Source organism: Pseudoalteromonas sp. CR1, assembly GCF_019392235.1.
GTDB lineage: Bacteria > Pseudomonadota > Gammaproteobacteria > Enterobacterales > Alteromonadaceae > Pseudoalteromonas.
The window spans coordinates 1-57,671 of record NZ_JAHXRM010000012.1; the positions used below are offsets into that span (position 1 = coordinate 1).

The 57,671-nt window shown below is 40.1% G+C and carries 46 protein-coding genes, 1 rRNA gene and 1 pseudogene (1 of these 48 running past the window's edge); 29 read left to right on the forward strand and 19 right to left on the reverse strand.

Going from position 1 to position 57,671, the window contains the following annotated elements:
* Positions 1-116: 116 nt before the first annotated feature.
* The 5 genes from rrf to KZZ04_RS11600 all read left to right on the forward strand — a co-directional run bounded on the left by rrf (position 117) and on the right by KZZ04_RS11600 (position 6,251).
* Positions 117-231 (forward strand): 5S ribosomal RNA (gene rrf / locus KZZ04_RS11580).
* Positions 232-809: 578 nt separating this feature from the next.
* A complete protein-coding gene (locus tag KZZ04_RS11585; RefSeq protein ID WP_219422793.1) occupies positions 810-1,586 on the forward strand; it encodes a VOC family protein in 777 nt (258 codons plus the stop codon).
* 135 nt (positions 1,587-1,721) lie between these two features.
* Entirely contained in the window at positions 1,722-2,081 is a 360-nt protein-coding gene (locus KZZ04_RS11590) for a hypothetical protein (protein ID WP_219422794.1), read from the forward strand.
* Complete coding sequence (locus tag KZZ04_RS11595; RefSeq protein ID WP_219422795.1) at positions 2,081-4,411, forward strand: fatty acid cis/trans isomerase; 2,331 nt, start codon at positions 2,081-2,083, stop codon at positions 4,409-4,411. Before KZZ04_RS11590 ends, KZZ04_RS11595 begins: the two co-directional genes overlap by 1 nt.
* Before the next feature lie 109 nt (positions 4,412-4,520).
* On the forward strand, positions 4,521-6,251 hold the full coding sequence (locus KZZ04_RS11600; protein WP_219422796.1) for a response regulator: 1,731 nt from the start codon (positions 4,521-4,523) through the stop codon (positions 6,249-6,251).
* Between the two features lie 180 nt (positions 6,252-6,431).
* Here the strand turns inward: KZZ04_RS11600 and KZZ04_RS11605 are convergent, their stop codons facing one another.
* Together KZZ04_RS11605 and KZZ04_RS11610 are read right to left on the reverse strand one after the other, a co-directional pair.
* The gene (locus KZZ04_RS11605) at positions 6,432-6,623 is read right to left on the reverse strand and encodes a hypothetical protein (RefSeq protein ID WP_058403897.1); all 192 of its coding nucleotides are present in this window, start codon (positions 6,621-6,623) and stop codon (positions 6,432-6,434) included.
* A gap of 68 nt (positions 6,624-6,691) precedes the next feature.
* A complete protein-coding gene (locus KZZ04_RS11610; protein ID WP_219422797.1) occupies positions 6,692-7,570 on the reverse strand; it encodes a TraB/GumN family protein in 879 nt (292 codons plus the stop codon).
* Positions 7,571-8,237: 667 nt separating this feature from the next.
* Here KZZ04_RS11610 and ilvG point away from each other — a divergent pair.
* The 8 genes and pseudogenes from ilvG to KZZ04_RS11650 all read left to right on the forward strand — a co-directional run bounded on the left by ilvG (position 8,238) and on the right by KZZ04_RS11650 (position 17,367).
* The gene (gene ilvG, locus KZZ04_RS11615) at positions 8,238-9,887 is read left to right on the forward strand and encodes an acetolactate synthase 2 catalytic subunit (RefSeq protein WP_219422798.1); all 1,650 of its coding nucleotides are present in this window, start codon (positions 8,238-8,240) and stop codon (positions 9,885-9,887) included.
* The gene (gene ilvM, locus KZZ04_RS11620) at positions 9,884-10,126 is read left to right on the forward strand and encodes an acetolactate synthase 2 small subunit (RefSeq protein WP_219422799.1); all 243 of its coding nucleotides are present in this window, start codon (positions 9,884-9,886) and stop codon (positions 10,124-10,126) included. Before ilvG ends, ilvM begins: the two co-directional genes overlap by 4 nt.
* Positions 10,127-10,225: 99 nt before the next feature.
* A complete protein-coding gene (gene ilvD / locus KZZ04_RS11625; RefSeq protein WP_219422800.1) occupies positions 10,226-12,082 on the forward strand; it encodes a dihydroxy-acid dehydratase in 1,857 nt (618 codons plus the stop codon).
* 2 nt (positions 12,083-12,084) lie between these two features.
* Positions 12,085-13,638, forward strand: a complete 1,554-nt coding sequence (ilvA, locus tag KZZ04_RS11630; protein ID WP_219422801.1) for a threonine ammonia-lyase, biosynthetic — start codon at positions 12,085-12,087, stop codon at positions 13,636-13,638.
* A 96-nt stretch (positions 13,639-13,734) separates the two neighbouring features.
* Positions 13,735-14,778, forward strand: coding sequence for an ABC transporter substrate-binding protein (locus KZZ04_RS11635; protein ID WP_219422802.1), 1,044 nt, complete (start codon positions 13,735-13,737; stop codon positions 14,776-14,778).
* A 53-nt stretch (positions 14,779-14,831) separates the two neighbouring features.
* Positions 14,832-16,019, forward strand: coding sequence for a methyltransferase (locus KZZ04_RS11640; protein WP_219422803.1), 1,188 nt, complete (start codon positions 14,832-14,834; stop codon positions 16,017-16,019).
* 29 nt (positions 16,020-16,048) lie between these two features.
* Entirely contained in the window at positions 16,049-16,708 is a 660-nt protein-coding gene (gene can, locus KZZ04_RS11645) for a carbonate dehydratase (protein WP_219422804.1), read from the forward strand.
* Positions 16,709-16,712: 4 nt separating this feature from the next.
* Positions 16,713-17,367: pseudogene (locus tag KZZ04_RS11650) on the forward strand (short chain dehydrogenase).
* Positions 17,368-17,437: 70 nt separating this feature from the next.
* Here the strand turns inward: KZZ04_RS11650 and KZZ04_RS11655 are convergent.
* A complete protein-coding gene (locus tag KZZ04_RS11655; RefSeq protein WP_058403888.1) occupies positions 17,438-17,701 on the reverse strand; it encodes an accessory factor UbiK family protein in 264 nt (87 codons plus the stop codon).
* A gap of 161 nt (positions 17,702-17,862) precedes the next feature.
* Here KZZ04_RS11655 and rep point away from each other — a divergent pair, with 161 nt between their 5' ends.
* Positions 17,863-19,881 (forward strand): DNA helicase Rep, encoded by a 2,019-nt coding sequence (gene rep / locus KZZ04_RS11660; protein WP_058403887.1) that lies wholly within the window; start codon positions 17,863-17,865, stop codon positions 19,879-19,881.
* 30 nt (positions 19,882-19,911) lie between these two features.
* On the opposite strand, the gene KZZ04_RS11665 is transcribed toward rep, so the two are convergent.
* The 3 genes from KZZ04_RS11665 to elbB all read right to left on the reverse strand — a co-directional run bounded on the left by KZZ04_RS11665 (position 19,912) and on the right by elbB (position 23,905).
* Complete coding sequence (locus KZZ04_RS11665) at positions 19,912-22,476, reverse strand: diguanylate cyclase (RefSeq protein ID WP_138530826.1); 2,565 nt, start codon at positions 22,474-22,476, stop codon at positions 19,912-19,914.
* A 161-nt stretch (positions 22,477-22,637) separates the two neighbouring features.
* A complete protein-coding gene (locus KZZ04_RS11670) occupies positions 22,638-23,033 on the reverse strand; it encodes a cytochrome c5 family protein (protein ID WP_138530824.1) in 396 nt (131 codons plus the stop codon).
* A 224-nt stretch (positions 23,034-23,257) separates the two neighbouring features.
* Positions 23,258-23,905, reverse strand: a complete 648-nt coding sequence (elbB, locus tag KZZ04_RS11675) for an isoprenoid biosynthesis glyoxalase ElbB (RefSeq protein WP_138530822.1) — start codon at positions 23,903-23,905, stop codon at positions 23,258-23,260.
* A gap of 524 nt (positions 23,906-24,429) precedes the next feature.
* Between elbB and polA the strand changes: the two genes are divergently transcribed.
* The 3 genes from polA to KZZ04_RS11690 all read left to right on the forward strand — a co-directional run bounded on the left by polA (position 24,430) and on the right by KZZ04_RS11690 (position 28,776).
* Positions 24,430-27,165 carry a DNA polymerase I gene (gene polA, locus KZZ04_RS11680; RefSeq protein ID WP_219422805.1) on the forward strand — a complete coding sequence of 912 codons (2,736 nt, stop codon included), beginning with the start codon at positions 24,430-24,432 and terminating at the stop codon, positions 27,163-27,165.
* Between the two features lie 508 nt (positions 27,166-27,673).
* On the forward strand, positions 27,674-28,261 hold the full coding sequence (locus KZZ04_RS11685; protein WP_219422806.1) for a YceI family protein: 588 nt from the start codon (positions 27,674-27,676) through the stop codon (positions 28,259-28,261).
* A complete protein-coding gene (locus KZZ04_RS11690; RefSeq protein ID WP_219422807.1) occupies positions 28,258-28,776 on the forward strand; it encodes a DUF1285 domain-containing protein in 519 nt (172 codons plus the stop codon). The genes KZZ04_RS11685 and KZZ04_RS11690 overlap by 4 nt, the downstream gene beginning before the upstream one ends.
* Here the strand turns inward: KZZ04_RS11690 and yihA are convergent.
* On the reverse strand, positions 28,773-29,450 hold the full coding sequence (gene yihA / locus KZZ04_RS11695) for a ribosome biogenesis GTP-binding protein YihA/YsxC (RefSeq protein WP_058403880.1): 678 nt from the start codon (positions 29,448-29,450) through the stop codon (positions 28,773-28,775). The genes KZZ04_RS11690 and yihA overlap by 4 nt on opposite strands.
* 280 nt (positions 29,451-29,730) lie before the next feature.
* On the opposite strand from yihA, the gene KZZ04_RS11700 reads away from it, so the two are divergent.
* From KZZ04_RS11700 to KZZ04_RS11710, 3 genes are all read left to right on the forward strand, one after another.
* Positions 29,731-30,363, forward strand: coding sequence for a cytochrome c (locus tag KZZ04_RS11700; RefSeq protein WP_058403879.1), 633 nt, complete (start codon positions 29,731-29,733; stop codon positions 30,361-30,363).
* 737 nt (positions 30,364-31,100) lie between these two features.
* Positions 31,101-31,694: a Der GTPase-activating protein YihI gene (gene yihI / locus KZZ04_RS11705; RefSeq protein WP_058403878.1), complete on the forward strand. Its 594-nt coding sequence runs from the start codon at positions 31,101-31,103 to the stop codon at positions 31,692-31,694.
* A 13-nt stretch (positions 31,695-31,707) separates the two neighbouring features.
* Positions 31,708-32,223 carry a DUF2489 domain-containing protein gene (locus tag KZZ04_RS11710; protein ID WP_058403877.1) on the forward strand — a complete coding sequence of 172 codons (516 nt, stop codon included), beginning with the start codon at positions 31,708-31,710 and terminating at the stop codon, positions 32,221-32,223.
* Positions 32,224-32,458: 235 nt separating this feature from the next.
* Here KZZ04_RS11710 and hemN read toward each other — a convergent pair whose 3' ends face one another.
* Complete coding sequence (hemN, locus tag KZZ04_RS11715) at positions 32,459-33,832, reverse strand: oxygen-independent coproporphyrinogen III oxidase (protein ID WP_219422808.1); 1,374 nt, start codon at positions 33,830-33,832, stop codon at positions 32,459-32,461.
* 114 nt (positions 33,833-33,946) lie between these two features.
* Positions 33,947-34,480: a ribosome biogenesis factor YjgA gene (gene yjgA / locus KZZ04_RS11720; RefSeq protein WP_006793069.1), complete on the reverse strand. Its 534-nt coding sequence runs from the start codon at positions 34,478-34,480 to the stop codon at positions 33,947-33,949.
* Between the two features lie 144 nt (positions 34,481-34,624).
* Between yjgA and pmbA the strand changes: the two genes are divergently transcribed.
* The 3 genes from pmbA to KZZ04_RS11735 all read left to right on the forward strand — a co-directional run bounded on the left by pmbA (position 34,625) and on the right by KZZ04_RS11735 (position 38,863).
* Entirely contained in the window at positions 34,625-35,974 is a 1,350-nt protein-coding gene (gene pmbA / locus KZZ04_RS11725) for a metalloprotease PmbA (protein ID WP_219422809.1), read from the forward strand.
* A gap of 91 nt (positions 35,975-36,065) precedes the next feature.
* Positions 36,066-36,545 (forward strand): DUF721 domain-containing protein, encoded by a 480-nt coding sequence (locus tag KZZ04_RS11730; RefSeq protein ID WP_219422810.1) that lies wholly within the window; start codon positions 36,066-36,068, stop codon positions 36,543-36,545.
* A 242-nt stretch (positions 36,546-36,787) separates the two neighbouring features.
* Positions 36,788-38,863 carry a M13 family metallopeptidase gene (locus KZZ04_RS11735; RefSeq protein WP_219422811.1) on the forward strand — a complete coding sequence of 692 codons (2,076 nt, stop codon included), beginning with the start codon at positions 36,788-36,790 and terminating at the stop codon, positions 38,861-38,863.
* 78 nt (positions 38,864-38,941) lie between these two features.
* On the opposite strand, the gene KZZ04_RS11740 is transcribed toward KZZ04_RS11735, so the two are convergent.
* From KZZ04_RS11740 to secA, 3 genes are read right to left on the reverse strand one after another with little or no spacing between them, the layout of a single operon-like run.
* Positions 38,942-40,009, reverse strand: coding sequence for a phosphotransferase enzyme family protein (locus KZZ04_RS11740; protein ID WP_219422812.1), 1,068 nt, complete (start codon positions 40,007-40,009; stop codon positions 38,942-38,944).
* A gap of 14 nt (positions 40,010-40,023) precedes the next feature.
* The gene (gene mutT / locus KZZ04_RS11745; protein WP_219422813.1) at positions 40,024-40,422 is read right to left on the reverse strand and encodes an 8-oxo-dGTP diphosphatase MutT; all 399 of its coding nucleotides are present in this window, start codon (positions 40,420-40,422) and stop codon (positions 40,024-40,026) included.
* A 60-nt stretch (positions 40,423-40,482) separates the two neighbouring features.
* Positions 40,483-43,191, reverse strand: a complete 2,709-nt coding sequence (gene secA, locus KZZ04_RS11750) for a preprotein translocase subunit SecA (protein ID WP_219422814.1) — start codon at positions 43,189-43,191, stop codon at positions 40,483-40,485.
* Positions 43,192-43,597: 406 nt separating this feature from the next.
* Between secA and KZZ04_RS11755 the strand changes: the two genes are divergently transcribed.
* The gene (locus tag KZZ04_RS11755; RefSeq protein WP_219422815.1) at positions 43,598-44,368 is read left to right on the forward strand and encodes an NADP-binding protein; all 771 of its coding nucleotides are present in this window, start codon (positions 43,598-43,600) and stop codon (positions 44,366-44,368) included.
* 9 nt (positions 44,369-44,377) lie between these two features.
* On the opposite strand, the gene hutH is transcribed toward KZZ04_RS11755, so the two are convergent.
* The 3 genes from hutH to hutC form a co-directional block, all read right to left on the reverse strand.
* Entirely contained in the window at positions 44,378-45,910 is a 1,533-nt protein-coding gene (gene hutH / locus KZZ04_RS11760; protein WP_219422816.1) for a histidine ammonia-lyase, read from the reverse strand.
* Between the two features lie 2 nt (positions 45,911-45,912).
* Positions 45,913-47,586, reverse strand: coding sequence for a urocanate hydratase (gene hutU, locus KZZ04_RS11765; protein WP_219422817.1), 1,674 nt, complete (start codon positions 47,584-47,586; stop codon positions 45,913-45,915).
* A gap of 70 nt (positions 47,587-47,656) precedes the next feature.
* Complete coding sequence (hutC, locus tag KZZ04_RS11770; protein ID WP_058403867.1) at positions 47,657-48,364, reverse strand: histidine utilization repressor; 708 nt, start codon at positions 48,362-48,364, stop codon at positions 47,657-47,659.
* Positions 48,365-48,484: 120 nt separating this feature from the next.
* Here hutC and hutI point away from each other — a divergent pair, with 120 nt between their 5' ends.
* Both hutI and KZZ04_RS11780 read left to right on the forward strand, forming a co-directional pair.
* Positions 48,485-49,732 (forward strand): imidazolonepropionase, encoded by a 1,248-nt coding sequence (hutI, locus tag KZZ04_RS11775; RefSeq protein WP_219422818.1) that lies wholly within the window; start codon positions 48,485-48,487, stop codon positions 49,730-49,732.
* A 124-nt stretch (positions 49,733-49,856) separates the two neighbouring features.
* Positions 49,857-51,518 carry a GGDEF domain-containing phosphodiesterase gene (locus tag KZZ04_RS11780; protein WP_138530854.1) on the forward strand — a complete coding sequence of 554 codons (1,662 nt, stop codon included), beginning with the start codon at positions 49,857-49,859 and terminating at the stop codon, positions 51,516-51,518.
* Between the two features lie 138 nt (positions 51,519-51,656).
* On the opposite strand, the gene KZZ04_RS11785 is transcribed toward KZZ04_RS11780, so the two are convergent.
* Positions 51,657-52,712: a formimidoylglutamase gene (locus tag KZZ04_RS11785; RefSeq protein ID WP_219422819.1), complete on the reverse strand. Its 1,056-nt coding sequence runs from the start codon at positions 52,710-52,712 to the stop codon at positions 51,657-51,659.
* A gap of 1 nt (position 52,713) precedes the next feature.
* Positions 52,714-53,211 carry a ribonuclease E activity regulator RraA gene (rraA, locus tag KZZ04_RS11790; RefSeq protein WP_058403865.1) on the reverse strand — a complete coding sequence of 166 codons (498 nt, stop codon included), beginning with the start codon at positions 53,209-53,211 and terminating at the stop codon, positions 52,714-52,716.
* Between the two features lie 205 nt (positions 53,212-53,416).
* Between rraA and KZZ04_RS11795 the strand changes: the two genes are divergently transcribed.
* The 3 genes from KZZ04_RS11795 (at position 53,417) to KZZ04_RS11805 (ending at position 56,972) form a co-directional block, all read left to right on the forward strand.
* Positions 53,417-53,956, forward strand: a complete 540-nt coding sequence (locus KZZ04_RS11795) for a phosphatase PAP2 family protein (RefSeq protein WP_219422820.1) — start codon at positions 53,417-53,419, stop codon at positions 53,954-53,956.
* On the forward strand, positions 53,953-54,984 hold the full coding sequence (locus tag KZZ04_RS11800) for an MJ1255/VC2487 family glycosyltransferase (protein WP_058403904.1): 1,032 nt from the start codon (positions 53,953-53,955) through the stop codon (positions 54,982-54,984). The genes KZZ04_RS11795 and KZZ04_RS11800 overlap by 4 nt, the downstream gene beginning before the upstream one ends.
* Positions 54,985-55,091: 107 nt before the next feature.
* Positions 55,092-56,972: a methyl-accepting chemotaxis protein gene (locus KZZ04_RS11805; RefSeq protein ID WP_058403863.1), complete on the forward strand. Its 1,881-nt coding sequence runs from the start codon at positions 55,092-55,094 to the stop codon at positions 56,970-56,972.
* A gap of 252 nt (positions 56,973-57,224) precedes the next feature.
* Here KZZ04_RS11805 and KZZ04_RS11810 read toward each other — a convergent pair whose 3' ends face one another.
* Positions 57,225-57,599 carry a gamma-butyrobetaine hydroxylase-like domain-containing protein gene (locus tag KZZ04_RS11810; protein ID WP_058403862.1) on the reverse strand — a complete coding sequence of 125 codons (375 nt, stop codon included), beginning with the start codon at positions 57,597-57,599 and terminating at the stop codon, positions 57,225-57,227.
* Between the two features lie 64 nt (positions 57,600-57,663).
* A protein-coding gene (gene hslU, locus KZZ04_RS11815; protein ID WP_058403861.1) for an HslU--HslV peptidase ATPase subunit crosses the window boundary here: on the reverse strand, positions 57,664-57,671 show its 3' portion. Its footprint extends 1,321 nt past the window's final position; only the last 8 of its 1,329 coding nucleotides appear in the window; its start codon lies beyond the right edge, outside the window — the gene reads right to left on this strand; it ends in the stop codon at positions 57,664-57,666.

Consider the following 57,671-nt stretch of genomic DNA (forward strand, 5'->3'; position numbering starts at 1 on the left):
CAAGCGAAGAAGTTAATATAACTAAAGTAGATAGATACTTAGAAACTTAAAAAATATTATCAGATATTTTCCAAATTCAGTTAGTGCGTAGGAATACGAATTAACGACCAAATTTGCTTGGTGACAATAGCGTTTTGGACCCACCTGACTCCATGCCGAACTCAGTAGTGAAACGAAACAGCGCCGATGATAGTGTAGCATTTGCTATGTGAAAGTAGGACATTACCAGGCTTCAAATACAAGAAAGCCCGATTCGAAAGAGTCGGGTTTTTTTACGTCTATAGAAAAGTAAAATTAAGTATTTCTTTCTTTAAAGCGGAGCGTCTCCTAAGCGAAGCGCCTCTTTGTGAATAGTGTTTTGACTATCAAATACATTGAGCGATGGTAGTGCAACACTTTATTGTGACTCTCCACTGCTGTGGGCATCACGACATTACTAGGCTTCAAATAAGAGAAACCCGTCACAGCAATGTGACGGGTTTTTTGCTGTTTGGACTAAAGCAGATAGATCAAACTAAGCCATATTCGCTCATCTATTTCTTCATAACTACTAAATACATAAAATGATTAGATGTAGAGTATTGCCCTAGTCAACTCCATATTTCTCAATTGGACTAAATGCAGCAAGGTAAAAAAGTGTATGGCATTAAAAATAGAGCGCCTGTTTTAGATACTCTAATTTAGATTTCAACACGTTCCTTATATCTATCATCGACTCTTAATAGTTATTGATTTAAGCTAATTAAAATTTAATCGTGCGTACTACGTTTTAAGAGTATGCCTAATATAAAAATAACAAAGGCTTCAATATGGATAATTATCCACAAGGTATTTTTTGCTGGTCAGAGCTATGTACACATAATTGGAAAGAGGGTAAAGCTTTTTATACGTCTTTATTTGACTGGGGTACTGATGATCAACCTATAGGCGATGATCTATTTTATACTATGTTACAAAAAGAGAATGACGACATTGCCGCCATGTATGAAATGCCAAAAGAGCAAATTCAAGAGGGTATTCTAAGCAGTTGGTTAACATATATTGCGGTAGACGATGTGGATGAATGCGCATTAAAAGCGAAACAATTCGGAGCTGAAATAATTGCAGGTCCTCATAATGTTATGAATGCTGGCCGGATGTTAATGCTTACTGATCCGGGTGGAGCAACAGTTGCTTTGTGGCAAGGTAGAGAACATAAAGGGTGCAAGCGTCTCTCAGAGCTATCAACGCCTTATTGGCATGAGTTAGCTACACGCAACAGTAAAATTAGTAACGAGTTTTATTGTGCTTTACTGGGATGGAAAAGTGAAATAAAACCAATGGATGGTATGGATTACACATTATTCATGGTGGATGGTAAGCCTGTTGCTGGAATGCTTGAAATGAATAATGAATGGCCTGAGGAGGTTCCTCCTCATTGGATGATTTATTTTTTAGTTGATAACTGCGATTCAACAGCCAACAAGGCACAGGAACTGGGAGCTCAATTATGTGTACCTTCTACTACAGTACCTGAAGTTGGTCGGTTTGCCGTTCTTTGCGATCCTCAAGGTGCTGTTTTTTCGGTGATCCAAACGAAAGATTAAAGCGTTTACAATATGTTGATAAGTGCATGAGAGGATTGTCTTGCACTTAGCTACTTTGGGTATTGGCATTAACGTTTTATTTTTTGTTATTTTGTTATAATGCCAGTTATATAAATTATGCATGTTGAGTAGACAATGGAATTTGAACAAGATAGCAATTTAACCCTTCCTTTATTTCTATTAAATGAGTCTTTAAGTGATAGAGATTTAGAACAGCCTGATTTTGAAATATTAATACCACTTGATGATGATTTACTTGCTCAAATTTGCCAAAACCCTTCCGAGGATAGCAGCATAGCTATTACAGTAACAGATTATGAATTATTGATTACAGACCCTGCTTATACTCCTGTGTTAGAGCAACCGCACAGTGCGCAAATAACATTAATTCATGGTCCTGTTCTAAGTGTTGTGCTCAATACTGAGAACCAAGATGTATTTATATCTCCGCAAATGGATATGATGCCGACCTTTGATTTGGGTGATGAAGACTAATGAACAAACTCATAGGTATTGTTATATTAGTTTTTCTCAGTGGTTGTGCGTACTTAGGTAATGCTCATTACAATGAGATATTTGGCACTGAACAACCTCAGCAGAGAATTGTTTCTCACAATACAGGCGAAGGGGCTAATTTTTTACAAAATGTAAAACCGGTGCTTGATACACGCTGTGTTGTTTGTCATGGTTGTTATGATGCACCTTGTCAGTTAAAACTATCATCCCCAGAAGGGATAGATAGAGGTGTAAGTAAAGACCTTGTTTACGATGGTACTCGTTTACTTGCTACAACCCCAAGTCGGCTATTGTTTGATGCGACAACCACGCAGCAATGGCGAGAAAGGAATTTTACTCCAGTTTTAAATGAGCGGATCCAAACTCAAGAAGCTAACTTGGCTGGTAGCGTGCTGTTTAATAGTTTAGTGCTAAAGCAAAGTCATGAATTACCTGCAAATGAAATATTAGGTGATGAGTTTGATTTTTCGCTGAGCCGCTCTCAAACCTGTGCCTCTATGGGTGAGTTTGATCAATTAGCGAGTGAGCAACCTCATGCTGGTATGCCTTATGGATTACCGGGTGTATCTCGTGATGAGTTTAATCATTTGCAGAAATGGCTAAAAGCAGGTGGAAAGATGGCGCACATCGACCCGCCAACTGAGTTTGAGCTTGAGCAGGTTAAGCGTTGGGAAGCTTTTTTAAACCAAGATGCTTTGAAGTATCAGTTATCGGCTCGCTATATATACGAGCATTGGTTTTTAGCTCATATATATTTTGACCAAAAGACCCCTGATAACTTTTTTAAGCTTGTTCGTTCGAGCACACCTCCAGGCGAAAAAATAAAATTAATAAGCACACGTCGACCTTATGACGACCCTAAAGTTAACCGTGTTTACTACCGATTTTTGCATGATCGCAGCACTGTTTTATCTAAAACTCACTTACCTCTTAAGCTAAATGATGAAAAGTTGACGCGCTTGTACCAACAGTTCATTGCACCAGAGTATACGGTTAAAAGCATGCCAAGCTACAAGGCAGAGTCTGCATCTAATCCGTTTAAAACGTTTGAAGTGATCCCTATTGATTCTAAATATCAATTTATGCTTGATGAAGCAGAGTTAATTATTATGGGCTTTATTAAAGGGCCAGTATGCCGTGGTCAAATTGCGTTAAATGTGATTAACGACCACTTTTGGGTTGCTTTTGCTGACCCCAAAAAGGTGGCAACCCCAGCGGTTGGACAAATGATAATGCAGCATGAGGACGCACTTGAATTACCCGCCGCAGAGGAAAGTAATGCATTTCCTATTGCTAACTGGGTTAAATACTCAGCTCTGGAGCAAAAATATTTAAAAGCAAAGGTCAATTTAGCTAATGAGATGTTTAAAGGTGGCGAGCATTTAACAACAGATCTATTGTGGAAAGGAGATGGCCACAATAAAAATGCAGCACTGACTATATTTCGTCATTTTGACAGCGCCACCGTGGTGAAAGGTTTTATTGGTCAAGAGCCAAAAACAACTTGGATTTTAGATTATGCCTTATTTGAGCGAATTCATTATTTGCTGGTTGCTGGTTTTGATGTTTACGGCAATATTGGGCATCAACTGGTAACGCGTTTGTATATGGATTTTTTACGCTTAGAAGGAGAGCAAAACTTCTTAGCATTATTACCTGAAAGTAAACGAGATAAAATTAAAGGCCAGTGGTATCGAAAATCACCCCCAAGCCTTGCTGAGTTTTTTAAAAATAATCGTGAGTTTAGTCAGCCAAGCGGTATAACTTATAAAACAAACAATCCTCAAAAAGAGTTATATGCACTAATTAAAGAGGCGCTAAGCCCAGTGCTAAGCGAGCACTACGATTATAAACAAGTACCTAAATCACTAAGTGCCATTAATGCTATGCCTGCAAAAGCAGTAAACTTACTACCGCAGTTATCGTTTGTGTTAGTAAAGCAAGATGACGATAGCCATAAGGCTTACACGATTATTCATCATAACGCACATTACAATATTTCGAGCTTATTAAATGAAGACGGTCAACGAGCTTTTGACGAAGACACGGCAACAATCGTCCCCGGTTTTATAGGTGACTACCCAGCTTCCATTTGGTATTTGAATAATGAACAACAGGTTGAGGCTTTTGCTGAACAGTTACCTATGATGCAAGTTGAAGCTGACTACGCAGCTTTAAAAACTAAGTTTGGTATTAGACGTTCTCATCCACAGTTTTGGCAATACAGCGATATTTTGCACGCTACAGCAAAAAAATACCATGGTATTGAATACGGGTTGTTCGATTACAATCGTTTAGAAAATAGATAGTAAATCCTCTTATATAGCCCAGCTTTGAGTTGGGCTTTTTTATATTTATAGATTAAGCATAGATATTGATGTAATTGGACTACACTTAAACCAAAAAATTAGGCTAACTATGTTTGAAGTTGTTGCAAATATTCGCCTACGTAATCGGTGGGCATTAATCGCTATTGCGCTATTAATTAGTGTTTCTGTATCACTAATGCAGTACTTTTTTTCAGTACAAAAAAATGATGCAAACATTATTAACATTGCTGGTAAACAGCGAATGCTGTCGCAAAAAATTGCATGGCATGGTGATAAGTTATTAACCTCGCAAGTACCTAGTACAGATCATCAGCAGTCTTTAGATGCATCGCTCAGCCTATTTAAAGCAAACCATCAATATTTATTGTTAAAAAACGATAATGGTCAATATAAATACCTCAGCCCTGAGCTTATCAAGTTATATATACAATCACCTATTGAGCTAGATTTGCGCGTGCAAAAATTTATCCAGCAGGTAGAAGGGCTACTGTATAAACAGGAAAAAATAGACCCCAATGTGTTTTCTGTTAAGCGAATGGAAGAGTTACTAAAGTATTTAGATCAAGCTGTTGGCTTATTTGAAAAAGAGTCCGTAAAAAAAGTGGCGTGGGTGTCTTCAGCCGAGCTATTTTTTTGGTTGCTAACTATGTTATTGCTTATTGGTGTATTGCGCTTTGTGTTCATACCGATGGAAAAGCAGATCACTAAGGCGTTATCAAAGTATCAACAGCAAAAAGATTTTGCGCAGCAAGTGAGCAAAAATAAAGAACACTTTATAGCTCGAGCAAGTCATGAGTTTAGAACGCCTCTACAAGGCTTTATTGCCTCGATTAATTCGTTAGAGGTCAGTAATAGCCAAAAATCGATTAAAACACAGGCCTCTTATTGCGCATCAAGAATAATAGCAATGCTTGACGAGCTACAAGATTTACAGGCGCTTAGTTTAGGTCGTTGGGCATTGAAACCGTCAAATGAAAACTTACTTCAGTCATTCAATAAAGTGCTTTTAGGGTATGAATTTGGTTACAGTCAAAAAGGCATTACCTTAGTTACAACTCTTGATTCGACACTTGATCAAGCTATAAAACTAGATCATCAACGCTTTCAGCAAGTGTTAGCTGAGTTAGTTGGCAACGCATTAAAGTTTACAGAAGAGGGGGCTGTTACTGTTAAGGCTTGTGTTAGCAATAAGCAATTAACAGTAAGAATCACGGATACAGGTTCAGGATTAACCAAGCCAGTCAGCAAGTTAACTTTTAATTCATCTAACCAAAATAATCACTTTCAAGGGTTAAGAACAGGCCTTGCAAGGGTGCAGTACATTGTTGATGCTTTTGACGGAAATATTGTGTTTGAAAATACATCGCAAAATGGGGTGCGCGTTACGCTGAAAATGCCCGTTGTGATTGATGAAAGTGCACCTTCGTTAAGTGCGTTGTTACCTAAAAATCTGCATTGTTTAGTTGTTGAAGATAACCCGTTAAACATGCACATATTAACGCGTATTCTTTCACAACTTAACTACAGCTATGAATGTGCAGAAAACGGAAAGGTCGCCTGCGAGATGGCCACTAAAAACGAATACCAGGTTATTTTTATGGATTTAAATATGCCAATAATGGATGGCTTTGAGGCTATTAAAAAAATACGCATTTTTGACGCTAATACGCCTATTATTGTGGTTACCGCTAATACATCTACAGAGGATATGAAGTTAGTTTATGAGTATGGCGCCAGTGGGCATATTCATAAACCAATTGGTAAGCAAGCAATTGTCGATGCGCTAGTTAATGTATGTATGAGCAGTGAAATAAATTAAAAATGTGTAAAATACGCTGACTTACATAATTAGCCTGATGTTAACTTGGCAGTACAGTAAGTGCTATGATGTAGGCAAATCGACACTGTTTGCAGTGCTAATTGATAAGGTTAAATTAGTACTGCAAGCATAGAAGCACCTTACCCAAATGAAGTTATTGCTACCTGAGATACAATTTTTTTAGGTTTTAGAATGTTTTTTATATTTTTTATTAATACTTTCTATTGCGTAAATAATAATTTCGATCACAAGAAGTAAAGAAGCAATGATTAACCCACCACTTGGTTTAAAGTGTCCCTCTTGATAGTAATATATTCCACTTATAAAAAGCATGGAGAGAAAAAATAAAATCTCGAATTGAATACGTTTCATAATCCACCTAAATATTATTAGCTTACGCAGGGTAACTATTTACGTAAGCTTTATTGGAGTTCTTAGTTTTAAAGACGAGTAACACTAAAACCTTTGTCTTTTAGCTGCTTAATTAAGCCATGTTGCTCTGGTAAGTGCAGTGCACCTACCGCTATAAATAGTTTTTCGTTGCTTAAGCGAGGCACTAATTGCTCAATCCATTTATTATTTCGACTAACCAGCATGACTTGCTCGCTTATTTCACCGTAATTACTATCGTCAAAGCTCATATTGTAGTACTCGGTAAGCGTATCCATATCGCCATTTTTCCACGCGTTTACTAGCTTAATAAAGTAAGTATTAATGTCGGCAAGCTGCTCGAAGGTTTCTTCGATCATTTCGTTACTTAATAGCGCCATACCATCAAACATTTGTAACTGCTGCTCTAAGGTTTCTAGTTCGCTTATTTTTATATTTTGCTCTTTAGCGTAAGCAAGTACTTGCTTGTCTATGCCTGTTTGATCAGAAAATCCTGCATTTTGAAATTCAATTTGCATCATAGTTACCATTACAGCCCACGGTTTGAAGGTGTTAAACATGGCAATATCAATCGACTTTTTTGCAAAGTAATCTTTAAGCTTTTTGTAGTTTTGTTTTGATAGTTCTGTTTGTAATGTTTTGCCATTTTTTAGCATCATTAATGGCATAGAGCGCTGTTGCATCTCAAATGGAGTAAGTTTACTAATATCCACTTCCACAACCACTTCATTACTTTGTTCAATGGCTTGAGTTATATTTTCAGGCAAGCCTTTCACACTGGCATCACCTACGTGAACAGTGCCAAATAAATAAGATGTTGTGCCGTTTTTTTCTATTTTATATAAAGCTGGTGTTGCAAGGCTATTAAAGCTTAGTACTGTAAGCAGCACCATAATGAAAAAGTAACTAATACGAGGTATCGGTTTCATGGTTTGTCCTTCAAATCCTGTTGTTGAGTTAAACAAATACTAACCTAAATTTGCCTATACAGCAGTGCTAAATTCAGTATTTATCAAACGTCTTTTGTGAGGGTATTGGTACTAATGTGCGCTGAGTGGAGTGTTTGTTCTATTTACGTTTTTTGATTTTGTACAGTCGCAAGCCATAATCATTAAAACTATTCGGAAGAGCTAAATACTATCTGTATAAAAAAATTAATTTAATTTTTACTAAAACTCAAAAATTAATCAAACCATAAATGGGGAATATAAGAATAGTGAATTTCTATACTTTAAATTAAAACATAAAAATTCCTTTATGGTTGTATTTAGTGAATTTTAAAACCACTTAATTTGGGTTTTAGTGCTTTTTTTGAATTGAGTTTGGTGTTGACTTAAGCCGCTCAGCGCGGTACTAATACATAACAGAGCGAAAGATGAGCTTTCGCAACAGATTATTTAAATTTGGTGTTAATTACATGCTTACAACTGCACTTAAACTAGTCCTGATTATTATCGTGGTGATTATTTCCGCGAGGGCTTTGTAGTGCTGTAAACTTGAGCATTAAAAAGCCCTCCGCACTTAACAGTTCGGAGGGCTTTTTAGTTTTAAGGGTAAAAATTAATTAGGTTGTCACTGAAGAATGAGGATTTATTAATGACAGGCGCAGAACTCACAATCGACTTATTAGCCAAACACGGCGTAAAAGAGGTATTTGGCTACCCTGGTGGAGCCATTATGCCAATTTACGATGCGCTGTATGGTGCGCCAGTCAAGCATTACCTCACTCGCCACGAGCAAGGTGCTGGTTTTGCTGCTGTAGGTTATGCCCGCAGCACAGGTAAATTAGGCGTATGTTTAGCAACATCAGGCCCTGGGGCAACTAATCTAATAACAGCACTTGCCGATGCAATGATGGACTCAGTACCATTATTAGCAATTACTGGCCAAGTACCTACTGCAGCTATTGGCTCTGATGCATTTCAAGAAGTAGATGTGCTAGGTATGTCACTTTCGTGCACAAAACACAGTTACATGGTAGAGCGTCCAGGAGATTTAGCCGAAATACTGCAAGAGGCTATGCACTTAGCCCAAAGTGGTCGCCCTGGTCCTGTACTTGTCGATATTCCAAAAGACATTCAAATGGCGCAAGTGCCTTTTAAACCTTGGCTCGCCGCTGATGAATACTTACCACAGCTTGATTTAAACCAAGTTGCTATTGCAAATCAGTTATTAAGTGAAGCAAAGCAGCCAGTTGCATATGTTGGCGGCGGCGTGCAAGCCGCTGATGCGCAAAATGAGTTAATGCAGTTTTTAAATAAAACGCAAATGCCAGCAGTATCAACACTTAAGGCATTAGGCAGTGTATTACCCGATTACGAACATTACTTAGGTATGCTAGGTATGCACGGTACACAAGCCGCTAATATAGCCGTGCAAGAGTGCGATGTATTAGTGTGTATAGGCGCTCGTTTTGATGACCGCGTAACGGGTAACTTAGCTAAATTTGCAGCCAAAGCAAAAGTAATCCACTTAGATATAGATGCAGCTGAAGTAGGTAAACGAAAACCTGCTAAGGCCTCGTTAGTTGCAGACTTAAAAACATCATTACCGGCACTTGAGTGCTTTGTAACCCCTAAAGCATGGTGCGATACAAATAAGCATTTAAGCGTAAAGCATGCGTGGCGCTACGACTACCCAGGCGAAAAAGTATTTGCCCCGTATTTATTGAACCAATTAAGCCAGCGTATGCCAAAAACAGGCGTAGTGTGCTGTGATGTGGGTCAGCATCAAATGTGGGTAGCGCAACACATGAAGTTTAGCCACCCGAGCAACCATTTAAGTAGTGGTGGTGCAGGCACAATGGGCTTTGGTTTACCAGCAGCCATAGGTGCACAAGTGGCGCGCCCGGATGATTTTGTAATAACTGTGTCGGGTGATGGCTCAATCATGATGAACATTCAAGAGCTTGCTACTATTCGTCGTAACAATTTACCAGTAAAAATACTAATATTAGATAACCAACGCTTAGGTATGGTTCGTCAATGGCAGGAGCTATTTTTTGAAGGACGTTACTCTGAAACAAACCTTTCAGATAACCCTGATTTTGTTCAATTAGCCGCTGTATTTGGTATTCCTGGGCAAACAATTACACATGTAAATCAAGTTGATGATGCAATAACTGCATTAGTTAACAGCAAAGGCCCGTATATATTACATGCCTGTATAGACGATAAAGAAAACGTATGGCCACTTGTACCACCTGGGGCTGCAAATGACGAAATGATTACGGAGAAAGCACAATGAAACACAGCCTAACTATTGCATTAAAGAGCCAAAGTATAGCGGTCGAGCGTATTTTACGTGTAGTGCGTCACCGTGGTTTTGATCTTACGCATTTTCAGCTCAATATGGATGATGGCCACTACAATGTTGCAATGACAGTAGATAGCGATAAACCAATCCATCTTTTAACAAGCCAGTTAAATAAGCTGGTGGACGTTAAAGAAATCACTTTACAAAATTTACAGCAGCAAGCTGTGTAATTACTAACAACACCAATTTACGAGTAATTGAATAACAGTTACTCACCAATTTTTAGAATGAGGAATGCCCGCTTACAGAGCGGCAAAACAGAGGTAACTATGGCTAAATTAAGAAGTGCAACAACAACTGAAGGACGTAAACGCGCAGGTGCACGTGCATTATGGCGCGCAACAGGCATGACCGACACAGACTTTGGTAAACCAATTATTGCTGTAGTTAACTCGTTTACGCAATTTGTACCAGGGCATGTTCACCTTAATCAGCTTAGTGAGCTAATGGCTGAAACAATTACTCAAGCGGGTGGTGTACCAAAAGAATTTAATACCATCGCTATTGATGACGGTATCGCTATGGGCCACGGTGGCATGCTTTACTCACTCCCATCACGCGACCTAATTGCCGACTCGGTTGAGTACATGGTTAACGGCCACTGCGCCGATGCGATGATCTGTATTTCTAACTGCGACAAAATTACCCCTGGGATGATGCTTGCAGCGCTACGCTTAAACATACCGGTTATTTTTGTATCGGGTGGGCCAATGGAAGCGGGTAAAACGAAACTTGCTAACATTGATATCAAATTAGATTTAGTCGATGCCATGGTAAAAGGCGCTGATGAAACAGTAAGTGATGCAGATTCAGAGCAAGTAGAGCGCTCTGCATGTCCAACTTGTGGTTCGTGTTCAGGCATGTTCACTGCAAACTCAATGAACTGTTTATTAGAGGCTATTGGCCTTGCACTACCGGGTAACGGTACAACGCTTGCAACTCATAAAGATCGTAAGCAACTATATGTAGAAGCGGGTGCGCGTATTGTTGATTTATGCCGTGAGTACTACCAAAAAGATAATCAAGACGTTCTACCACGCGCTATCGCTAACAAAACAGCGTTTATGAACTCTATGGTTGTTGATATTGCCATGGGTGGGTCATCTAATACGGTATTGCATTTATTAGCTGCGGCACAAGAAGCCGGCGTCGATTTTGACATGTCGCACATTGACGAGCTATCTCGTAAAACCCCATTTTTATGTAAAGTTGCCCCAGCAACAGCGCAGTACCACATTGAAGATGTGCATCGCGCTGGTGGCATGATGGCTATTATCCGTGAGTTGGGCAAAGCTGGTTTAGTTGATTTATCGGTAAACCACGTGGCGGGTATGACCATGGGGGAGCTTGTTAAAAAGTGGGATGCGACAGATCCTACAAACGAAGCCGCACAAAAGTTTTACCGCGCAGGCCCTGCTGGTATTCGTACTACAAAAGCAATGAGCCAAGAATGCCGTTGGGATGAAGGCGATAACGACCGTGAAAACGGTTGCATCCGCAGTGTTGAGCATGCTTTTCGTCAAGATGGCGGCTTAGCTGTGCTCTCAGGCAACTTAGCGGTTGATGGCTGTATAGTTAAAAGCGCAGGCGTTGTTGACGAAATGCTACATTTTGAAGGCACTGCAGTGGTGTATGAATCACAAGATGACTCAGTAGAAGGCATTTTAAACGACGAAGTTAAAGCCGGTGACATTGTTGTTATCCGTTACGAAGGACCTAAAGGCGGCCCAGGTATGCAAGAAATGCTGTACCCAACGAGTTACTTAAAATCAAAAGGCTTAGCTGAAAAGTGTGCATTGATCACAGATGGACGTTTCTCAGGTGGTACATCAGGCTTATCTATTGGCCACGTATCGCCAGAAGCGGCAAGCGGCGGTGCCATTGCGTATGTTGAAAATGGCGACAAAATTATCATTGATATTGCAACGCGTGAGATTACGCTTGCATTGAGCGATGAAGAACTAGAAGCGCGTAAGCAAAAGCAACTAGCACGTGGCAAGCTGGCGTACAAGCCGGTTGATCGTGAGCGCTATGTATCGTCGGCATTAAAAGCGTATGCATTACTTGCAACCAGTGCGGACAAGGGTGCAGTGCGTGACTTAGAAAAGTTGGAGGAGCTTAGCTAATTATGGTTTCTCAAGAGCTCGATTATTTTCGTGCAATTATTCAAGCAAATATGGAGCCCTTGGCTAAAGTTACTGAGGTCAGTAAAATGCCCGACCTCAGTGCGAAGTTAGGTAACCATGTTTGGTTAAAGCGTGAAGATCAGCAGCCGGTGTATTCGTTTAAACTACGGGGCGCTTTCAATAAACTTAATAAGTTGCCCAAAGGCTCGGTTGTCATTACGGCATCGGCGGGTAACCATGCTCAGGGTGTTGCATTAAGCGCTTCGCATTTAGGGCACAAGGCAACGATTGTGATGCCTGTTACAACGCCAGAAATAAAAGTTAACGCCGTACGGGCTTTAGGCGCAGAGGTGGTATTACATGGTCATCAGTTTGATGTAGCTAAAGCTCATGCGCTTGAACTTACAGAGCAGCGTAATGGCATTTTTGTTCCACCATTTGACGACCCCGACGTTATTGTTGGCCAAGGCACTGTAGCACGAGAGCTAATGCAACAACTCAATGAGCTTGATGCAGTATTTATACCTGTTGGTGGCGGTGGCTTACTGGCAGGCATGGCTGTTTATATAAAGTCACTTCGTCCTGATATCAAAGTCATTGGCGTTGAAGCCGATGAGAGCGCCTGTTTACAAGCTGCACTTAAAGCGGGTGAACCGGTAGAGCTTGACCGAGTTGGCAGTTTTGCCGATGGAGTCGCTGTTAAAATTATTGGCACAGAAACATTTCGCTTGGCTCAAAAGTTTTGTGATGAAGTGGTGACTGTAACCAGTGATGAAATATGCGCCGCCATGCAAGACATCTTCGTATCTACACGCGCTATTGCTGAGCCTTCTGGCGCTCTTGCAACAGCAGGGCTAAAAAAGTGGAGTCAGCAATCAGGTCTTAAAGGGTTAAATTTAGCGGCTATATTATCAGGGGCTAATTTAAACTTTGATCGTCTTCGTTACGTAGCAGAGCGCACTGCGCTAGGTGAAAAAAACGAAGCGTTATTAGCCGTTACCATTAAAGAAGAAAAAGGCAGTTTTAAACAGTTTTGTGCGTCTTTAGGTGGCCGTGCTATTACTGAGTTTAACTACCGCTACGCAGGCCCAGGTGAAGCGCAAATATTTGTAGGTATTGCACTGCGTCAAGGAGAGCAGGAACTCAATGAGCTTAAACAAGATCTAACTAAAAATGATTACGCGTTTTGCGACTTATCAGACAACGAACTCGCTAAATTGCACGTACGGTATATGGTTGGTGGTAAAGCACCTGAAAAACTGCATGAACGGTTGTTACGTTTTGAGTTTCCCGAATATCCCGGTGCATTAGCGCGTTTTTTAGATACACTTGGGAACGATTGGAATATCACGTTATTTCATTATCGGAGTCAAGGTGGCTCAATGGGCTATGTTTTAGCTGGCTTTGCTATTGAGCCTGAGCAATTTGAGACCTTTAACGAGCATCTAAATGACTTAGGTTATAGCGTGCAAGATGAAACGCATAACCCGTGTTTTACACAATTTTTAACGACGCAATCTCTCTCAGACAAAACCGCAAAGCTCGCTTCAGTTTAACAGCGACTCAACAGCAAGCCCCTTACAAGGGGGCTTGCTTTATCATTTGTTTTACATATAGTTACAGGTAACCACTATATTTTTGAGGAAACTTGGTTGCTACTTAAAGGATTAATACTTGGATTGTGTTGTTTTTGTTGCCAAATCGCGGCGCAAGAATCGGTCACTTTACAATTAAAATGGACACATCAGTTTCAGTTTGCTGGTTACTACATGGCCAAAGAAAAAGGGTTTTATAAAGATGTGGGTCTTGATGTAACCATAAAGCCCGCAGATCTAACAATACCTGATGCGTTTAGTGCTGTGGCTAATGGCAAAGCAGAGTTTGGTGTAGGTCACTCGGGTATTTTAAAAGAACGTATAAACGGCCAACCTTTCGTAGCAATGGCGCCTATCTTGCAATATTCACCTTATTGTTGGATGGTAAGAGACACTTCTGATATTTTTCATCCTCGTGATTTTGTAAATAAGCGCATTAGTAAAGTGAGCCACAACGATAGCAATGAGTTAATGGCTATGCTTACTCGCAGCGGAGTAAATACGCGCTTGCTTAGCGTATATAACGGTGACAACCCAAGCCAAGCCTGGATTGAAAATAGGCTTGATGCAATGCAAGTTTATTTATCTACTGAGCCCTACAATATGACTCAGAGAGGTATATCACATCGCCTAATATGTCCTCAGCGTTACGGCATAGACGTCTATGCAGATATCTTATACACCACCAGGAAAATGTTAAACACATCCCCAGAAACGGTCGAAAGATTTTATCAAGCCAGCCTAAAGGGGTGGCGCTACGCAATGATGAATATGGACGAGGCCATTGCGGTAACCCAAATACTTTACGCACCTAACAAAAGTTTCCATGAATTAGCATACGAGGCTGAAATGCTAAAAGAGTATATTATGCCAGCAACAACCAGTTTGGGGCATATGTCTATTCCAAAGTGGCGCCTAATTGCAGACTTGTACGGTATTCACCAAACTGAGTTTGACAAGGTTAAAGCCAGTTTTATTTATAAATATCAGCGGCCGGAACAAATGGAGCTATCATGGATGTTAATTGCAGCGATGATTGTGAGTGTTATTTCTATACCTCTGTATTTGCGTTTAATGTTTAGTAAAAAAATAACCGTTTAATGGCTGTTAATGTTACTGATACAATTGGTCGCCTTTTAATAAATTAAGCTGTTATGACGTTAGCCGAGCAATTTACTTCACTTGATTCTATTTTAAAGCGGACTCGCGCCTATTGGCAGTGCACCGCTTTTGACTTTGATGCGATCCCTTGGCCTGAACTGCAAGGCATATTAAACAGCCTAACCGATGAGCAAGTAGCGACACTTGATACCAAGCAGAATGAATTAATAGATTTTTTTAATCCGCATATTAAGTTACTTGATGAATTACAGCTATTATGTGAATTACCCCAAGCAGATACCCGCCGATATGATTACCCTTTTTGGATTAGTAATGGCATAAAAGGGCGTAAGTTCGAACAACTTCAAGACTTTGTGTCTGCGTTGCCAAACACAAAATTACCGGTATTAGAATGGTGTGCGGGTAAAGGGCATTTAGGTCGCATGCTGGCATTCAACGGTGCTACACATATTAATAGCCTTGAGCTGCAGGCAAATTTATGCGAACAGGGTAAAAAAAGCGCAAAGCAACAAGGCTTGGCGATACAATTTAGCCAAGTGGATGTATTACATGATGACACTACATTATTCTTTAATACTGATATGCATGCTGTGGCGCTTCATGCATGCGGCGCTTTACATCAAGCTATGATACACAAAGCAATAGCTGCAAACGTAAAGCAAATTAGCTTCTCACCGTGTTGCTATCATTTATTCACACCGAACGATTACTTGCCAATGAGCGAGCTTGCCAAGCAAAGTCAGCTTAGGTTAACTCACCGTGATTTAAAACTGGCTCTGCAAGAAACAGTAACAGCACCATCTCGAGTTGATAAAATACGAAAAATAGAACTTGAGTGGCGATTGGGCTTTGATGCGCTGAGGAGGTCAATTACCAATGAGCCGTACTACGTTAGTGTCCCCTCAGTTAATAAGGCGGTGTTCTCAGGTTCATTTAAATCATTTTGTGAGTGGGCGGGGGATAAAAAAGCATTAAAAATACCACAAGAAATTGATTATGTTCGTTTTTTATCTGAAGGCGTCGCTCGGAAAAAGGTGACTGACAGAATTGAACTGGTTCGACATGTGTTCAGAAGAGCAATTGAGGTTTGGCTTGTGCTCGATCGTGCTTTATATTTGCAACAGCATGGCTATCAAGTAAGTATTAAAACCTTTTGTGAAAAGCAGTTAACGCCTCGGAATATTTTAATTCTTGCCAATAATAACCCTTCCACCCAATAAATAGTCGTTTTGGCTTAATAAGAGATGCAATGAGAAAATTAAAAAAATTGTTCGATAATAATAAAAATTGGGCTGCGCGGACAAGCAAAGCGAACCCAGAGTTTTTTAAAATTTTGTCTATGCAGCAAAACCCAGAGTACTTATGGATTGGTTGTTCAGACTCTCGTGTACCAGCTAATCAAATAGTTGATTTATTACCGGGTGAGCTATTTGTACACCGCAATGTCGCCAATGTAGTTGTACATACTGACCACAATTGCTTATCAGTGATGCAATACGCAGTCGAAGTTTTAAAAGTTAAACACATTATGGTCGTTGGCCATTATGGGTGTGGTGGTGTTCAAGCGGTCCTGAACGATGCAAAGTTTGGCTTTATTGATAATTGGCTTCGTCATGTTGGCGATGTAAAAGAAAAGCACATAGAGCAACTCAACAGTATAAATGAAGAACAGCGATTAAGCCGCTTGATAGAACTTAACGTAATAGAGCAAGTTCGTAATGTATGTCGAACCAATATTGTGCAAGATGCATGGGAGCGAGGCCAAGACTTAACGATTCATGGATGGGTTTATGGTTTAGAAAACGGCCATTTACATGACTTAGAAGCGGTTGTAACGTGTGCAGAGGAAGAGTCAGACAGTTACAAACGTGCAATACAACATGTATTTAAAAAAGCAGGTTGTGAGTAAATAAATGACGAAAACGGCGGTTGTTATTGGCGCAACAGGTTTAGTAGGGTCTGAGCTTTTGACGGCATTACTCAGCTGTGCTGAGTATAGTAAAGTTGTTGCTATAACACGCCGAGCGTTACCACTTTCCGATAAAAAGTTAACTAACCATATTATTGATTTTGAAAAGCTGACTCAATACAGTGAGTTATTTAAAGGTGATGTGTTTTTTTCATGTTTAGGTACGACACTTAAACAAGCTGGCTCTGTTGAGGCACAGCGTAAAGTCGACTTTGATTATCAATTTATTGCCGCGCAACTTGCTTCATGTAATGGTATGAAACACTATTGCTTAGTGTCATCAAGTGGTGCAAATGCAAACAGCAGCAGTGCTTATTTAAAAATGAAGGGGCAGTTAGAGCAAGCGGTTATGCCTTTGGCGTTTAATAAAACGAGTGTTTTTCAACCGTCACTGTTATTAGGGGGGCGGGATCACTTTAGGCTAGCTGAAAAAATAGGCAGTGTTATTTTACCATTGCTTACAAAAGTTGGCGTTTTAAAGCGTTTTAAAGCGTTATAAACCCATAACAGGCAAGCAAGTTGCTGTAAAAATGTTATTGGTGAGTTTAAAGCAAGAAGAGGCGCATAAATATTATGTGCTTGATGAGCTATTTGAATAGATATTAATTTCATGTATACATAATAATGTAAAAAAAGCAGCTTAGGCTGCTTTTTTATGCGTTAAATTAATTATTCAACGTCTGTTTTTTCGCTTAGTTGCTGTTCAAGAACTGCCACTTTAGCTTCTAGCTCAGTTAGTTTTTCGCGTGTACGGATAAGTACTTGGCTTTGGATATCAAATTCTTCTCGGCTAACAAAGTCCATCTCAGCAAGCTTGTTTTGTAAAACTTGCTTTGTTTTACCTTCTAGCGTGTCTGCTAAATTTTTTACACCTTGTGGCATATTACTCGTAATTTGCTTAGCAATTTCTTCTAGTTTTGCTGGGTTGATCATAATTGTCCCTTCGGCATTGCCTAAAATGATAATGACTAATATTACCTTATACCCACTTCATTTAACACATGATCATGTTTGCGTAATTAATTATGGCAATCGCTATGCCTGTAGTAATGGTTACGTTAAAATTGCGCGTCTTTTAAATCATTCTGGTCGTTATGAAACTTAATCCAAAACAAGATGAAGCGGTAAAATATATCAGTGGCCCATGCTTAGTTCTTGCTGGTGCTGGCTCTGGAAAAACCCGCGTTATTACAAATAAAATTGCTTATTTGGTACAAAAGTGCGAGTACAAAGCACGTAATATTGCGGCTGTTACCTTTACTAATAAAGCGGCTAAAGAAATGCGTGAGCGCGTATTACAAACGCTTAGTAAGCAAGAGGCTAAAGGGTTATGGGTATCGACGTTTCATACACTGGGTTTAGAAATAATAAAAAAAGAATTGAGCACACTCGGCTTTAAACCTGGTTTTTCGTTATTTGACGATCAAGATACCAATCAGCTGTTATCGGAACTCACCGAAGATGAATTAAAAAAAGACAAAGATTTACTTAAGCTGCTAAAGATGGAAATTGGTAGCTGGAAAAACGAGCTAGTGCTGCCAGAGCAAGCAATACGTGAAGCGCGTGACGCGCAAAAATCGTTATTTGCACAGCTTTATGCCCGTTATCAAACCCAATTGCGTGCCTATAATGCATTAGATTTTGACGATCTGATTATGATCCCCACATTACTACTGACTAGTAACGCAACATCTCGTGAGCGCTGGCAGCAACGCTTTAAATACTTGCTGGTGGATGAATATCAAGATACCAATACCAGCCAGTATCAGCTTGTAAAGCTACTCGTGGGCGAGAGAGCGCGTTTTACTGTGGTGGGCGATGATGATCAATCTATTTACTCTTGGCGTGGTGCGCGTCCGCAAAATCTTGTTCTTTTAAGTAAAGATTACCCCGGACTTAGGCTTATAAAACTTGAACAAAACTACCGAAGTGCACAGCGAATACTTAAATCTGCCAATATACTCATTGCCAATAACCCGCACGATATAGAAAAAAAGCTATTTAGTGAGTTAGGTTATGGTGAGCCGATAAAAGTGATTGGTTGTCGCGACGAAGAGCATGAGTCAGAGCGTGTAGTTGCTGAAATTATTTCGCATAAATTTATGAAGCGCACAAGCTACAAAGACTACGCTATTTTGTATCGTGGAAATCACCAAGCACGCGGCTTTGAAAAGTCATTAATGAGCAACCGTATCCCTTATAAAATAAGTGGCGGCATGTCGTTTTTCGCGCGTTCAGAAATTAAAGACATAATGGCGTACTTGCGCTTACTCGTGAATCAAGATGATGACAATGCTTTTTTAAGAATTGTGAATACCCCTCGTCGTGAAATAGGTACGGTCACGCTTGAAAAGCTTGGCACCTTAGCTAATGAAAAACATCAAAGTTTGTTTGCTACCTGTTTTGATAACGACCTAGGCTACAGATTAAAAGGGCGAGGTTTTAACGCTTTAGCTGGGTTTGCTCGATGGATTGTCGAATTGTCAGACAATGCGGTACGCAGTGATACGTTAGAGGCGGTGAAAGATTTAGTGCGTAATATTAATTACGAAGCTTACCTTTACGAAACATCGCCTAGTGCTAAAGCAGCCGAAATGAGAATGAAAAATGTCTCTGAATTGTATCGTTGGATCACAGACATGCTAACTGGAGACGCTGATAACGAGCCGATGACGCTTGCCGAAGTGGTTAGTAAACTGACACTGCGCGATATGTTAGAGCGTAATGAGGAAGAAGATGAATCCGATGCTGTTCAGTTGCTTACATTGCATGCCTCTAAAGGTTTAGAGTATCCGTATGTGTTTATGGTTGGTATGGAAGAGGGGTTGCTACCTCACCAGGTTAGTATTGACGAGGATAACGTAGACGAAGAGCGTCGACTCGCTTACGTTGGTATTACTCGTGCGCAGCAAGAGTTAACACTTACATACGCAAAGATACGCCGTCAGTTTGGTGAAACCTCTGAAACAGAGTTAAGCCGATTTGTGCAAGAGTTGCCACAAGATGATTTGGCATTTGAAAACAAAAAAGCGCCAAGCTCTCAGGCAGAGCGAATGGAAAAAGGGCAGGCCAGAGTCGCAAATTTACGAGCTATGTTTAAAAAACCTGAGTGAAATCAGGCTTTTTTATAACCAAAGCTGGGCTTAAACTGATTGACTGACGTGTTCTGGCTGTGACTCAGGGCAAGCTAATGTGTGTTGTTTACCAACAAAAAATGACAAACCATGTTTATCTAATAAAGCTCTAAAATTAAGTATAGAAGGCCCTTTCGCTATTACCTTTATTTTTTTGAGCTTAGTGATAGGAAGCACACCTTGCAGTTGCAGATCGTAGCTTTCTTGCTGCAGTATACGTTTACTGAAGGTGGAGCTAAGTAGTAGATAGTCAAAGTTAACATCGGTTAATAAATTCAGTTCACATCTGTCTTTAGCAAAATTATTTAGGCCGACTGAGTACCCTAACAACGATAATTGCTTAAGGTTTTCTAGCTGGGTAGCACATGCATGGCGAATTTCTTGCTCATCAAAAAGTAAACAAAGCTGGCTTGGGCCGCGTTGTTTGTTTAATACATCAATAAATAAAGTAAATTCGTGTTTTTCGAGTAATAAGGCAGAGCAGGGTACTAGTGCCATTGCCACATTGGCGTTTATGGCCTGCGCGTAAGCACACTCTAGCAGTTGTAACTCGACTTTGAGGTGCTGCTCTTTGTCGGTGGCAAATTTTTTCAAAACGTCAAAACTGGTAAACCCTAAAATAGGGTGTTCACCAAATGCTTCAAATAGCGATTCAGATTGTTGTTGCTCATTTAAAGTAATAATTTCTGAGCTTCTAAAATTCATCGGCATTACATCAAGATGATGCAATGCTTTTTGCCTTACATCAGCAATCGATTGAGTGAGTAGCGGGTGAAATAACTCGTAACGATTTTTCCCTGAATTTTTTGCATGGTACATTGCGGCATCGGCATCACGAATAATTTCATCTGTGTGTTTATAGCTTTGTTTAGAGTAATTTATACCAATGCTCGCACCGCTTTGCAGTAAAGTACCTTTAATATTAAAAGGCTTTTTCATTAAATCGATAATACGATTAGCCACATCTTCGGCTTGTTGTGGTTCGGTTAAATGCGTTAGTAAAATAACGAATTCATCTCCACCCAAACGGGCTAATAAATCGTGCTCACGAATACATTGTGAAAAAAGCTCACTCACATTAATTAAGAACTGATCGCCAGCCTGATGGCCGAGTTGGTCGTTAATATCTTTAAATTTATCCAAGTCGATAAATAGCACAGCAAAGTGGCGGTCTGGGAAACGTTGAAAGTGCTGAAGTGTTTTTTCTAACTGAGTCAAAAATAAACTGCGGTTTGGCAAGCTTGTTAACGAGTCGTGATGAGCGTCGTGATAAAGCTGTTGCTCTATTTTTTTACGTTCTTCAATTTGCATTTGCAAATGCATATTGGTTTGTTGCAGTTCTTTTGTTTTTTCGTTTACTCTAAACTCAAGCTCTTGATGGCTTTTTGCAATGGCCTGATTAGCTAGTTTAGTTTGCAAAACAGCCGCTATTTGGTGCGATACAAAGGTAATTAATTCGTTATCGTCTTGGCTGAAAATATGCTTATTATTATATGCCTGGCACACAATAAGACCAATAACACCCTGCGATGTTTTTAAAGGTGCGCCTAGCCAGCTTGTGGCTTTTTGTTTGTTAGGAACGGGGGCTGAACGTTGTACTACGCCACTGTTTAATAGCGCTTGTGCTTTTTCTGGGTTAATAAGCTGCGTTTCTTCTGTGCTTATAACTAATTCGCTATAGCCTTTGGCAAATTGACGGGGCTCAGTGTTTTCTTTGTATTCGTCAACACAGTAAGGGAATGTTATCCAACCTGAGTCTCTGTCATATAAAGCAATGTAGAGGTTTTCTGCGTAGGTAATTGTTTTTATTATGTCATGTATTTTAACGTAAGCGTCATCAAGGTTTTTAGCTTGGGTAGCAATTTCAGATACTTTAAATAAAATTTGCTGACGTTGTAGTGCACGTTTGCGATTGGCAACTTCAAGGTTGAGTGCATCGTTACTTTGAGTGAGTGCGCGTGTACGAATTTTTACTTCTGACTCTAAATATTCACGTTTTTTTACACGCTCTATTGCCGTCGCTAAATAAAGTGACATAACTTCAAGAAGTTGTATTTGCTGAGAGTTATAACTTTGATTTACATCATAGCTTTGCGCGGCTAACACACCAATAATATTTTTTTCTTGGTACACAGGTACACCCACCCAATGCTCAGCGGGTGTCCCTAAAGCTTTGAATAAACCATCAGCGGCAGCGTCTTGCATTTGTTGTTTTGTAAAGTAAGTGGTTTTACCTTCTTTAAAAACGTAACCGGTGGCGCCTTCATCAAAGCTATTAGAGTGATTTAGTGGTACTGCAATGCCATCTTTTTCGTCAGAAAAATAAGAAAGCTCTAACGATTGGCATTGTTGGTTTTGTAAAACAACATAAAAGCTTTTACTAGGCACATACTTTTGTAAAATATCGTGTATAGCGGGATATAATAAGGTTAGCTCTGCAACGGTGCTCGCGCGCTCAGATAATTGGATAAGCGCATTTTGCAAATGGTGTGATTGCTTGTACTTTTCGAGTAGCGTTTTGAGGCGTTTATTTTGGTACGCTAATTTACTCAATGCAGGGAGTTTATCTTCCAATGATGTAACCGATATTATTATTGTATAGTTATTAGACTTATACTTTCACTTTTAGTGCTTAGCGTCAAGCTGATATTCCAATAAAAATAATGGTTAAAGCCGTATTTTAGGTATAAAAAAAGGCTTAACAAGTTAAGCCTTTTTTTATGTATAACGGATAATTATTCTGCTGTCATGAAATCGATTGCTGCGCTTATTTCATCGTCAGAACAATCCATACATGTGCCTTTAGCAGGCATTGCATTAAAGCCGTTAATAGCATGCTCAAGTAGTGTATCTTTGCCTTTGGCAATACGCGGTGCCCAATCGTCTGCAGATTTAGGTGCTCCTAAAGCTCCTGTACCATGACATGCAAAGCACGCAGCCTGATAAACTTGCTCGCCAGAACGAGGCCCTGTAGGCGCAGCAGCTACTGCAGCTTTATCACCTTCAAGGTATACAGCACCAACGGGTGCGAGACGTTTTTTGATTGCATCTTCAGTCATAGAGTTATCATATGGCTGTGCGTATGCTGTAGTTGCTAACACTAATACTGATAATGCTGTTAATTTTTTCATTTTGCCTTGCTCACTTCGATTTGAACGTGATCAATCACGATATAGATGACGGAAATTACGCCGATTATAACTCTCTGAGGCAATTTATAAAATGCTAAGAGGTATTTTTATTACTAAAAACTGACTACTTTTTGCGTTAGCTCAATAAATACCAGTGGCTTAGCGCAATTTTATTACCCTTTGAGCTTGTTCAAATAGTAAGTAAATGCCCATCACAACTATAGTCAGTTTATTTCTAATACGCGATTAACGAGCTTAGCGATCCCGGCATCGGCTTCAATAATTGATTGAGCAAGCATATAAGCAGGTGTAGTCACAATTTTATTGTGCTGGTCAATCACAACGTCATCAACGTCACAGTTTAAATGTGTTGCGCCAAGCGAAGTGAGTGCGGCAGCCGTGTCATTATCATTGCCAATAGTGAGCTTTGCATTATCGTAAATAAATGGAATTAACGCAGGCGCAATACACATATAGCCAGCTGGTTTATTAGCAGTAGCGAATTTTTTACACGCGTTTAATACGTCACTATTAATAGTCGCTTGCGCACCTTTTACAGCAAAGTCACATAAGTTTTTTGCAGCGCCAAAACCACCTGGAACTATTAACGCATCAAACTCATCAATATTGAGGTGGTTAAGCGCTTTTATATCGCCTCGGGCAATACGTGCAGCCTCAACTAATACGTTGCGTTTTTCATTCATTTCCTCACCCGTTAGGTGATTAATAGTGTGAAGTTGCTCTACATCTGGTGCAAAGCACTGGTAGGTTGCGCCGTTTTTAGCTATGTGTAAAAGCGTTAAAATAGCTTCATTAATTTCAGCACCATCGTAAACACCATTTCCAGCTAATAACACTGCTACTTTTTTCATGCTTTTGTGCTCCTTGATTAAATTTATTCAGTCTATAGTTTGAAGTTTAACACGAGCTAAATTGTCTCTTTAAATTAATTTTTGTGTGAAAATTATCCGCGAAGTAAGTTGCAATGCGGCATATACCATTTCACAATTAATACCAATAAAAAAAAGTATAAAGGATCGCTATGATCTTCGATCCATTATGCTAGAATACTCCTCCGGTTATTTAAATGGACGAGAATAACTAAAGTAGGTGATGGCATCAGCAGCCATAAAAAAACCTTTTTCCACATTGGTTTAAAAATAATAAAAAAAGAACTTCGTATTATCTTTTTTAAATTAAAACATATAGTTAATTATTTTTCTAGGCGTTTAAATATGCTTTGGAAGGATTGTTTGTGTCTGTTATCTACATACTTATCCACAGCTTGCTCTTACTTAAATAAAATACCTAGCATTAATTGATAGTCGTTTTATTTTAACCCTTGTGGCATGCTTACAATTATCATAATTTTTAGCATTTAGGATCCAATTTCACCATGGCTCAGATCCCCGAAAACCCACTTATTTTAGTTGATGGTTCGTCGTATTTATTCCGTGCTTATCATTCTCCTCCGCATCTAACTAATTCTAAGGGTGAGGCTACGGGCGCTATTTATGGCGTTATTAATATGCTTAAAAGCCTGATCAGACAATATGATCCTTCGCATATGGTGGTTGTGTTTGACGCGAAAGGTAAAACATTCCGTAATGACATGTACAGCGAATACAAGGCTAATCGTCCTCCTATGCCTGATGATTTACGCACGCAAATAGCACCTATTCACAGTATTATTAAAGCAATGGGTTTTCCGCTTATTAGTATTGAAGGGGTTGAAGCCGACGATGTCATTGGGACCTTTGCGCGAATTGCATCTGAACAAAAACGCCATGTACTGGTTTCGACCGGTGATAAAGACATGGCTCAGCTTGTGAATGAGCATGTGACACTTATTAATACCATGACTGACAGTATTTCAGATCCTGACACTGTGGTTGAAAAGTTTGGTGTTGGTCCTGAACTGATCATTGATTACCTGGCTCTTATGGGCGATAAAGTTGATAACATTCCAGGCGTTGAAGGCTGTGGCCCCAAAACAGCCGTAAAATGGTTGCAAAAATATGGATCTCTGCAAGGTGTAATGGATAACGCAGGCGAAATTAAAGGCAAAATTGGTGAAAAATTAGCAAATGCATTAGATCATTTACCTTTAAGTTATGAGTTGGCGACCATTAAGTGTGACGTTGAGGTTGAATCAGATCTTGATACGTTTAAATTACAAGAGCCAAATAAAGACGAGTTAATTGCGTTATATGGTGAATGCGAATTTCGTCGTTGGTTAGCTGAGCTGCTAGATAACCCAAGTGATGCACAAACTCATTTAGCGGTTCCATCTGATGAGACAGAATTACCAAAAGTTGAAGAGGCTCATTACGAGACTATTCTAACAGAGGCGCAGTTTAATACGCTAATAGAGCAGCTCAATAGCGCTGAGCTTTTTGCATTTGATACAGAAACAACTAGCCTCGATTACATGCAAGCTCAACTAGTAGGCATGAGCTTTAGCGTTAAAGCAGGCGAGGCGGCATATTTACCGGTCGCGCACGATTATCCTGATGCGCCAGAACAACTAAGCCTTGAATTTGTGATGCAAAAGCTTGGACCAATTTTAGCTGACCCTAATAAAGCAAAAGTAGGACAGAATCTTAAATACGACAAAAGCGTATTAGCCAATGCTGGCTATGAACTTAATGGTATTAAATTTGACACTATGCTTGAGTCTTATGTTTTTAACAGCGTAGGTACGCGTCATGATATGGATTCGTTGGCACTAAAATACCTAGGCCATAAAAATATTAGCTTTGAAGATATTGCAGGCAAGGGTAAAAAGCAGCTAACATTTAATCAAATTGAACTCGAAAAAGCAGCGCTTTATGCAGCTGAAGATGCAGACATAACACTTCGCTTACACGGAGTGCTATGGCCCAAAATTGAGGCGGATGAAAAGCTTAAATCAGTATTTGAAGATATTGAAATGCCATTGGTAAGCGTCATTTCAGATATTGAGCGTACAGGGGTTGCGATTGATAGCAACATGCTTGGCGCGCATAGCCAACGCTTAGGTGAGCGCTTAATTGAACTTGAAAAAGAGGCGTTTGAAATTGCAGGTGAACCTTTCAATTTGAGTTCACCAAAACAGTTACAAGTATTATTGTTTGAAAAACTAGAGCTGCCAATAATTAAAAAAACGCCTAAAGGTGCACCTTCAACAGCTGAAGAAGTACTTCAAGAGCTCGCTCATGATTATCCGTTACCTAAAGTGATTATTGAGCACCGTGGTTTATCAAAACTTAAATCAACATATACCGATAAACTCCCCCTTATGGTTAATGAGAAAACGCAACGTGTGCATACGTCATATCATCAGGCTGTAACAGCGACAGGGCGTTTAAGTTCTACCGATCCTAACCTGCAAAATATTCCAATTCGTTCAGAAGAAGGTCGCCGTATTCGAGAAGCCTTTATTGCAGCCGATGGGTATAAGATAGTTGCAGCAGATTACAGCCAAATTGAACTGCGTATAATGGCGCATCTTTCACAAGATAAAGGTTTACTTAATGCTTTTGCGAATGGTCTAGATGTTCATAGTGCGACCGCCGCAGAAGTGTTTGGTGTTGATTTAGATGACGTAACAACAGATATGCGCCGTAAAGCAAAAGCCGTAAACTTTGGTCTTATTTATGGTATGTCGGCTTTTGGTTTAGCCCGTCAGTTAGATGTTCCACGCCATGAAGCTCAACATTATATTGATAAATACTTTGAACGTTTTCCTGGCGTATTAGAGTACATGGAAACAACACGCGAAAAAGCAGCAGAAAATGGTTATGTTGAAACAATATTTGGACGCCGACTACATTTACCTGAAATAAATGCGCGTAACGGAGCCCGTCGTAAAGGTGCAGAGCGCGCAGCTATTAATGCGCCAATGCAAGGCACCGCTGCTGATATAATTAAAAAGGCCATGTTAAGTGTTAATCAGTGGGTGTATGAGCAAGCTCCAAATACTGTTAAGTTACTCATGCAAGTGCATGATGAATTGGTATTTGAAATCAAAACTGATTGTGCAGAGACTTATACTGCAAAAATTTGTGAGCTAATGTCACAAGCTGCTTCACTCGATGTACCGCTAATAGTAGAGGCTGACGAAGGTGAAAATTGGGAACAAGCCCACTAAATTCTATAAACAATAAAAGCGCCGATAGGCGCTTTTTTTATGTGTATTAAAAATATGAGTAACTTATTCTTCAATTTTTTATAAACAGAATTTAGTTAAAAATAGGTTAAAATAGGTAATTATTTATGCTAAATGGTTACATGTTCGTCAATTCTAACTATTAATGCAGAATATGATTGTATTTTTATGCGTGCTTTTGTTAAAGTCCCGCCCGTCCTACTCTGTAGGACATCCTGTTGATGATGCGTCTGTAAAGATGCAACAAATTGTTAGCAACTCCCCAGTTTGCTATATCGGCCTAATAACCTTTTATTAGGCCGTTTTTTATTATGCGCTTTTCAGTTTTCTTGCTTTATTCTAATGTGATCATTCTTATGCTCAAATGTCGTAGTTATATCGGGTGTTAATTGCGATATTGTAATCTCATATTTTAGTATGGTTTAAGCTATTTCTAAATGATAGTATCCAATGAGATTTCTCTTGATTTATATATTTAAAGGAGTGCGTTATGTTTAAAGTGTTAGCTATTACAGGCCTTTCGTTATCAAGTTTATTTATGTCTAATTTTACCTTTGCCAATTGGCAGTTAGACAACGATAAAAGCCAGATAAGTTTTGTTTCTATAAAAAAAGACACCATTGCTGAAGCTCATCACTTCACTGCGATCGAAGGCAAGTTTAGCGATGAGGGTGAGTTTAATATTCATATAGATTTAGCATCGGCAGAGACGTTTATACCTATCCGTAATCAACGGCTTACAAGCCTGTTATTTGAAGTAAATACTTTCCCAAAAGCCGTGCTAACAGCTAATTTGAAACAGTCGTTATCAACAATTAAAAAACCGGGCAGTTACGTGCTAAAAGGAATTAGTGCTGAGCTTGATTTTCATGGCAACAAAAAATCACTCGTAATTGATGTGCTCGTAAATAGCAACAAAAGTGGTGATTTGACGCTGGCTTCATTTACGCCAGTTATTATAAATAGTGGCGACTTTGGTGTGACAGAGGGAGTTAAGCAATTACAAGAACTTGCTGGGTTACCTTCTATTGCAACCGCTATCCCCGTTACATTTGCATTAACACTTAAAAAACAGTGATTTCGCTTAATGAGCTCAGTAAACAGTTAAGTGAGCCGAGTAAGCCCTTTGATAGCTGGCAACCCTCGCATTGTGGTGAGTTGCCAATAGTTATTAACGACCAAGGTGAGTGGTTTTACGGTGGTAGTAAAATAACAAGGGCGGCTATGGTTAAGTTGTTTGCTTCTGTGTTGTGCAAAGAAGATGAATATTTTTATTTAAAAACACCTATCGAAAAAATTAAAATTACAGTAGTAGATGCGCCATTTATTATTGTTGACTGGTTTTTAGAACAGACATCTGAAGGCGAGGCATTATGTTGTATTGATAATTTAGCCAGGCAGTGGGTTGTTAGTCAGCAGCAGCCTCTGCAGGTAAAAAGTTATAAAGGCGCTAAAGTGCCTTATTTAATTTTACCTTTTGGCTGTAGTGCACGCATTTCAAGAAGTGTATTTTATCAGTGGGCTGAAAAAGCCGAGTCTGATGAGCTCGGCTATTTTATTCGATCTTCGGGTGAGACGTTTTACTTAACTTAGCTTGCAGTACGGGTGTCTGAACTACTTTCGTCAGATGCTTTGTCTGCTGGCGGTACTGCGATCACGGGGCCTAAAAACCACTCGTCTAGTTTTTTCGCAACTTCTGGTAATCCAGTGCCTTTTAAAGACGAAAAAGCATGAACAGTAATATCGCCATCAAGTGCGCTTAGTTCACGTCGTACCTGAAGTACTTGGGCTTTGCGCGCACCTTGTTTTAGTTTGTCTGCTTTAGTTAATAAGGCTAATACAGGAATCTCACTGCCTATTGCCCAGTTAATTAAGTCTCGGTCTAAATCTTTTAACGGATGACGAATATCCATTAAAACAACAATCCCTTTTAAGCTTTGGCGCTTTTGAAGATATTCACCTAGTGACTTTTGCCACTTTTTTTTCATTTCAATTGGTACTTTAGCAAAGCCGTAACCGGGTAAATCTATTAACCGCATGTTGTCAACGTCGGCTAACTCAAACGTATTAATTAATTGAGTTCGGCCAGGGGTTTTACTTGTACGTGCTAATTTTTGATCGGTTAATGCATTTAGCGCACTTGATTTACCTGCATTAGAACGACCCGCAAACGCAACTTCAATTCCCGTATCAGCAGGTAATTTAGTGATGTCTGGAGCGCTTGTAACGAAAGACGCGGTATTATATTTGATACGAGATTTGAGCACAGGCTCTCCTAAAACTTTAAAAGTAACGTTAAGTAAACCAAATTTACTTAGGGTGCGTATTTTATACTATAAAGTATGTATTAAAAAGCGTATTTGAGTACCTAAAAGCACTGGCTGTGGTACATTTAAAGCATATTAAAGCTTCACCTTAGTCAAAACCCTGTAAATTATAAGCTTAATATGTGTAGAAAACGTGCCAGAGAATTTATTATCGTGTAGAATATATGTATTGCAACATCATGATTGTAGATGATACAGGGTCGGGAACAGAGAATTCACCATGAAAAAAATAGCACTATCTTTAACAATACTGCTTGGTGCGTTGTCAGCAAGCAACGCAACAGCATTTGATGGCGATGTAAACGCAGGTAAACAAAAATCAGCAACGTGTGCGGCATGTCACGGCCCAGACGGCAATGCGCCGGTTAATATTTACCCTAAAATTGCAGGCCAACACCCAGATTATATCCTCAAGCAATTGCAGGAATTTAAACTAGGTATGACTTCAGGCGGAAAAGAGGGCCGTATGGATCCTGTTATGAGCGCAATGGCAATGCCATTAAGCGAACAAGACATGAAAGATCTGTCAGCTTATTTTTCGTCATTAAACATGTCAGAGGGTTCAACACCTAAAGACGTCGTTGAAGTAGGCGCAATGCTTTACAAAGCGGGTGATGCAGAGCGAGGAATTCCTTCATGTGCTTCATGTCATGGTCCTCGTGGTAACGGTTCATCGTTAGCTAAGTTTCCAAAAGTATCTTTTCAGCACCCAGAGTACATCAAGTCTCAGCTTGAAAAGTTTCGTAATGGTACTCGTAATAATGACCTTAACGGTATGATGGGTGACATAGCTAAAAAGCTAACAGACAAAGACATTGAAGTGCTTTCTAAGTACTTAGGTGGTTTACACTAAAGCGTATTTATCTAAATTTAGATACCAACTACAGTGTAATATGAAAAAAGCAGCCTCGGTTGCTTTTTTTATGTCTGAAATTGGCGATATTGTCTTTTACTTTGTGAGACATTGACCATGCCAATGTATGGTAAAAGTCTTATTTTAAACGTCTTTTTTTTGTTAAGTTATTGTTATTTATATAGGCTTTTATTTAAACATAGGTGCAATGTAAGAAAAAAGATATAAACCAGTTGTAACAAAATTATTAACGAGTAAATTAACACCTGTCGCAAAAAACAATAAAAAAATGGAAACAGCTATAAGGACAGTAGCGCGGCACGACTACATAGCACAATGATAGTGTTACTAAAGGAAATACTACAAAAGTGTCAGGATGACCGAAAATAATAAAATAACTCATGGAAGTTTAATAATAAAAACAAAATGGAATGAAACAAGGAACGTAAAAATAATAACAATACGGACTGATAATAATAAAAATAACAAAGACTAAAAAGTCGAAGGGAGAAGTGTCCATTCAATGGCGCTCAGATTAGTAGGCGGTAGAGATGTTTTCTCTACCGCCTTTTTATTTGTCCTGTTACAATACCCACCGTTTAGCAATTTGCTAGTGCGTAATTTTAAAGAGTAGCCCAACCTCTTAAGCGCAAACTGAATTCTTCTGGCTTTGCCAGCATTGCGATGCCTATTAATTTGCGCCTCGCTCAAAACCTCTTAAGTGAGATGATCAAGATATGAGTAGAAAGAAAAAGTCACGTAAAATCCCATCAAATGGACCTGTTCGCTTAAGCCAAGATAAGCTTAAAGAAATGCGTGCGTTAAAAGAGCAGCGTGTTAAAAAAACCAAAGGTGCTAAGCCTGGTTCGCGTAATGCGCCAGATTTGCTTGAAGAACAAAGCCAAGCATCTCATTCAAGTTCAAGAGATAAGCGCATTGGTAGTAAAAAGCCGGTGTCTTTAGTGCCTGTTGCTGCTGAACCAAAAGTAGAAATGAAACGTAACTTAAAACCAGCTGTTGAACTTAAGAAAGTTATTCAACCAGAGCTTTCGCCAGAGCAAGAGCTTGAAGAGCTTGAAAATGATGTGCGTTTACTCAAGTTAGTGGAGCGTCATGAAGGCGGTGAGATGCTGACTGGTAAAGATGCGAAGTACTTCAATAGCCGCATTGCTCGTCATCAGGTTCTATGTAAGTTATTAGGCCTTGAAGACGAAGATGAGTTTGATGATGAAGATGCTTTTGGCGAAGAGAGCAATTCAGACTTCGACCAGTATTTATCAAATGATCTTGCCAGTGAATGGTTAGACGATGATGAAGACGAAGATAAGTAATTAAGGGTATTTAATGAGTACTGCAGTTATCGTGGCTTTATGTTTAGGCGCTATCATTATAGCTGGTTTGGCATTTTATGCGGGTCAGTTGTTATATAAGTTAAGTGCGCAAAAAAAGTTAATAGCTAAAACACAAGCTGAGCAAAAGCAAAAGCTTGCAGCGTCTCGTTTAAAGCGAAATGCTAAGCTTGCCGACAGTATTCATTTAATCGCACGTGCAATGAATGAAGAGCAGTGTGAGTTTTCAGAGGGATGTTTGCGCGTTTGGGTGCTTATGTCGCAATACGGTTTTGAAGACGAACGAGATTTAACCACACAGTATCCTGGTATTTATAAAATGTACCAAGTGGTAAAAGAAATGCCGACACACGACGCACGTAAAAAATATTCTAAAAAAGAAATTTTTAAGCAAGACACTGCGCGCTGGCGTGCAGAGGAAAGCTACAGTGATGAGATTAAGGCCGATTGCGTTAAAATTATTTCTGAGTTCAAAGCTGCCCCAGGTAGTGAAAACGTGGTATTTAATTAAAGTAGCGTAAAAAACATAAAAAAGCATACCTAGGTATGCTTTTTTTGTGCCCAAATATTATACCAAACCGCAATTATCCTTAATCATTTTACGGGGCTAAACGTGTCGTTACCTGCGTTAAAGAATTCTCTTTAGAACAACTAAATAGCGAGTTTTTTGCCTAGCTATCAATACGTTTTTCCAGCCTCAAAATAGATCGCTTAATTAAGCGAATTAGTATCATTTGATGAGTGGATTAAATCACCCGGGAAAAACGCGTTGCGTTGATTTGATTTTGTAAGTGAGCATCAAAGCACATGCAAATGATACGAATAAATAAGTTCCCCCTTGGTGTGACACGTATGTGGTTGTTTTCAATAATCACCATTTTATCGTCTATAAGTGGTTTAAGTGAAGTCAATGCGCCTGCAAAGTAGCTATAAAACTCAATATGATACTTGTTAGCAAACTCATCTATATTTAGCTCAAACTGACAAATAAGCTGCTTAATAGCATCAGCTCGAATAACATCATCATGGGTTAAATGCATGCCTTTACTAAGTGCGCAGCCGCTTTGCGTTTCAATACTATGGTAGTAATGCTTCAGCTCTTTTTTATTTTGCAAAATAGCCGTGCCAATTTGTGAAATAGACGATGCACCTAACCCTAATAAATCACAATTGCCATGTGTGGTATAACCTTGAAAATTTCGATGCAATTTGCCTTCATTTTGTGCGACAGCCAGCTCGTTGTCTACTTTCGCGAAGTGATCCATACCAATAAACTGATAACCCGCTTTTGTCATCTGCTCTAAGGTATTTTTAAACATAGTTAGCTTATCGTGCGCATCTGGTAAGTCATGCTCTTTAATTTTGCGTTGTGCGGCAAATCGCTCTGGTAAGTGAGCATAATTAAATACCGACACACGATCAGGGCTAAGCTCGATGAGTTGCTCTATTGTTTGTTTAAAGCTGTCGGGTGTTTGCAGTGGTAAGCCGTAAATCATATCGGCGTTAATTGATTTAAAGCCCAATTCACGTGCCTGAGTAATTAATTGCTTAACGGTATCTGCATCTTGAGGACGATTAACTGCAAGCTGCACGTCGTCATTAAAGTCTTGAATCCCAAACGACACTCGGTTAAAGCCTAGCATTCTCAAATCAACCAACATATTTTCAGCAAGCGAGCGTGGGTCGACTTCAATACCGCGCTCAGTTGTGCTGGTAAAGTTAAAATGCTGTTCTAGTAGCGCAATTAAGCGCTTCATTTGTTGGGGTGTTAAAAAGGTCGGGGTGCCTCCACCTAAATGCAGTTGCTCAACGCTGTAGTGCTTAAATAAAGGAGCTTGCGCGGCAATCTCTTTTGCTAAAAAGTCTATATAAGTATCGGCTTTTGATTGGTGGCGAGTGATAATTTTATTACAACCACAGTAGTAACAAAGCTGACTGCAAAATGGAATATGAATATATAAAGAAAGCGAACGAGATTGAGATGACTTTATGGCGCTGATTAAATCGTGTTTATCGTATCCTTCACTCAAAGATAAAGCGGTAGGGTAGGATGTATACCGCGGACCAGATACATTGTATTTATTAATGAGAGCTTGGTCCCATTGAGGAAGTTTTATCATCACGCACACCTGAGTTTTAAGTAGAGCCGTGATTATAAAAAAGTAACTGAGAGGGGATGTTGATCTATAACAAAAAAGGTGCCGAAGCACCTTTCAATCAAAACGTATTACACTTTAATACGTGACAGTATGCGCATCTTTTAAATACTGAAAAAGCTCTTTATAGCCTTTACCTGGTTTTTCAGCTTTTACTTCTTTTGCAGCATTGCGCACTAATTGACGCATTTTTTGACGATCTAGCGAAGGGAACTGCTCAATAGTTTCGTTTATCAGGCTGTCGCCTTGTTCTATTAGGTCTGAGCGCAGTTGCTCTATTTTTTTAACCAATACTTCAGCTTGGTTATTTTTATTAAGCATTACATCGATAATAGCTTTTATATCTTCAATGTTTTCTACTGTGCGAAGCGTTTTTGCAATGTAATTTAAGTGACGGCGGTATGCATCGCTTTTATTGCTAATTTTATCAGCAACAACCATTGCTTCTTTTAAATCGTCATTTAATGGTAGGCGCTCACGCTGCTTTTTACCCATTTTGGCAATTTCAGAACCTAACTGATGAAACTCTTGCGCTTCGCGCTTGAGTTCTGTTCTTGATACGTATTCAATTTCTTCTTCAATTTCAGCAGGCTTGCCTTTTTTCTTCGCCATGGGGTGCTCTTAAATAAAAATAACTGGCACTATTATACGCGATTCTTTTAGTGATTAATATTAGCTGATGTGGTGCAGTGAGTGTGTTAGCATTTAACTATAAGAAATGCATGCATTATGCCTCTAAGGCTCAGGACTTAATTTATGAAAAGCCAACAAAACAATCCAATTTATTCTCAAATATCGCAGGTTAAAGATGCGGTAGCCGAAGTACTCGAACATGCTAAAAAATTAGGTGCTACAGCAGCTGAAGCTGCAATGTCTAGCACGTCGGGTTTATCGGTGAGTACACGAATGGGCGAAGTAGAAACCATTGAGTTTAACCAAGATGGTGGCCTGGGCATTAGTGTTTATGTTGGCAATAATAAAGGCTCTGCTTCAACGGCTGATTTAAATCCTAAAACATTGCGCACAGTAGTAGAAAAGGCCATTGATATTGCAAAGTTCACATCAGACGATCCATTTAATGGGGTTGCCGATAAAGAGCTACTTGAGTTTAATCCACAAGATCTTGATTTATACCATCCGTGGGATGTCAGCCCAGAACAAGGTATTGAGTTTTGCCATACTGCCGAGCAAGCTGCTTTAAATGCTGATGAACGTATTGTAAATTCTGATGGCGCCAGTTTTTCATCGCATCAAGGGCTTCGTGTTTATGGAAACAGCCATGGTTTAATTGCTGGCTTTCCGCGTACTCGTCACAGTATCAGCACCATGGTGATTGGTAAAGATGGCGAACAAATGCAACGCGATTCAGCATACACGGTTGCCCGCGATCAAGCAGGTTTAACTGATGCTGCGGCAGTCGGGCTTGAAGCTGCATCAGAAACATTGGCTAAACTAAACAGCCAAAAATTAGGAACAATGAAAGTCCCTGTTGTATTTAGGGCTGATATTGCAAACTCATTATTTGGCCATTTAGTGTCAGCGATTGGTGGGGGCGCACTTTATCGAAAGTCGAGCTTTTTACTCGATAGTTTAGGAACACACGTATTTAGTCATTGTGTAAATATTGCTGAACGTCCACACATGTTAAAAGGGTTAGCTTCATCACCGTTTGACAGCGAAGGTGTTAAAACGGTTGATCGTGAAATAATCCAAGGTGGTGAGTTACAAACTTATTTATTAGCAAGTTACGCCGCGCGTAAAATGAACATGACCCCTACAGGTCATGCAGGCGGTATTCATAATTGGTTAGTAGAACAAACGCATAACGATTTAAAAGCAGTGTTAAAAATAATGGGTACCGGCTTGTTAGTTACCGAGCTTATGGGGCAAGGTGTAAACACAGTAACAGGTGATTACTCTCGCGGTGCTGGTGGTTTTTGGGTTGAAAACGGAGAGATTCAATATCCCGTTAGTGAAATTACGATTGCCGGCAATTTAAAAGATATGTTCAAAGGTATTTCTGCTATTGGTGGCGACATTGAGCGCAGAGGCGGTATTCAAACTGGCTCTGTTTTAATTGAGCAAATGCAAATAGCAGGTGCTTAATACCTAATTTACGCTTACTTATGGGCACACTTATATTTACTGCAATGCCGCTAAATTTAAGTGTGTGAATAAGTTCGATTTGAGATGTTTAATGGCTAAAGATAGATACGCACCAAAACCACTCACTGATATTATGGCGGGCCTAAACAATCGCTTGTCGGCTTATGCTGGTAAAAGCCAAGCTCTCGATACTCAGCAAACTTTACTTAAAGACTTTTTAGGCCCTAAATTAGGAGATAAATGTCGCGTAAGTAATTATCGCGATGGCACGTTGATGATTGAAGCGGTATCGGCCCCGATAGCGCTTAGGCTTAATTATTTAAAAATGGATATGCTTTCGCACTTTAGGGCCGCAGGTATGGCTGAACTGGGGCAAATTAAAATTACAGCTAATCCTCAGGCCACTCAGCGATTAAGTACGGCAAACAAAACAGCTTCAGCCGCCGTCACTAACTCGCGTAAAATGAGCGAACAAACAGCCGATTATTTAAATGCGATTGCCGACTCAGCACCTCCTTCATTAAAAGAGAAGTTACAACGTTTGGCCTTACACGGTAAAAATAAGCGCTAATTACCAACTGCTTTATTAAGCTATTGATAGGGTAATTTAGAGTGCTTATCTCATTCAAAATACTTTGTTACATATTCTATTTCAATGTTCTCAAAATCAGGTTTATTATAGCGCTATTGCACTCAATGATAAGTGTAAGTTGATGCCCATTCCATTAAGTAAAAGCTGACTGCTATCTTGTTAAAGAGCTTAATGGAGTTGGTATGAGCAATTTATAAAATTGACTAACAAATGGATTAATTATGAATAAAGTAACAATGGCCGCTGCGAGTATTGCACTTGCGCTTGGCTTAGTAGGTTGTGGCGAAAAACAACAAGAAACTCAAGTAGCCGACACTCAAGCAGCAACAGCACCAGCAGAGAAACCGTTAGAGCTAGGTATTGAATTGGCTAATATGGACAGCTCAGTTCGCCCGCAGGATGACTTTTACTATCATGTAAATGGAACTTGGTTAGCAACAACTGAAATCCCAGGTGATAAGTCTAACTATGGGTCTTTTTCGCAATTATACGATGAGTCGCAAAAAGCGATGAAAACGGCGCTTGAAAACGCAGCGGCCAATAAGTCGGCTGAAAAAGGCAGCGACGAGTATAAAATTGGCGCGTTTTATAAAAGCTATATGAATAAAAACGCCCGTAATGAGCTTGGAATTACCCCGTTACAACCGTCGCTAGATAGTATTGATAGCATTGAGTCTAAATCTGACTTAGTTGGCCTTATGGCGTCTATTCAACAGCAAGGTGGCACTTTACCGTTTGGTTGGTTTATTAACAACGATGCTAAAAATTCAAGCGAATACGCTTTGTACTTATCGCAATCAGGTCTTGGCTTACCTGATCGCGATTACTACTTAAAAGACGATGAGAAGTTTACTAAAATTCGCGCCTCTTACGAGCAATACATAACTGATGTATTGGCTAAAGCGGGTGTCAAAGAGGCTGCACAAGCAGCAGCAAGCGTACTTGCTTTTGAAAAAACCATTGCTGATGCGCAGTGGAGCCGTGTACAAAGCCGTGATGCAACTAAGTCGTATAATAAAATGACTGTAGCCGAGGCGAATAAATTAGCCGGTGAGCTTGATTTAGCTGCGTTCTTTAAAAATGCAGGTGTAAACACCGCTGATATTATTGTGCGCCAACCAAGCTTTTTAGAAGCGCTGGGTGGTATTTACCAAAACACGGACTTAGAAACGTGGAAAAACTACCTTAAGTTTCATTTTGTAAGTGGCTATGCTCAGTTGCTAAATGATGATTTAGTTGATCTTAAATTTAACTTTTATAGCACCACTTTACGTGGCGTAGAAGAGCAAGCGCCACTTTGGAAAAAAGCCGTTGATGCCTCTAATAGTGTGCTAGGTGAAATTTTAGGTAAAGTATACGTTAAAGACAACTTTCCGCCTGAAGCTAAAGCGCGTATGGAAGAGCTGGTTGATAACGTAATTAAAGGTTACAGCGTTGCAATTGAAGGTCTTGACTGGATGGGACCTGAAACAAAAATTGCAGCACAAGAAAAACTAGACAAATTTATTCCTAAAATTGGTTACCCTGATAAGTGGAAAGACTACTCTGAACTAGAAATTAATTCAGACGAACTGGTAGGTAACTACATTCGTTACAGTCAATGGGCATATAAAGATATGATTGCCAAATTAGGCAAACCTGTTGACCGTTCAGAATGGTACATGACACCGCAAACAGTGAATGCCTACTACAACCCGGTAAACAACGAAATTGTATTTCCTGCTGCCATTTTACAACCGCCATTCTTTAATTTAGAAGCGGATGATGCTGTCAATTACGGTGCAATTGGCGCCGTGATCGGCCACGAGCTTGGCCATGGTTTTGACGACCAAGGTTCTAAATACGACGGCGATGGTAACTTGCGTAACTGGTGGACTGAAAGCGACCTTAAGCAGTTTGAAGAGCGTTCAGGTGCGTTAGTTGATCAATTTAACAAGTACAAGCCGTTTGACGATGCGAATGTAAACGGCGAGCTTACGCTTGGCGAAAATATCGGTGATTTAGGTGGGTTAACTGTAGCGTATAAAGCATATCAGCTATCATTAGGTGACACTAAAGCACCAGTTATTGATGGTTACACTGGTGATCAACGCTTCTTTATGGGGTGGTCGCAAATTTGGCGTCGTAACTACCGCGATGAAGAATTACGTAACCGCTTAATGACCGACTCGCATTCACCAAGTCATTACCGTGTAATTGGTATTTTGTCTAATATGCCAGAGTTTTACGAAGCGTTTGATGTAAAAGAAGGCGACAAAATGTATATCAAACCAGAAGACCGCGTAAAAATTTGGTAATTGATATTCTTTTTGGCTAACTTAGTAAAAACCAGCAAGTGTTTAGCTTGCTGGTTTTTTATACTAATAACATTGCTGCTATTGCATGAGGATTTTATACATCCAGCTTTCATTACTTAAAATGTTTTTATATAAAGCCAGTTGGTTTTGAGCCCGCTCTAAATTATGCTCTGCATGAGTGGTTTTAAAGTACACATCGTTATTTAAGTAATCAGTTAAAAAACGCACGCTAAGCATTAAAGGCATAATTTTAGCACCAAGCAACAAGCTTGATTGCTCTGTATTACTCATAAGAGGCTGAAGGGGAGCGAGGTAACCCTTAACGAGCGCCTCAAAAATCTCTTTTCGAATAATAACCTTGTCAAGGTTCGTCGAATCCTCTGCTTCTGCAGAGCAAAATGTACGTACCATATCGCCAAAATCATACAGTAAAAAACCAGGCATGCAGGTGTCTAAATCAATAACAGCTTTCGCTTTATGGGTTTTACTGCAGTACAGCATATTATTTATTTTAGTGTCGTTGTGGCAAACGCGAACGGGTAAATGTTGAGTTATGGTTTTAAGTTCGTTCACTAAGTGCTGCTGCGATAAGCAATATTCTATGTCGTTTTTACAGCGGTTAAGCCTTCTTTTATTACTATTCGTCATTGCTGTATTTAGCTGCTCAAAGCGCATTGTCAGATTATGAAAATCATCAATAACAGTATGTAGTGTGGCTGTATCAAAGTCGTGTAAGGCGCTTGCAAAAGTACCAAAGGCTAAAGCGGCTTGATGTGCTTGCGCTGGATTTTTAACCACATCTTCACTGTAACTGTGCTCAATAAAGTTAAGTACACGATACGGCTCTTCATTAAGCATGGTTAAATATTCGTTGTTGCATGTATTGATGTGCTTAACAATATCGAGTGGATAGTTATTTTGCTGCTGCTTAGTATTCAGATGTTGCTCAATAAGTTGTGCGTTACTGACAAGTTGAGCAGGGTGTTTAAATACATGGGTGTTAAGCTTTTGCACAATAAATCGCTGATCAAAATGTGTTAGTAGCCATGTGCTGTTGATATGGCCGCTACTTATGGTACTCAACTGAGTTGATTCAGGGTTGAGTTTTAGCAGTTTACTTAACGTATTTTGTACAGTGGTATTCATCGTAACTCACTTAATCAGGCGTATCGAGATTGCAGTTTTTCAATTATTTCAGCATTAGCTGCGGGGAAGTCATAGTTAGTTAACTCACTAATATTTACCCATTCACTAGGTTGCCCTTCAGCGCCATGTGCTTGACCGCTAAAGTTACTGACAACGTGGATATCGAGTCTCACGCATTTGTCGCCATAATCGTGTTCAATTACCATGAGTTGGCTAGAGCTGTGGATAGTAATACCTACTTCTTCAATTAACTCACGTTTTAGCGCTGCAAATACACTTTCACTTGCTTCAACTTTACCACCAGGAAACTCCCATAAGCCACCTTGATGCTGCTCGTTTGCACGTTTACAGATAAATATTGCATTATTTTTTTTAATTACACCAACGGCTACATTTACTATTTTTGTTTTCATATTTTTATCCCATAAAAAAAGCGACGCAAGCGCCGCTTTTTAATTACTTACAATGCGTCGTTATTTTAATTTACCACAACATTGCTTGAATTTTTGACCCGAACCACAAGGACACGGATCGTTGCGGCCAACTTTTGGCTCTGTTCTTGCCATAACCGTAGCACTTGGAGGTGCTTCGCCGCCTACGTGCTCAGCTTCTTCGTGTTGGTACTCGCGAGGTGCATTTTCACTCTTACGGTGTTGCTCTTCTACTTTTTCAACATCTTCTTCAGCGCGCACTTGTACTTTACTTAAAATACTCACTACATCAACTTTTAAGTTTTCAAGCATTTCAGAGAACAGTTCAAACGATTCGCGCTTGTATTCTTGCTTAGGGTTCTTTTGTGCGTAACCACGTAAGTGAATACCTTGACGTAAGTGATCCATCGCCGCAAGGTGATCTTTCCAGTGTTGATCAAGACTTTGCAGCATAATTGCTTTTTCGAATTGACGTAGAACTGAGTCACCAACCTGCTGCTCTTTTTGCTTGTAAGCTTGATCAACGGCTTCTTCAATACGCTCACGAAGCTTTTCTTCGTATAGCTTATTGTCGTCTGCTAACCATTGAGTGATAGGCAGCTCAATTAAGAAATCTTGTTTTAAGCGCTCTTCAAGACCCGGTACATCCCACATTTCAGCAAGGCTTTGTGGAGCAATGTATTGATCTATTGTATTGCTCAGTACGTCACCACGAATTGCAGTGATAGTTTCTGAAATATCACCTTCTTCAAGTAACTCGTTACGCTGAGAGTAAACAACACGACGTTGATCGTTTGCTACGTCATCGTACTCAAGTAGTTGCTTACGAACATCAAAGTTACGCGCTTCTACTTTACGCTGTGCGTTTTCAATTGCGCGGTTAACCCATGGGTGTTCAATTGCTTCACCGCGTTGCATGCCTAGTTTACGCATCATGTTAGTCATGCGCTCGCCGGCAAATATACGCATTAGCGCATCGTCCATCGATAAGTAAAAACGGCTAGAGCCTGCATCACCCTGACGACCAGAACGACCACGTAATTGGTTATCTATACGGCGCGATTCATGGCGCTCAGTGCCAATAATATGCAAACCGCCAGCATCAATAACAGCATCATGACGAAGTTTCCATGCTGCTTTAATTTCAGCAATTTTTTCATCAGTTGGGTTATCAAGTTTTTCAACTTCGCTATTCCAGTTACCACCAAGCACAATATCGGTACCACGACCGGCCATATTAGTTGCAATAGTTACTGTACCAGGTAGGCCAGCATCTGAAACGATATCGGCTTCTTGTGCGTGGAATTTAGCATTAAGCACGTTATGCTTAATTTTCTCTTTGCGTAAAAACTGCGATAAGTACTCAGAGCTTTCGATTGATATAGTACCTACAAGTACAGGCTGCCCGCGTTCTTGGCAGTCTTTAATATCAACTAAAATAGCTTCGTATTTTTCTTCTTGCGTTAGGTACACTAAATCAGCGCGATCATCACGGATCATTGGCTTATTAGTTGGCATAACAACGGTATCTAAGCCGTATATTGACTGAAATTCAAATGCTTCAGTGTCGGCTGTACCAGTCATACCCGCTAATGTTTCGTACAAACGGAAATAGTTTTGGAACGTAATAGAGGCCAATGTTTGGTTTTCGTTTTGAATTTTTACACCTTCTTTAGCTTCAACAGCTTGGTGTAAACCTTCAGACCAACGGCGACCTTCCATTGAGCGACCGGTATGTTCGTCAATGATGATAACTTCGTTTTCTTTAACAACGTAATCAACATCTTTTTGATATAATTTGTGCGCGCGAAGGGCAGCGTAAACATGGCTTAATAACGTGATGCTGGTGGCAGAATAAAGCGAATCGCCTTCTTCAATTAAACCACGTTCGCTAAGTAGTTCTTCTACTTTAACTTGGCCACGTTCAGTTAAGTGAACTTGCTTAGATTTTTCATCAATGGTGTAGTCGCCATCGCCTTCTATACCTTCTTCGTCTTCTTTATCTTGTAGTTCAAGTAAAGGAACGATGGTATTTATTTCAGTGTATAGTTCTGAACTGTCTTCAGCAGGGCCTGAAATAATAAGCGGCGTACGAGCTTCATCAATTAGGATTGAATCTACTTCATCGACGACGGCGTAAAATAACGGACGCTGAACGCGCTCATCAATACTAAATGCCATGTTGTCGCGAAGGTAATCAAAACCAAACTCGTTGTTTGTACCGTAGGTAATGTCAGCAGCATACGCTTGCTTTTTTTGTTGTGGCATCATGCCAGGAACATTACAGCCCACCGTGAGGCCTAAAAATTCAAATAACGGACGGTTAGTTTCAGCATCACGCTTTGCAAGGTAATCATTCACAGTAATAACGTGAACCCCTTTGCCTGTTAAGCCGTTTAAGTAAGCTGGCAGTGTTGCTGTGAGTGTTTTACCTTCACCAGTGCGCATTTCTGCAATACGGCCTTCGTGTAAAACCATGCCGCCTAGTAGCTGCACGTCAAAGTGGCGCATGCCATTAACGCGCTTAGATGCTTCACGAACTACTGCAAATGCTTCAGGTAAAATATCGTCAAGGCTTTGTCCGTTATCGTAACGTTCTCTGAATTCTGCTGTTTTAGCGCGTAAGTCTTCATCAGAAAGCGCTTCTAGCTGCGTTTCAAGCGCATTGATTAGCGCGACCGTCTTTCTAAAGTTTTTAATAGTGCGGTCATTGCGACTACCAAAAATCTTGGTAAATAAATTAGATATCATGATAAAACCGTTACAATCAATTCTTTGTTAGCCGCGTATCGGCTAACCCATTTTTAACAATTGGTAATTAATATGTGCTTTTAAGTAACACTTAGTACATATTAATTAGCAATTTTGTATTAAACCGTTCAAAAAGCACTGTTTATTACGTGCGCTACTATACCAGACTCTGCCAAACAACAAACTACCTCAGCCAAAAGATCTGTATATAAAATAGAAAAATTTGATCTGCATTCTAAAAAAGCTGTGGTACTGACTGGTTGCTACAAAATTAGTAGCAAGCTGTAGATATATGGTGCTTAAAAAATTAAAAACAAGGGGGGCGTTACATTTGTGAACTTTGGCTATTTATGCTCAGATAATAACATTGAGTAACGATGTGTTTAACATGAAGGTGTGTGTCAACATGCAAAATAAAGTGAATAAATTAGTGGTATTAGGTGCTGGCTGGTTAGGTCATGCGCTATGTGTGAATGCACTGCAGGCAGGTTGGCAGGTGCAAGGCACTCGTCGGTCCGATACGCAGGAGTTTGATTTTGAACGCCAGTTTATAGTAGAGAATAATCAGCTAACCCATCAGCTTGATTTAGAGGGAGCGTATTGGGTGTGTGCCATTCCACCACGAAGTAGGCACAGTGAAAGCAACTACCCAGAAACACTTACCGCGGCCTTGACGTTGTCTAAAAAGTTAAATGCAAAAGGATTTGTATTGTGTTCATCTACAGGGGTTTATGACCAAGAACCCGGTGTATACAGTGAAAGTAGCGATATTGCTTGCGCCAACCCAAGGCAAACAAAGTTGTATCAGGCTGAAGAGCAGGTTCTTGAGCAAAATGGTAAAGTACTTCGTTTAGCAGGATTACTTGGCCCAAATAGAGAGCCAGGTAAGTTTGTTGCGGGAAAAGAGCTAAACACTTCAAGCCAGCAAGTAGTTAATATGGTGCACCAGCAAGATGTAATAAATGCTATTTTTGCGGTAATAGCACATTGGCAAGTTGGACAAAATATTTACAATGTAGTCAACCCTGACCACCCAACAAAAGCCGATTACTATGCGTTAAAGTGTAAGCAGCATGGTGGTGAAATGCCAAAATTTACAAGTGATGAAAAAGCTGAGCGCAAGGTTATTGGCTCAGCTATAGAGGCGTTAGGCTTTACTTACCAATACGGTATTTAAGGCATGTTTTTAATAAGATGGTAGAGGGTTGCGCTCAATAAAGTTGCACAATTTACCTTCGCTCAATAGCGCGTTAGTTTGCTCTATATCGGGGGCAAAATAGCGATCTTTATCGTAATAGGTTACGTGTTCGCGTAATAAATTTTTTGCCTTTAAGACTTTTTCACACGGGTTTAGCGGTTTTCTAAACTCTAAGCCCTGTACCGATGCAAGCCACTCTATAGCCAAAACACCTTGTGTATTATCGGCCATTTCTTGTAATCGCCTCGCAGCGAACGTGGCCATTGAAACGTGATCTTCTTGGTTGGCAGATGTTGGTAAGCTATCTACAGACGCGGGATGTGCAAGCGACTTATTTTCAGATGCCAATGCAGCTGCTGTCACTTGAGCAATCATAAAGCCAGAGTTTACTCCACCATTTTCCACCAAAAAGGGTGGTAATTTTGATAAGTTAGAATCAATAAGCAGGGCTATTCTGCGCTCTGCTAAAGCGCCAATTTCTGCAATTGCAATAGCGAGGTTGTCGGCCGCCATAGCGACAGGCTCAGCGTGAAAGTTTCCGCCAGAAATAATATCGCCCACATCGGCAAATACGAGTGGGTTGTCGGTTACCCCATTTGATTCGCACAGTAATACTTCTGCTGCTTGACGTATTTGTGTTAAACACGCGCCCAATACCTGAGGTTGGCAGCGCAAGCAATAAGGGTCTTGTACTTTTTCACAGTTAACATGAGAGTCGCTAATTTGTGATTGAGTATCAAGTAAATCTCTAAACACTTGCGCGGTATCTATTTGACCACGTTGTCCACGAATTTCGTGAATACGTGAGTCAAAAGGTGCGCGGCTGCCCATTGCTGCCTCAATACTTACCGCGCCAATTACACAGCTTTGTGCATATAAATCTTCTGCTCTGAATAATCCCTGTAGTGCAAAAGCGGTAGACGCTTGGGTACCGTTAAGCAATGCTAAACCTTCTTTTGCTGCTAGCGTAAGCGGTTCAAGCCCTGCTACTTTTAAGCCTTCAGCCGCACTGATTATTTTACCCTGGTGACGCATTTGGCCTTCACTCAGTAAGGGTAAGCACATATGTGCAAGTGGGGCTAAGTCACCCGAAGCACCAACAGAGCCTTTTTTAGGAACGCATGGGTATACTTCACTATTGAGCAAGTGCATAAAAAACTCGATAACTTGTAAACGAATGCCTGAAAAACCACGAGAAAGCGAGTTGATTTTTAGTGTAATCATCAGTCTTACTGTGCTGTCGTCCATGTATTCGCCAATGCCAGCGGCATGAGAAAGTACAATTGAACGCTGAAGTAGTTCAAGCTCGTCATCGGCAATTTTGGTATTAGCGAGCAGGCCAAATCCGGTGTTAATCCCATACACTGTGCGTTGCTCATTAATGACATTTTGAACGGTTTGTGCGCTGGCAGCGATTTGTGATTCGGCATTTTTTTCAAGGTTTATTTTTACATTTGATGCATTAATCTTTCTTAATATGTTTAAATCAAGCGAGCCGGGTGTGAGAGTTAGTTCGACCATGATTATTCCTCGTTCAGCATTGGTAAGTCTAAGTTTTGCTCTTTGGCACAATTTTTTGCGATGTCGTAACCGGCATCTGCATGGCGCATCACACCGGTAGCAGGGTCATTCCAAAGCACGCGACCAACACGTGCTTTTGCTTCGTCTGTACCATCGGCAACAATAACAACACCTGAGTGTTGGCTAAAGCCCATTCCTACACCCCCACCATGGTGAAGTGATACCCACGTAGCGCCGCTTGCCGTGTTAAGCAGGGCGTTAAGTAACGGCCAATCAGAGACGGCATCTGAACCATCTTTCATGCTTTCTGTTTCACGATTAGGACTTGCTACTGAGCCAGAATCAAGATGATCACGGCCAATAACAATGGGGGCTTTAAGCTCGCCATTTTTTACCATTTCATTAAATGCAAGTGCTAAGCGTGCTCTATCTTTTAACCCCACCCAGCATATGCGAGCCGGCAAGCCTTGAAATTGAATGCGTTCGCGCGCCATATCAAGCCAGTTGTGCAAATGTGCATCATCAGGAATTAACTCTTTTACTTTAGCATCTGTTTTATATATATCTTCTGGATCGCCCGATAAAGCGACCCATCTAAACGGACCAATACCTTGGCAAAATAATGGGCGAATATAAGCAGGAACAAACCCAGGGAAATCAAATGCGTTTGTAACACCTTCTTCAAATGCCATTTGGCGAATATTATTACCATAGTCAGTGGTTGCCGCGCCGGCTTTTTGTAATGCTAGCATGGCATTAACTTGCACTGCCATTGATTGCTTGGCTGCTTTTACAACCGCTTTTGGGTCTTGTTCACGCATTTTTGCGGCGTGTTTCATAGTCCAACCTTGTGGTAAGTAACCATTAAGTGGATCGTGTGCTGAAGTTTGATCGGTCACTACATCGGGTGTAATACCACTGTTTACAAGTGTGCTAAATATATCTGCGGCGTTGCCAAGCAATCCAACTGAAATTGCTTTTTCATTAACACATGCGTCAGTAATTAACTGCAATGCATGTTCAAGGTTTGTGGCTTTAACATCAACGTAGCCCGTGTTAATGCGAAAATCGATGCGGCTTTCGTCACACTCTACAACTAAGGCACAAAAGCCCGCCATAGTTGCCGCAAGTGGCTGCGCGCCACCCATACCACCAAGGCCACCGGTTAATACCCATTTACCTTTGGCTTGACCATTAAAGTGTTGTTTAGCCATGGCTACAAATGTTTCGTATGTGCCTTGTACAATTCCTTGAGAGCCAATATAAATCCAAGAGCCAGCCGTCATTTGGCCGTACATCATTAACCCTTTTTTATCCAGCTCGTTAAAGTGCTCCCAGTTAGCCCAATGGGGTACCAAGTTTGAATTTGCAATTAAAACGCGAGGAGCATTACTGTGTGTTTTAAATACGCCAACAGGTTTACCCGACTGAACTAACAATGTTTCATCACCCTCTAATCGGTCGAGGGTTTCTATAATTTTATCGAAACTTGGCCAATCACGTGCTGCTCTGCCAATGCCACCATAAACAACTAATGCGTGTGGGTGTTCTGCAACCTCAGGGTCTAAATTGTTCATGAGCATGCGTTTTGCCGCTTCAGTTTGCCAGCTTTTAGCGCTTATCATATCGCCATGCGGTGCACGTATTACGCGACTTGTGTCGAGTCGATTTGTCATGTGTTTCTCCTGTTGTATATACAAGGTGATTCGTCACAAAAAAAGCGCATTATGCGCAATTTTGTTTATCTTATTTTTTAAACGTTAAGTGCCCGCCTAAGCGGTATTTGCTGCCAGGTGATACAAGGCGTGCAAAACTTACAATACCGTTAACAGACCATGTTCTGCGAATAACTTGCAGGCAAGGCTCTTCGTTGTATAGGTTTAACCATTGGCACATTTCGCTGTTGGGCATAATGGCTTCTACTGTGTGTCTCGCTTGAGTGAGAGGTGCAACACTTGAAAGATACTCATGAGGAGTCGTTGCACTAAAATTTTGTTGCAAATAGCCGCTGGCAAGCGCTGGGTTTACAAAACGTTCCTCAAGCTGCAATGGGCTGTCGTTTTCGTTATGAACTAGTACGCTTCGGTACACGACGCTATCTACTTCTACTCCTAATGCGATAGCAATGGGGGCAACCGCGTTTATTGATTCAAGTATAAGCACGCTACAGGTGTAATTACCGTTGCGCTCTTTAACCTCATCGGCAATATTTTTAATTTCAAGTAATGAAGACTGTGACTTAAAAGAGGCAACAAACGTTCCTAGGCCTTGGCTACGCGTTAGTATTCCTGCTTCTGTTAATTCGCTAAGTGCACGGCGAGCGGTCATTCTGCTAACGCTAAATTGTGTGCTGAGCTCGTTTTCAGAGGGAACGCGTTGGTTTTCTTGCCACATACCGCTGCGAATTTTATCGACTATAAATTGTTTTATTTGCGCAAATTTAGGTGTTGTCATTAACTAGATAGCTGCGTTAGGAGTAATTTATATTAAATAAGATGACATAATCCTCTTGTATATACAAGGTGTGTTGTTAGACTATATTTCAATCATGTCAGGGTATGTATGGACTGTTATATGCAAAACACGCAGCAAAATAATAACTTAGAAAATATTGATTTACTTTTAACGGATGCAAATATTGCCACAATGGATCCCACTAGGGATACACCTTATGGGATCATCGAAAATGCAGCCTTAGCGATTAAAAACGGAGAAATCGCGTGGCTGGGTGAGCAAGCATCGCTGCCGTCATTTGACGCTTTCGCAACGCCAACCTTGAGCATAAAAGGCCAATGGTTAACACCTGGGTTGATAGATTGTCATACCCATTTGGTGTTTGCAGGGTCTCGTGCGCAAGAATTTGAGCAGCGTTTACAAGGCGTAAGCTATGAACAAATTGCAGCCCAAGGTGGGGGGATTGCAAGCACAGTAAAAGCAACCAGAGCCGCAGATAGAGAACAACTATTTGTTGATGCCAAAGACAGGCTAAATACACTGTTAAAAGAAGGCGTAACAACGGTTGAAATTAAGTCGGGTTATGGGCTCGATACCGAGAACGAAATTAAAATATTAGAAGTGGCACGATTGCTGGGTGAACATCATCCCATTGATATTAAAACAACATTTTTAGGCGCTCATGCATTACCTAATGAATACAAAGGCCGTGCAGATGAATATATTGATTTAGTGTGCAACGAGATGCTTGAACGAGTCGTTGTTGGCGACCTTGCCGATGCCGTTGATGTGTTTTGTGAAAATGTAGGTTTTAGTTATGAGCAAACTAAACGTGTATTCACTGCGGCAACAAAACATAATTTACCAATAAAGTGCCATGCAGAGCAGTTATCTAATCAGTATGGTGCTGAGCTGGTGGCCGAATTTAATGGATTATCGGCAGATCATATAGAATACCTTGATGAGCAAGGTGTAAAAGCCATGGCAAAGGCTGGCACTGTGGCTGTGCTGTTACCGGGGGCATTTTATTTTTTAAGAGAGACAAAACAGCCACCTATTGCGCTATTAAACCAATACAAAGTGCCAATAGCCATTGCTAGCGACTTCAATCCGGGTACTTCACCGCTGTGCTCGGTACAATTAATGATGAATATGGCATGTACTCTATTTAGGTTAACACCAGAGCAAGCCTTAGCAGGTGTTACCAGCAACGCAGCTAAGGCTCTGGGTTTAAACGATAGAGGGGTGTTAAAAGTGGGAGCCAGAGCCGACATTGCACACTGGCAAATAAGTCATCCATCGCAATTAAGTTACCAATTCGGCGTAAATAAACTGTCAAATTTATGGATTTTGGGTAGACTTAACTAGTTTGTATTATTTTTGTTCATATTTAACAAGTTGTTGTTAAAGTTTTTTTACGAATACGAGTGCCGTTAACTTGAATATATTAACCGACAGTAATTTTCCGATTTTTTTCAGTGGTGCGCTTTTAATGGCGATGATCACTACTTTATTTTCGGTTAAAAATACCAATATTAAATTTAGTTATTTATGCACAGGTGTTGTAGGTTTAGCTATTTTAAGTAGCGGTGAAGCATGGCTAGCTATTTTATTGGCGTTTGGTTTTTGCTTTCATTTATGGCAATCATTTGAGCGTAATAATTGGAGTATGATTATTATCAGCTCCGCTGCTGGGTTGTTATTTGTGGTGCTGTTTTCAGCGCATCTATTATTAGACGTACCGTTATTTTGGGTTGTATTAGCTATATTGTTATGCGCTGTTGTGGGGTTGTTAAACGATGAAAGCGACGATCCCAAAGTGACCATAGAGCCCAAACAGCTTGATGACGCGTTTGTTGAAGAGTCACCGCTTTCGGTATTTGCCAGCAAAAAAGAGTTACGCCAAGGGTATTACACATGGTGTGATAATACCCAAGTTGAAGCCGTGCTCATCATTATTAGGCTTGAAGGTTTTGAGCAAGTGAATCAGCATATTGGCCGTGGGTTTGGTGATGTTTTATTAGCGCAATCAGCAAATAGAATACAAGAACAATTAGAAAGCGAAGAAGTGGTTACTATAGTTGGCCACGAAAAGCTTGCTCATTTAGGCGGGTTAAATTTTGCATTTATTTGCAGCTTAGCCAATCACAAGCACTTACATGAACAAATTATTGATAAAATACTCGGAGCAACACTTAAGCCCTTTAATGTGGCTAATTGCACTGTAGAGGTAAAAGCGCGAGCAAGCTATGTGGCATGTGATGAGCAAGAAACTAATTTTGATGATTTAATTTCGTATGCCTATTTAGCGCTTGATAGCCAACCAAAGCAAAGAGTTGTGCCTTATCATCAGCAAATGATGGTTGAACAGCTAGAGCAGCAAGCGCGTTTAAAAGAGCTTGCTAATATTGACTTTGCAAGTGAACTCGAACTGTATTTTCAACCTATTATTTGTAACAAAAATGGTCAAATTGAGTTTTTAGAATTATTACTTCGTTGGCAGCACCCTAAGCAGGGAATTTTGTCTGCTAATCGTTTTATTGATGATATTAGAATTGCAGGGCTTGGTTATCCGTTGGCTAAGTTTGTTATAGAACGTGCTGCCGAACTTGCTATGGCGCTAAGAATAGAAGGTATAGCCATACCGCTGAGTATTAACGTTTTTGGTCCAGAAATGCTTAATGAGGAGTTTGTGGAATTTGTTGATAGTGTAATCACAGAGCATAATCTTCAAGTGGGCGATTTAATTGTTGAGTGCCCTCTGCACATATTTACGGGGCTTGATGATAAAGGCAGGGCAATGATTGCCAGACTTAATAATATTGGCTTAAAGTTATGTGTTGATGGTTTAGGTGATAACCCTGTATTGCTTTCAAAGTTACCTAGCTTAGCGGTGGAATATATAAAAGTAGCGCCGTCATTAACTGCTGATTTTAGCAACCAAAATAATATTCGTAGCTTAGTTGGCGGTATGGTTGAAATGCATAACCAGCAAAAAACAAAAGTTATTTTTGAAGGGGTAGAAACCCTTGAGCAACTTAAATTTGTTAAAAGTTTAAATGCGTATGCCGCACAAGGTTATTATTTTGGGCATCCGCTGAGCAGTATCGGTTTAATGAGCTGGTTAAAAGAGTGGCGACAAGCGCAAGAATAATCAAAACAAAAATTGAGTAAGTAAGCTTTGCCCGACCTTTCACCACTCTTAAATGACTTTAAGTTATAAAAAGAACGCAAGGGCGTTTTTAACTCAGAGTATAAACTCGCCTACTAAAATAAACCTCAAGATGAAAGGCTAAGGTGCCTTCGCTTCTCTTGCGAGTATAAAACTATTTACCAATGCGCTGATCACTTGTCCTACATGCGCAGTTCCTGTTATAGGCCCGTTTGGATGTTGGCTTGGTGATGCTTCACATAAATGTAAGTATTTAGCGTTTCGGTTGCTGGCTGCTGTATATACAAAATGCTCAGTGTCGCCGACACTAAACCCGCAGCATGTATAAGCACTTACAGGCATAAACGTAATGCTATCTAAGTCGACCTCAATACCAAGCGGTAATGAGTCAAAACTATTAATTGCGTTATTTATAGATTGAGTAAGGTTTATATCGCGTTTTACATTGAGAGATTGATAACTATCAAACGTAAAGTTTGCTTGTGTCATTGCATCAACAATTGCTTGGTTATTTTTTTGTTCGTGTAGACCAATAACATGGTAATTATTGAGAAGCGTCTCGTTATAAGCATATCGAAAGCCATTACCACTGTGACGCCCTTCGCATTCTCTAAAATCAGCATGAGGGTCAAAGTTTATGGCATTAACAGGCGTGTGCTGTGTTTTACTGAGCGCTCGAATAATTCCTAAGCAGTTATTATGCCCACCGCCAATCACTATGGGTTCAAGACCGGCTTTAAATATTAGGTTTAATACGCTTTCTACGCGCTCGTCCAACTGTTGGCATAGCAAACGCAATTGCTGAAGTTGTTCAGGGTTTTTGTTGTTTAATTGGCTACTTTGTGCCATTAAATCATCAACGTTTACTTCGCCAAGTAATAACACTTTTTGAGTTGCGCTAAATTGGTTATGCGGTTGGTTTAAAAACTTTGCTAAAAAAGCATGCCAGGCTTCATGTGCTCCGCCATTCCCCAAATTTGCTTTGGGGCCAATGTCTTCACATATACCTAGTAGTACATAGCGCATACCAAACTCAGCGGCATCAACTAGGGCTTGTTGAACATCTACGTGAGTATCAAGCAAAGACATAGCTTGCCATGCTTTTTTTTCGTTTGCGCGGGTAAAGCACAAAGCTTTAACCGCACTTTCATCATATACTTTTAAGTGATTGGACACGTTATACTTCTACAACTTCCAACTCAAGTTCTTCAGCAGATAACACAATACCCGTGCTGTCGGCATAGATAAAGTCGTCGTCAAAAAACGACACACCCGCAAAGTTAACACCAATGCCATTTTCGCCAGCACCTTCGCTGTCGGCAGCCACAGGAATTGAGGCTATGGCTTGAATGCCCACATCAAGTTCTTCTAGCTCATCTACATGGCGAACAGCACCGTATACAACAATGCCATTCCAGTTGTTTTCAAAAGCAAGTTCAGCAAGTTCAATATCAATAAGTGCACGGCGAGTAGAGCCACCACCGTCAATTAATAGCACCTGGTCTGTACCGTCTTGAGATAGTATTTCGCGGATCAGTTCATTATTTTCAAAACATTTAACCGTTTTAATGCGGCCACCAAAACTGTGTCGACCACCAAAGTTGATGAACATTGGCTCTAGCACGTCAACCACATCAGCAAAGTGGTCACATAAATCAGAAGTGCTGTAATCCATTATTTTATCCTCAAAAGGTACATTAATTTATAACTCAGTATACCTGCCTTATATCCAATAACAACGACTTAATAGTAGTAAATTTAAGCAAAACAAGGAGTAAATCAATAATAGCAACAATAGTGTCTTAAAAGCGTCACTCAATTGTTATTTACACCACCTAAGCTAATTCAGTGTTCATATACTATGCAATGGGGAATAAGCAATGAGTGATAATAATATACTAAAAAAAGTAGCGCAGTTTGATGAGCGACTATTTTTAACGTTGTTTAATTGCAACTCACCTAAATGGCTAAAAAAAGTGGCGTTTGGCTTATCTAAAAGTGGCGATGGCGGATTGTATTTAGTTATCTGTGCAGGCGTGTGGTGGCTTAGTAAAAACGAGCAGTACCAGTTACTCCCTATTGCCATCATGCTTGGGTTTATTATTGAACGCCCCATTTACTTTCTAGCTAAAAAATATTTTGCACGAATAAGACCATGCGATTGTTTAGTCACCAATGCCTACATAGTACCGAGTGACAAATTTAGCTTACCTTCAGGTCACAGCGCTGCCGCTTTTTTAGTTGCTATTATTCTGTGCCATTTTTTCCCTCAATATGTATGGATATTCTTAGCATGGGCTGGTGGCGTGGCAATATCGAGGGTGGTATTGGGGGTCCATTATCCGGCTGATATTATCATTGGTGCGCTCATAGGCAGTTCATGTGGTTTATTTGCGTTAGCGGTGGTGGTGCCAGCATGAAAATATTATATGGTATTCAAGGCACAGGAAATGGCCACATAACACGAGCCCGTGTAATGGCAAGTTGCTTTAAAAAGTTGAATGTTGAAGTGGATTATGTTTTTTCAGGACGTGCAAATAAAGACTACTTTGATATGCAAGACTTTGCGAACTACACAAGCTTTAGAGGGCTGTCGTTTAATACTAAAAATGGACAAGTGAAAAGCCTGCAAACAGTAAAAAATGCACGTATTTGTAGATTAATAAAAGACATAAAAACACTCGATGTTAAACAGTATGATTTTGTACTTAACGACTTTGAGCCTATTACGGCTTGGGCAGCTAAGCGCGCCGCTATACCGGTGGTTGGTATTAGTCATCAGGCGGCATTTTTATCAAGCAGTGTGCCTATGTTTAGCCGGGGAATTTTACGTAAATCATTAATTAAAAATTATGCCCCTGCCGATACCTATTTAGGGGTTCATTGGCAGCCGTTTGCTGAAAATATCATTCCGCCTTTTATTGCCCACCATGACCACGGCAACCCTGTTGCAGTTATGAACAAAGTGTTGGTGTATTTACCGTTTGAGAGTCTAGAGAGTATTGTTGACTATTTAAAAGATTTTCCTGAAAAAGAGTTTTATTGCTATCACCCAGATGCAAAAAATAAGTCGATGGGAAATATACATTTACGGCCACCATCGAGAACGCACTTCTTAAATGACCTAGCCAACACCAGTGGTGTGATTGGTAATGCAGGGTTTGAGCTTGCCAGTGAAGCGCTTAAATTAGGGAAAAAATTATTGCTTAAACCTTTAAATGGGCAGTTTGAGCAGGGGGAGAACGCACAAACTTTACGCTCTATGGGAATGGCCCATGTGATGAATTATTTAAACCCTCAAGCATTAGATGATTGGAATAATGCCCCTCAAAATAAGCAAATTAATTTTCCAAGTGACCCAGAACCGCTTGTGAATTGGTTATTACAAAAGCAATGGCACAAAACGCAATTACTTCACAAGGGATTATGGGGAAGTGTTAACTTATAATATTAGGTTCTGGTCAGGTATGACCAGTTTATCAAAAGCTAAAAAAACTGAAGCAGTTTAAGACATTAGTCTATAATAAGGTTGCATATTAACCAAAGGTGTTTGAAATGAGTTTTTTAGAAAATTTAACGATTAAGAGGCGACTGCAACTTAATGCTTTGGTAGTTGGTTTAGCAATGGTTATTCTATTATGTGTAATTATTTTTGAGGGAAGGGAAAATCTTAAGTTAAATCAGACTATACAGTTAGCGAAAGAGCTGAATATTCAGCAATTAGAATTGAGAAAGCACGAGAAAAACTTTTTGTTTTACAAAACTGAGAGCTCTTTAGCGTCGTTCGAAAAAGAGTATGCAGTATTGGATACAAAGTTAGCTGAGTTACAGACGTTAATGGCTAGTTTAAATATTGATACTCAAAAAGCAGCGCAGTTAAAAAGCTTAGTTGCTAAGTATAATAGCGATTTTAATAATGTAGTCTCTCTTCAAAGAACAATAGGCTTAAATCCTAAAGACGCTCTTTATGGTGAACTAAGAAGTGCAGTGCATAAAGTAGAAACCTTGCTTAACGAGCAAGAAAGCGATGAGTTGCTGGTGCTTATGTTGCAATTAAGGCGTGCTGAAAAAGATTTTATGCTGCGCTTAGATACCAAGTATCTTCCCCGTTTTGACGACACTATTACGAAGCTTGAACAAAGCCTTTCTCTTTCAACAATAAACTCAAGCACCAAATCAGAACTCAATAGTTTAATTGCTACTTATCAAAATTCTTTTCAGGCGCTGGTAAAAGCTCAAGTTGAATTAGGCGTTAACTTAGAGTCAGGAGCCCTTGGTAAAATGCGGGAAAGTGTGTCGAAAAGTGACACGGTGGTTGGCCAAATTGTTGAAGAAACAGTGATTCATGTTAAAAACAGCGTAAGTGAAGCACAGTTTTTGGCAATTACTATTTTTGTTATTGCTGGTGTTATTGTTTTATTACTTGTTTACTTTACTAGCCATTCAATCATTGTTCCTATTGAACGCGTTTATCACAGCATAAATGATATAAGACGCAATAATGACTTAAGCGTAATGATAGAGCAAACGGGTAAAGATGAAATTACTATCATGACGACAGACTTTAATAGCTTAATAAGTGACTTTAAAAACCTGATTTACGAAGTTAATGGCGCATTAAATACGCTCAATGTGGCAACAGATCATTTATCTGAAAGCACGGCAGCAACAAGCTCCGGTATGCAAGAGCAATTACACGAAGCTGACATGGTTGCTACCGCTGCGACAGAAATGCAAGCCACGATTCAAGATATTTCGCACAACACTGAGGCGGCAGCTAAAAAAGCGGAGTCTACAAACTTGAGCGCTCAACAAGGCCGTAGCGAAGTTGAATCAACCGTTAACCATATCAGGGAGTTGTCAGGCTCTTTAGGGAGTGCATCTGATGTGGTGTCTCAACTAGAAAAAGACGGTGAAACGATTGGCTCGGTACTTGACGTTATTCGTGGTATTGCTGAACAAACTAATTTACTTGCGCTTAACGCTGCAATTGAAGCAGCTCGTGCTGGTGAGCAAGGCCGTGGCTTTGCGGTGGTTGCTGATGAAGTGCGCTCGTTAGCTCAGCGTACGCAAGAATCGACAAGTGAAATTGAAGGGATTATTAATACCCTGCAGCAACGCACTCAAGAAGTGGTAAGTATTATGCACCAATGTCGATCACAAGGTGATGAAAGTGCATCTCAGGCTATTAAAGCCGGTGAGTTGTTAGGTGCTATTACTGAAGATGTACAAACCATTATGGAAATGAGCACGCAAATAGCCGTTGCCATCGATGAGCAAAGCCAGGTTGCATCAGAGGTTAATAAAAACGTGGTACGTATTAGAGATATAGCGCAAGATGCATCAGAGCATGCATCACGCAACGCGCAGACCAGTGAAGAGGTATCGGAGCAAGGTCGCGTACTATACACCGCAATTGATAAATTTAAAGTGTAAATTTATTAGGGGGGGTGACCTTTGTGGATTAAGCTTTGTTCAAGCTAGGGGCGGTTTAATCGCGGTTCGAGGTTTATAACCTAGTGGGCTCGATAACTGCTACTGTTTTATTCTACTGGCTTACATCCATGTAATAATAAGTTAAAACTGAATAAAGCGTCCGCGTCCTGCTCACGGCCTTGGTTAAATATTAAATAGGCGGCTGCAAATTTAACTTTGAATGATTAACACACCCTAAAGAGCCAATAAGGTTTAAGGAATAAACTTTATTGGCACACTATCTTTGTTTTTTGTATTTTCGCTTACACGCTCTAAATACTCATCCCATAACTGAGTCTGCTGTTCTTGCAGCTTAGCTAAATAGTTCCAACTGAATAACCCGCTATTATGGCCATCGTCAAACTCTAGGCGTAATGCATAATGGCCCACTGGGACTATATTTTTTATTGCAACAGCCTCTTTGTTTAAAACAAGCTTCTTAGGGCCAGAGCCATGACCTTGCACTTCTGCAGATGGAGAATGAACACGTAAAAATTCACAGCTAAATACGGTTTTACTATCATCGTCAAAGTACACGTCTAAGTTTTTACTCACGCTATGGTAATGCACTTTTGTTACGTGTTTCATGTTTTATATCCCATTAAAAAGCCCCCAATATGGAGGCTTTTAGTATATCTACTTATGGTGCCAATTAAAGAA

What these genes read in the sequence shown, in the direction of transcription:
- KZZ04_RS11585 (WP_219422793.1), top strand. Translation starts at nt 810, where the DNA reads ATGGATAATTATCCACAAGGTATTTTTTGCTGGTCAGAGCTATGTACA.
- KZZ04_RS11590 (WP_219422794.1), top strand. Translation starts at nt 1,722, where the DNA reads ATGGAATTTGAACAAGATAGCAATTTAACCCTTCCTTTATTTCTATTA.
- KZZ04_RS11595 (WP_219422795.1), top strand. Translation starts at nt 2,081, where the DNA reads ATGAACAAACTCATAGGTATTGTTATATTAGTTTTTCTCAGTGGTTGT.
- KZZ04_RS11600 (WP_219422796.1), top strand. Translation starts at nt 4,521, where the DNA reads ATGTTTGAAGTTGTTGCAAATATTCGCCTACGTAATCGGTGGGCATTA.
- KZZ04_RS11605 (WP_058403897.1), bottom strand. Translation starts at nt 6,623, where the DNA reads ATGAAACGTATTCAATTCGAGATTTTATTTTTTCTCTCCATGCTTTTT.
- KZZ04_RS11610 (WP_219422797.1), bottom strand. Translation starts at nt 7,570, where the DNA reads ATGAAACCGATACCTCGTATTAGTTACTTTTTCATTATGGTGCTGCTT.
- ilvG (WP_219422798.1), top strand. Translation starts at nt 8,238, where the DNA reads ATGACAGGCGCAGAACTCACAATCGACTTATTAGCCAAACACGGCGTA.
- ilvM (WP_219422799.1), top strand. Translation starts at nt 9,884, where the DNA reads ATGAAACACAGCCTAACTATTGCATTAAAGAGCCAAAGTATAGCGGTC.
- ilvD (WP_219422800.1), top strand. Translation starts at nt 10,226, where the DNA reads ATGGCTAAATTAAGAAGTGCAACAACAACTGAAGGACGTAAACGCGCA.
- ilvA (WP_219422801.1), top strand. Translation starts at nt 12,085, where the DNA reads ATGGTTTCTCAAGAGCTCGATTATTTTCGTGCAATTATTCAAGCAAAT.
- KZZ04_RS11640 (WP_219422803.1), top strand. Translation starts at nt 14,832, where the DNA reads ATGACGTTAGCCGAGCAATTTACTTCACTTGATTCTATTTTAAAGCGG.
- can (WP_219422804.1), top strand. Translation starts at nt 16,049, where the DNA reads ATGAGAAAATTAAAAAAATTGTTCGATAATAATAAAAATTGGGCTGCG.
- KZZ04_RS11655 (WP_058403888.1), bottom strand. Translation starts at nt 17,701, where the DNA reads ATGATCAACCCAGCAAAACTAGAAGAAATTGCTAAGCAAATTACGAGT.
- rep (WP_058403887.1), top strand. Translation starts at nt 17,863, where the DNA reads ATGAAACTTAATCCAAAACAAGATGAAGCGGTAAAATATATCAGTGGC.
- KZZ04_RS11670 (WP_138530824.1), bottom strand. Translation starts at nt 23,033, where the DNA reads ATGAAAAAATTAACAGCATTATCAGTATTAGTGTTAGCAACTACAGCA.
- elbB (WP_138530822.1), bottom strand. Translation starts at nt 23,905, where the DNA reads ATGAAAAAAGTAGCAGTGTTATTAGCTGGAAATGGTGTTTACGATGGT.
- polA (WP_219422805.1), top strand. Translation starts at nt 24,430, where the DNA reads ATGGCTCAGATCCCCGAAAACCCACTTATTTTAGTTGATGGTTCGTCG.
- KZZ04_RS11685 (WP_219422806.1), top strand. Translation starts at nt 27,674, where the DNA reads ATGTTTAAAGTGTTAGCTATTACAGGCCTTTCGTTATCAAGTTTATTT.
- KZZ04_RS11700 (WP_058403879.1), top strand. Translation starts at nt 29,731, where the DNA reads ATGAAAAAAATAGCACTATCTTTAACAATACTGCTTGGTGCGTTGTCA.
- yihI (WP_058403878.1), top strand. Translation starts at nt 31,101, where the DNA reads ATGAGTAGAAAGAAAAAGTCACGTAAAATCCCATCAAATGGACCTGTT.
- KZZ04_RS11710 (WP_058403877.1), top strand. Translation starts at nt 31,708, where the DNA reads ATGAGTACTGCAGTTATCGTGGCTTTATGTTTAGGCGCTATCATTATA.
- hemN (WP_219422808.1), bottom strand. Translation starts at nt 33,832, where the DNA reads ATGATAAAACTTCCTCAATGGGACCAAGCTCTCATTAATAAATACAAT.
- yjgA (WP_006793069.1), bottom strand. Translation starts at nt 34,480, where the DNA reads ATGGCGAAGAAAAAAGGCAAGCCTGCTGAAATTGAAGAAGAAATTGAA.
- pmbA (WP_219422809.1), top strand. Translation starts at nt 34,625, where the DNA reads ATGAAAAGCCAACAAAACAATCCAATTTATTCTCAAATATCGCAGGTT.
- KZZ04_RS11730 (WP_219422810.1), top strand. Translation starts at nt 36,066, where the DNA reads ATGGCTAAAGATAGATACGCACCAAAACCACTCACTGATATTATGGCG.
- KZZ04_RS11735 (WP_219422811.1), top strand. Translation starts at nt 36,788, where the DNA reads ATGAATAAAGTAACAATGGCCGCTGCGAGTATTGCACTTGCGCTTGGC.
- KZZ04_RS11740 (WP_219422812.1), bottom strand. Translation starts at nt 40,009, where the DNA reads ATGAATACCACTGTACAAAATACGTTAAGTAAACTGCTAAAACTCAAC.
- mutT (WP_219422813.1), bottom strand. Translation starts at nt 40,422, where the DNA reads ATGAAAACAAAAATAGTAAATGTAGCCGTTGGTGTAATTAAAAAAAAT.
- secA (WP_219422814.1), bottom strand. Translation starts at nt 43,191, where the DNA reads ATGATATCTAATTTATTTACCAAGATTTTTGGTAGTCGCAATGACCGC.
- KZZ04_RS11755 (WP_219422815.1), top strand. Translation starts at nt 43,598, where the DNA reads ATGCAAAATAAAGTGAATAAATTAGTGGTATTAGGTGCTGGCTGGTTA.
- hutH (WP_219422816.1), bottom strand. Translation starts at nt 45,910, where the DNA reads ATGGTCGAACTAACTCTCACACCCGGCTCGCTTGATTTAAACATATTA.
- hutU (WP_219422817.1), bottom strand. Translation starts at nt 47,586, where the DNA reads ATGACAAATCGACTCGACACAAGTCGCGTAATACGTGCACCGCATGGC.
- hutC (WP_058403867.1), bottom strand. Translation starts at nt 48,364, where the DNA reads ATGACAACACCTAAATTTGCGCAAATAAAACAATTTATAGTCGATAAA.
- hutI (WP_219422818.1), top strand. Translation starts at nt 48,485, where the DNA reads ATGCAAAACACGCAGCAAAATAATAACTTAGAAAATATTGATTTACTT.
- KZZ04_RS11780 (WP_138530854.1), top strand. Translation starts at nt 49,857, where the DNA reads ATGGCGATGATCACTACTTTATTTTCGGTTAAAAATACCAATATTAAA.
- rraA (WP_058403865.1), bottom strand. Translation starts at nt 53,211, where the DNA reads ATGGATTACAGCACTTCTGATTTATGTGACCACTTTGCTGATGTGGTT.
- KZZ04_RS11795 (WP_219422820.1), top strand. Translation starts at nt 53,417, where the DNA reads ATGAGTGATAATAATATACTAAAAAAAGTAGCGCAGTTTGATGAGCGA.
- KZZ04_RS11800 (WP_058403904.1), top strand. Translation starts at nt 53,953, where the DNA reads ATGAAAATATTATATGGTATTCAAGGCACAGGAAATGGCCACATAACA.
- KZZ04_RS11805 (WP_058403863.1), top strand. Translation starts at nt 55,092, where the DNA reads ATGAGTTTTTTAGAAAATTTAACGATTAAGAGGCGACTGCAACTTAAT.
- KZZ04_RS11810 (WP_058403862.1), bottom strand. Translation starts at nt 57,599, where the DNA reads ATGAAACACGTAACAAAAGTGCATTACCATAGCGTGAGTAAAAACTTA.